The following is a 57,319-nucleotide window of genomic DNA, read 5'->3' as shown; positions in this document are numbered from 1 at the left end:
AAATGTTCGTCGAAATAGGCATCACCGAAAACTTGCCCAAAAGCCTTGAGGTAATTTCGAGAAAACTGGGGAAAAAGTTTGACCCGACCAAGCTTGAAACGGTGAATGCAACAAAGCGGGATCAACCGCTGCCCGAAGATTATCGCGACCAATTCTGCGAGCAGCATCCTCTGGAACGTGCTGTGTACGAGTTTGCGAAGTCGCGGATCGCTGCCATGTGACTCGCTGCGGATGCCTAAAGATTGGTAACCCTGCTGGCTCGGAAAGAGCTGCGTCAAAGCTCGTGAAGCCACAATCATCCAGCCTGTATTTGCAAGCGCTTCCGTTTTAGTCTGGGGTTTCAAAAAGACTGCGGACGGCCCAACCACAGGATCGTGGGTCTGAATTGGGCTGTCGACGGAATGTCGTGCCAAACCGCGACGTTTAAGTCACGTCAGACCACTGCTTTCAAAAATTAATCTACGATTTACTTTTTTGCTGCTCAAAAAATGATCTGAATCAAAACTTGCTGCAATTTTAGGCTATAAGCGGAATACTGGAAGAAGGGAATCGTCTCTAACCGGGTCAAACAGAATGAACCGAGTGACCAGCCGACGTGGGTTTCTGAGCGCCAAAATTCTCAGGGAGGACGACATCTTCGTCCGGCCTCCGGGTTCGCCTGTGCATGGTTTTTCTGACGCTTGCACCAAATGTGGCGAATGCGTCGAAGCCTGCCCAGAGAACGTGATCACCTTTGACCCTGCCGGGTTTCCAGTTTTCAATCCCAGCGACAACCCATGTACTTTCTGCGGCAACTGCGCCCGTGCCTGTCCAACTTCGGCGCTGGACGTCGAGCGTCTGTCCGAATGGCCTTGGCGCGCGACATTCCATTCGGCAAGCTGCCTGTCCATGAATGGCGTGAGCTGTCGTATCTGTCAGGATAACTGCGAACAAAATGCGATCCGTTTCACCCTTCAAACAGGCGGACGCGCTGCACCTTCGCTGGACGACACAGCATGCAACGGCTGCGGTGCCTGCCAAGCCCTCTGCCCCGCTGACGCAATCAACCTTGAAGACCTGACTTCACCTCAGATGGAAGCGCGCCAATGAATATTTGTGGTTGTCTTGCCCATATCGCACCTGATCATGTCAGCACTGCTGCGCAAGCAATGGAGCAGACGCCGGGCGTCGAAATCCACGCCCAATCGGACGATGGCCGCTTTGTTGTCGTAGTCGAAGACACACCTGCGCGCCTTGCATCTGAAATCATAATGGATCTTCACCAAATTCCCGGTGTGATCTCACTTACCCTTACTTATCACCATTTCGAGGATCTTGCGGAAACCTCCGCGCGTCCCGATGCCCACAGCCAAACCACCAGCCGGAGGTCAACGCTATGACTATCTCAGAATCTCGCCGGACATTCCTCAAGACAACAGCGGCCGCTGCAACCGCCTCTGCCGCTGGCATTCCAATGGCGACCGGTCAAGCCAATGCTCAGATCGGAACGCCGGACATCCGTTGGGACAAGGCAGCCTGCCGGTTCTGCGGGACAGGGTGTTCAGTTCTGGTCGGCACCAAAGAGGGTCGCGTGGTGGCGACACAAGGTGATCCCGACGCATCGGTCAATCGTGGCCTGAACTGCATCAAGGGTTATTTCCTGTCCAAAATTATGTATGGCAAGGATCGCCTGACCACGCCTCTCTTGCGCAAGACGAATGGCGAATATGACAAGAACGGCGAGTTTGAACCGGTCTCTTGGGACGAAGCCTTTGATGTCATGGCGGCCAAGTGGAAGGAAGCTCTGGCCAAGAAGGGTCCGACAAGCGTTGGTATGTTTGGTTCCGGACAGTGGACTGTCTGGGAAGGCTATGCAGCATCAAAGCTGATGAAGGCCGGATTCCGGTCAAACAATATCGACCCGAACGCACGGCACTGCATGGCCTCGGCGGTTGTGGGCTTTATGCGCACTTTCGGCATTGACGAACCGATGGGGTGTTATGACGACCTCGAAGCCGCAGACACGTTTGTTCTGTGGGGATCAAACATGGCCGAAATGCACCCGATCTTGTGGTCTAGGCTGACCGATACGCGCCTGACCAAACCGGACTGCGAGGTTCATGTTCTTTCTACTTTTGAACACCGTTCCTTCGAGCTGGCGGACAATGGCATAATCTTCAATCCGCAAACCGACCTGGCGATCCTGAATTATATCGCAAACTATATCATTCAGAATGGCGCGGTGAACGAAAACTTCGTCAAGAACCACGTCAACATCACCAAGACAGCCACCGATATCGGCTATGGCCTGCGCGAAGAAAACCCGCTGCAGCAAGGAGCGGCCAACCCGGACTCGGGCAAGCTGGAGACCATCAGCTTCGAGGAATACGCCGAATCCGTCGCGCCCTATACCTTGGAATATACGGCCGAACTGTCAGGTGTGCCTGCTGACAAACTTGAGAAGCTCGCTCAGCAATACGCCGACCCGAACCGCAAGGTCATGAGCTTGTGGACGATGGGCTTCAACCAGCACACCCGTGGGTCTTGGGTCAATTCACTCATGTATAACGTGCACTTGCTGGTCGGAAAGATTTCCGAGCCCGGAAACTCGCCGTTTTCACTGACTGGCCAACCGTCGGCCTGCGGCACAGCCCGCGAGGTTGGCACCTTTGCCCACCGTTTGCCTGCCGACATGGTTGTCGCCAACGACGAGCACCGCCAGATCTGCGAAACCGCGTGGAACGTCCCCGAAGGCACTATCCCGCCCAAGCCCGGATTCCATGCCGTTTTGCAGCACCGCAAGCTGAAGGACGGAGAGCTGAACGCCTATTGGGTGCAATGCAACAACAACATGCAGGCGGCCCCGAATATCAACGAGGAAGGGTATCCCGGTTATCGCAACCCGGAAAACTTCATCACGGTTTCCGATCCGTATCCTACCGTGACGGCGGTGTCCGCCGACTTGATCCTGCCAACGGCGATGTGGGTTGAAAAGGAAGGGGCCTATGGCAACGCGGAACGCCGCACACAGTTCTGGCACCAGCAGGTCAAGGCGCCGGGCGAGGCGAAATCGGATTTGTGGCAACTGATGGAGTTCTCAAAACGCTTTACCCTCGAAGAAGTCTGGGGCGAAGAACTACTGGCCAAAATGCCCGAACACCGCGGCAAGACCATGTTCGACGTGCTTTACAAAAACGGCAGCGTAGACAAGTTCCCGTTGTCTGAAACCGCCGAAGGGTTCGACAATGACGAATCCGAACATTTCGGTTTCTACGTGCAAAAGGGCTTGTTTGAAGAATATGCCGAATTCGGGCGTGGGCACGCACACGACCTTGCTCCGTTCGAGATGTATCATCAGGCGCGCGGAATGCGCTGGCCGGTCGTGGACGGCAAAGAAACGCTTTATCGTTTCCGCGAGGGTTATGACCCGTATGTGCCGGAAGGCGCAGAGGTCAAATTCTATGGCCATAAGGACGGCAAGGCGAAAATCATTTTCGCGCCGTATGAACCAGCGCCGGAGGAACCTGACGCGGAATACGATCTGTGGCTATGCACAGGTCGCGTGCTAGAGCACTGGCATTCGGGCTCGATGACCCGACGCGTCCCTGAACTCCACCGTGCTTTCCCGGCCGCAGTTGTTTACATGCACCCTGACGACGCCAGTGACAGGGGGCTGCGCCGAGGTCAGGAAATCGTGCTATCCACGCGGCGCGGAGAGGTGACCAGCCGGGTCGAGACTCGGGGTAGAAACAAGGTGCCACGCGGTTTGGTCTTTATGCCTTGGTTCGACGAAGGACAATTGACCAACAAGCTGACACTGGACGCGACCTGCCCGCTTTCTAAGGAAACGGACTACAAGAAATGCGCCTGTAAAGTCGAGCGCGCGTAGCCGGCAAGGATCGCAAAGGTATTGCACATGGCCCTTGCCCAGAAACCCCTTTCGCCGCAGCGCCGCCGGTTCCTTCAGGACTCGGCGCGCGCAGCAGGCGGCTGCGTGGCGGCAGGGTCTCTCTTGGCATGGCTTGCGCGTGACGCCCGGGCGCTTCCGGCCGAAGCTCTGCGTCCGCCCGGCGCATTACCGGAAAGCGCGTTTCTTTCCGCCTGTATCCGCTGTGGCCTGTGCGTGCGGGATTGTCCTTACGACACGCTAAAGCTGGCGGAACTCGGTGCAGACGCCGTGGCCACAGGTACACCGTATTTTACCGCGCGGGATATTCCCTGTGAAATGTGCGACGATATTCCTTGTGTTGCCGCCTGCCCTACTGGCGCACTTGACCCAGGTCTTAACAACATCGACGACGCCAAAATGGGAGTCGCCGTTCTGGTCGATCAGGAAAACTGTCTGAATTTCCTCGGGCTGCGTTGCGATGTCTGTTACCGCGTCTGCCCGGTCATCGACGAAGCTATCACACTGGAAACACGGCACGATGAACGCTCGGGTCATCACGCCCAATTCATACCAACGGTCCATGCAGACCACTGCACGGGCTGCGGCGTATGCGAGAAAAGCTGTGTTCTACCCGAGGCCGCCATCAAGGTGCTTCCTGCACGTCTAGCGCGGGGCAGCAGTGCTGATCACTATCGCAAAGGCTGGGAAGAAAAAGAGGCCAATGGTGGACCGGTTGTCGAGGGAATCATAGACCTGCCCGACCGACTTCCCGGCCCGGGTACGGACAATCTAGCAACACCCGGCGGTTTCGCACCGGCCTACAACCTGCCGGAGGCCGGGCAATGAGCGCGCAACCCCATTTGCCCGCGGGTCATGAGGCCGTGCTGGTCAAAGGATGGCTGGCGGCGCACAAGTACCTGCTTTTGCGGCGCACGAGCCAGTTGGTTTTTCTGGCAGTGTTTCTACTTGGGCCGTGGTTCGGCATCTGGATTGTGCAGGGCACGCTTTCGGGGTCATTGACCTTTGGGGTGTTGCCGCTGACGGATCCATTCATTCTGCTACAGAGTATTGTCGCGGGGCACTGGCCCGAACTGACCGCGCTGATAGGTGGGCTGATTGTTCTGGCGGTATATGCTCTGATCGGGGGGCGGACCTACTGTTCCTGGGTTTGCCCCATCAACCCGGTCACGGATGCTGCGCATTGGGTTCACCGAAGGCTTGACCTGCCAAAAGGCTGGCAACCCAAACGCGGCGCCCGGATTTGGATATTGGCCACGGCGCTGATCGTATCGGGCCTTACTGGTGTCATCGCCTGGGAATTGATTAACCCGATCACCATGCTGCACCGAGGTCTGATCTTCGGCATGGGCTTCGTCTGGGCCATGATCATAGCCATCTTTTTCTTTGATGTGTTCGTGTCCCGCCGCGGCTGGTGCGGACGCGTCTGCCCTGTAGGAGCTTTCTACGGCCTGATCGGAACCCGAAGCTTGCTGCGCGTCAGCGCCAGCAACCGCGCCGCCTGCAATGACTGCATGGATTGCTATGAGGTCTGCCCTGAAAACCATGTCATTTCGCCAGCACTTAAAGGCAATCCGGGAACGTCGCCACTGATCCTCTCACCCGATTGCTCGAACTGCGGCCGCTGTATTGATGTATGCGCAGTCGACGTCTTCAAGTTTACCCACCGGTACGACGACCACGTCGCCGCACCGTCCGAACCAGTTTCGGCGCCTGATCCGCGCCCAGCCAGAACAATTTAAGGGAGTGCCAAGATGAACAAGCCAATCCTGACCGGCGTCGCCGCCCTGATCCCAGTCATACTCCTAAGCGGTTTCGCTTTTGCGCAGTCAACACAGGTACAACCCCTGCGTGGAGCCGAGGTTGACGAACCCGCTGCGCTGGATCAGGTCCACAAAACTGTTGAAGGCCGAATGCAGCGCAATTACCGACAGCAACCGCCGCTGATCCCTCATTCGATCGAGCAATACCAGATCGACCTGCGCACCAACCAATGCCTGTCCTGCCACGACTGGACCAAGGCCGGAGAGCGCAACGCGCCGACGCTGTCAATGACGCACTATCTGGACCGCGAAGGCCGCGAATTGGATCACATCGCTGGCACGCGGTACTTCTGTAACCAGTGCCATGTCCCGCAAGCCGACGCCCCAGCACTGGTCGACAACGTGTTTCAACCCTCCTCCGGCAACTAATCCAACGCTTGTGTGAAAGGAGCACCGATATGGCAGACTCCCCTGAAAACCGCGGTTGGATAGGCCGCATCTGGAATGCAATCTGGACCCCGGCCGTTGCCTTCAGTTCTGGCTTTTTGTTGCTGGCCGGGTTTCTGGCCGGCATCCTGTTCTGGGGCGGTTTCCACTGGACATTGGAACTGACCAACACCGAGGAATTCTGCACCTCGTGCCACTCGATGGAAACCAATTTGGGTGAATATCGGGAAACGATACATTACAACAACCACTCAGGTGTTCGCGCGATCTGTTCCGACTGCCACGTTCCGCACGAGTGGAACCACAAGATCAAAGCTAAGATCATGGCGGTCAAGGACGTGTATCATGAACTGGCGGGCACCATCAGCACGTCTGAAAAATATGAGGATCACCGCCTGAGCATGGCATCCGCCGTCTGGAAAAAGATGAAGGCGTCGGACAGTCGCGAGTGCCGCAACTGCCACAACTTTGAATACATGGACTTTACGATTCAAGAGACACGGGCAGCGTCCGAGCACCAGCGCGCAATCGACGAGAATATGACCTGTATCGACTGTCACCAGGGTATCGCCCACAGCCTTCCGCCCGGATACCTCGAGCGTTACCAGGAAGTTACGGAAACCTTGGCTGGAAAGCCTTCCAGCTCTTTGCAGCAGCAGGTCGCTGATGGGAGCGACGAGATCCGGTCATTCCTGACCACAAGGGCAGACTGAAAAGGGGCACGATATGCTGGAACTACTGGGAACGATCGGGGCCAACATCATCAGTTTGCCGGGAATACTTGGGCTAGCTTTGGGTATGATGACCCGGAACCTGTGGATTGGCGCTGCAATGGGCGGGGTCGTGGGTGTGATTGAAACCCTGATTTTTGCGCATTGGTCCTTTGGCAATATAGAGACGATCGAATTGCTGATCGCCGTGGTCGTTGGAATATGCGCTGGAACCATAGGGTCGGCCATCCGTATCAAGGGCGCGACTGTCTGATCTCGTTGGCCCGCGTATGACGCGAAATTAAAACCGCAGAAGACCCCCGTTTTGAGGGTCTTCCGCGCTATTTCCGCTTCTTTTTCTTGTTCATCCAGAAAGGCGGCACATCGCCTGCCATGATACAGCCGTAAGGGTCGATATAGTCTTCTATCTCGGCCAGCCCGTAAGACTTGATCTGAGCAACAACGCTATCTACGCTCTTGTAGCTGGACGGAAGCTCGGACACATCTACGCCGCCGGCATGGAACCGAATATCCAGCCCTTCCGTCTCGGTCTTTAGCTTTTGTTCGGGCGTCACGTTCCCCATCCGGCGTTTTTGTTCCGAACGTGAAAAGTTTCGGCCCGCCCCATGCGGGCTAAACCCAAGTCCATGCGCTGCATCCTGTCCCCGAACGATGCGGATCGCCTGCGGAAATACCTGCAAAAGTTCGATCTGGACTGGGCAATGGTGTCTGACCGAACTTCGCGATAGCCCCATCACCTCCAAAGGCCACGAGCACTGTGACCGACCCGACAGAACCACTTTTCGGATGTTTAAACGTTATTCCAAGCCACCAATGATTGTTTGTAGCTCATTGGCCAGGTTGGCACCGGGGCACAAGGTGCTGGCATAAGATTTGTGATGGCCCACGTGTGACTTAGGAATGTCGTACTTTTGGGACAAATCCAGCACCAAGTCAGTCAGCGCCGTTCTTTGCCCCTCGTTCAGGGTTTCCACCTCAAAGTTGCCTTCAACAACGATTGCTATGTGCCCCGTTGGATCGTAGTTGGTGTTTGTATCGCCCACAAACTTGATTTCGCGCCCTTCCGCAACGCGCCCGGTCGCATCTATGTAATAGTGGTAGGGCACATCTGCCCAGGCTTTCTTGGTGCGCCCGTCCGCGAGTTTACCCGTCGACTGAGAAAACGCCTGAAGTGACCTGAGTTTTTGTTCAATGGATCGGGATGGTTTCTGTCTGGTCGCGGTGTGATGAATGGTAATTCTGACCGGAGAATGTGTGGCCACTTCAAACAGTGGTTGCTTTGCACCCCACTCACTGCGCGGAACGATATCCAGCGCCAAGACAGGGGACGCGGGCCACAAAAGCAAGCCCACCAGAACTGCCTTCATGTTAGTTGCCCTTTTTCACGTAGGCGTCAGGAACATGCCGCTTAACTTGCTCTAGCTGTTCAAAAGCGGAACTTCGGCTATTCGACGCAACAACGACGGAATACAGTCCATCCCTGAGTTTGGAAAAGTCATCCGTGTTGACCATACGTGCGTTCACCCCACCACTTTGCAGGTCCATCATGAGGTCGTTGGCCTGGTCGATCGCTGCGTGCGGGAAAGAACCGGCGATGACAAACCAGTCGCCGGCAACACTATTTCTGGCCGGTTCGGATTTCGTCGAAACACGAGCGTCCACTGTCTGTCCGCCGGTCGCCTCGCGCCACCCAACGGCAACCGCTTCCAACCGGGCGCTTCGGGGGGGATGCGTATCGCTTCCGGCTGCCGGAAGCTGTCGAAATAGCCACTGCGCCTCTTGCAGGTCACCGCCGAGTTTCCCGACAACGAAGCCCGCGAATTTATCCGCTTCGAGTTCGGTCGGAGGACGGCTTCCGCCTGCCTCCAGTGTATGCCCATTCAGGTGGTGTGCGATTTCGTGACCCAGCAACGCAACGGCAGCCCAGCGATTGTTTGAGATGCTGTTCTGTATCCAGTCCTCGCTGTAGACGATCAACCGTTCCTCGCCGTCAATAACTGCGGCCGCGTTGGGCACATTCGCCGCAAAGACCTTAAACCTTGGAACCAGCCCGACGGTTGACAGAATTTGAGCGACCATGTCCTTGGCTTGCTGGCTGGACGAAAACGAATAGATTTCATCGTCAAACACCTCGTCCGGAGCAAACGAACACAAATGGTCGTGCCCATCCAGCTTGAGCAATGATTGCGCACTTGCATGAGACGTCAGGAGGCTCAGAAAAATAACTGAGAGCAGGTGCATACGGCGCATTGGCATAGGTTCTCCTAAATTCGGCATCTCATCAACACCGGTACAATCGACGCTTAACCTTCTGTCTACAAGGCATTTACTTGAAAATACGTGAACAAGTTTTGACGCGGGGCCATTTCGCATCATCGCCTCTGGGCGATCGGGGCAGCCACGCGAAGCCGTTTGGCCCGGAACCGCGTAGACGGAACCGGGCGTTTGGCGCATCTCAGGTGACATCCTTGCCGATAGCCACCATTGGGCAAGTTCAAGCCGCCCATTCCGACGGCCCTGAGACCAACCCTAGATCTTTGAAAAATCGGGTTCGCGCTTTTGCATGAAAGCTGCGACCGCCTCGGCAAATTCCGGTCCTTGCAACCCTTCATAGAACTGGCGGAACTCTTCGTTCACACGTTCATCCAGAGCGTCCCCGGACACGTTGCGCAGCAAAGCGCGGGACTTCATCATCGCCCGCAAGGGCTGTTTGCTCAGGGCAACGGCTGCCTGCTCTGCGGCGGCTTCGACCTCGGCCTGAGGCAGGACGCGGCTGATCAGGCCCAGCTCGTGCGCTTCGGCGGCGCCAAACAAACGGCCCAGAAGGATCAGCTCTGCCGCGCGCGGTGCCCCCATCAGGCGCGGCAGCAGATATGACGAGCCTGCCTCGGGAACAACACCCAAATTGACGAAGGGCATCCGGAATTTGGTGTCATCTGCGGCGTAGATAATGTCGCAATGCAGTAGCATGGTCACACCAATACCCACGGCAAGCCCTTCGACCTGCGCCACGATCGGTTTTGGGAAACGGATCAAGGCACGGACAAACTGTGCGGGTGCAGGTTCTTCCCCTTTGGGCGCGTTGAAACCGTTGACATCGTTGCCGCTTGAGAAAACGCCCCCGGTGCCGCGCAGCCAAACGGCGCGCACACTGTTGTCCTGCGCAGTCTCGTTCAAAACCTCGACCATCTTCAGGTACATCTCGCGCGTGATCGCGTTCTTCTTTCCGGGATTGTCCATCGTCAGGCGCAGAACCGCCCCCAAGCGCTCGACGATGATCTGACCGTTTTTGGCCGCGTCCTGTGTCATTCTTGTTTTCCTCCATTGGGGAAGAAGCCAGACAGCTTGTAGGCTGGCCTGCTTCGTCGTCAGGTAATGAAAGTTGTATAGAGACAAGCTGCCCGGATTTCTTGTCATTCGTAACGTCAACAATTCCGGTCTTTGAGCCAGCCCCGATCCCTAGCTGCCAAAGCCTGCGTGGCACGTTGCAGCCATTGCTTGCTAACGTTGTCCTGCCGGGGCTCCAGACCAATCAGTCCGGAACCCCGAGGATCTTCAAGCGGCGAAGCGGCCGTAGAAGCTGTCGTCTGCGTCCGCGATGTCGCGCAACAGTTTGGGCGCCATAAAGCGCGGGCCATGCTTGGCTTCAAGCTGGTCGCAAATCTCAACCGCGCGTTTGCCGCCGATGACGTCCAGCCAGCCGAACGGTCCACCTGACCAAGGCGCAAAGCCCCAGCCCAGCACAGCGCCAACGTCGCCCTCGCGGATATCCATCAGCACGTCTTCCTCAAGCGCACGAACGGCTTCCAGAACCTGCGCCATCATCAGGCGGTTCTGCACATAATCCAGTTCAGGCTGTTCTTCGGCCAGCGGATATTTCTGGTTCAGACCTTTCCAGTAGCCCAAACGCTTACCCTTCTCGTCATAGTCCGAGAAGCCCGCCTTGGACTTGCGGCCCAGCCGCCCCTGTTCCTCCATCCAAAGTATGAGGTTGTCCGCCTCGGACGCATCATAGGCATCACCCATCGCGGCCTTCGTCGCCTTCATGATGCGCACAGCCAGATCGATCGAGGTCTCATCCCCCAACTGCACAGGCCCGACCGGAAAACCCAGTTGCTGCGCCGCATTGTCAATCAATACCGGAGAAATACCTTCGGTCAGCATCCGCGTTGCTTCACCGACATACGGCAAGATGCAGCGGTTGGCATAGAAGAACCGCTCATCGTTGACCACGATCGGCGTCTTGCGGATCTGGCGTACAAAATCCAGAGCCTTGGCGACTGCGCGATCTCCGGTTTGGTTGCCCTTGATGATCTCGACCAGCATCATCTTGTCCACGGGGCTGAAGAAGTGGATGCCGATAAACTGGTCCGCCCGCACGCTGGCCTTGGCCAGATCGGTGATCGGCAGAGTCGAGGTATTCGAGGCAAAAATACAGTCTTCGGGGATGATCGCCTCGACCTTCTTGGTCATCTCGGCCTTGACGGTCATATCCTCGAACACCGCTTCGACGATCAGATTCACATCCTTGAGCGCCTCCAGATCAGTGGTGGCAGTGATCTGCGACAACAGCGCTTCTTTCTTCTCGGGGGTGGATTTCCTGCGCGAGATCGCCTTGTCCAGAAGACCTTCTGAATAGGCTTTGCCCTTGTCAGCAGCCTCCTGCGTCTGGTCGATCAGCACAACCTCAATCCCGGCCTTGGCCGAGACAAAGGCGATACCGGCACCCATCATGCCCGCGCCAAGGACGCCAACCTTCTTCACGGTCTGGTCCGGGGCTTCGGGCCGGTTCGCGCCTTTTTCAAGCGCGCCTTTGCTCAGGAACAGGGTGCGGATCATCGCGGCGGTCGATGGTTTCATCAACAGGTTGTTGAACCAACGCGCCTCGACCTTGAGCGCGGTGTCAAAGGGCACCTGAGCGCCGTTATACGCCGCGTTCAGCAGCGCCTCGACAGCCGGGAACGCGCCCTTGGATTCACCGACTCCCATCACCACAGCGCCAGCGAAGGTCATGAAACCCTGCGGGTGATACGGTGTTCCGCCCGGCATCTTATAGCCCTTAGCATCCCAAGGCTTCAGCAGGTCCGCGTCGGTCGCGCGCAGAACCCATTCTCGCGCAGCGGCGACCGGGTCATCTGCGATCTCGTCGATCAGACCAGCTTTTTGCGCCGCTTCGGGCGACAAAGTCTTGCCTTGCAGCAAGAAGGGCGCGGCGGCCATCAGGCCAAATTTGCGTATCAAGCGCGTGGTTCCGCCGCCACCGGGGAACACACCAACCAGAATCTCGGGCAGGCCAATCTTGGCCTTGGGATTGGGCGCGCAGAAAATGCGATGAGTGGCCAGCGCCACCTCGTAGCCGCCGCCAAGCGCAGTGCCCGGCAGCGCAGCCGCGTATGGCTTGCCGCCCTTGTGCGTCTTGGGGTCCATGTTGTTGCGTTCCATTGCACGCAAGATGCGATGGGTCGCCATCGTGTTTTCCAACATCTCGTCTGGCTTGTCGGCCCACGTGTCGGAAATGCCCGCCAGCATGTTCAGATCAGCTCCGGCCGCAAAGCTGCCGGGCTTGGCCGAAGTCACAACAACGCCCTTGATCTCATCGTCTGCGTTGGCTGCATCAACCACTGCCTTGAGATCGGCTATGCCCTGTTCGGTCAGGACGTTCATGGATTTCCCGGGCACGTCCCAAGTAATGATGGCCACGCCATCGTCGTGTTTTGTCAGCGTAAATTCAGTCATTGCTTTGTCTCCTGCCCCGTATCACACACGCTCGATGATGGTGGCCGAGCCCATGCCCGCACCAATGCACAAGGTCGCCAGACCCGTTTCCTTGTCGGTACGCTCCATCTCGTCCAGCAAGGTGCCCAGGATCATCGCGCCGGTTGCACCCATCGGGTGGCCCATCGCAATGGCACCGCCATTGACGTTCAGCTTGTCCATATCGATGTCGAAATACCGCTGCCAACGCAAAACAACCGAAGCAAACGCCTCGTTCAGCTCATACAAGTCGATGTCATTGGCGGTCATACCCGCGCGTTTGAGTATTTTTTCCGTCACCGGAACCGGGCCGGTCAGCATGATGGTCGGGTCAGAACCGATCTTGGCCGTCGCGACGAACCGCGCGCGAGGCTTCAAACCGTATTTCTCGCCAAACTCCTTGTTGCCGATCAGAACGCCCGCAGCACCATCAACAATGCCCGAACTATTGCCCGCATGGTGGATATGGTCGATCTTTTCCAGATGCGGGTATTTTAGCATCGCGATCTTGTCAAAGCCGGGCATCACCTCGCCCTGTTCCTTGAACGACGGTTTCAGAGCGGCCAGAGTCTCGATCGTCGTGCCCGGACGCATGTATTCGTCATGATCCAGAATCGTAGCCCCGTTTATGTCTTTTACCGGGACGATCGAGCCATCGAACCGACGCGCCTGCCACGCTGCCGCTGCCCGGTTCTGGCTTTCCACACTATAGGCATCGGCATCTTCGCGGCTGATACCGTATTCGGTGGCGATAATATCCGCCGAAATCCCCTGCGGCACCACATAGGCCGGGATCGCAATCGCCGGGTCCACGGCCAGAGCGCCACCGTCAGACCCCATTGGAACGCGGCTCATGCTTTCGACGCCACCGGCGATATAGCCGTCGCCGTCACCGCCTCGAACCTGGTTGGCCGCCATGTTTACAGTCTCGAGCGCCGAGGCGCAGAACCGGTTCACCGAGACACCCGGAAGTTCGTCGCCAAACTGTGATTGCAGCACAGCCGAACGCGCCAGGCATGCGCCCTGTTCGCCCACTTGGAACACATTGCCCCAGATCACGTCCTCGACACCTTCGGCATCCAGATTGTTGCGCTGTTTCAACTCGTCCAGAATGATCGAGGACAAGCGTACCGCGGGTACCTCGTGCAGGCTGCCATCCTTACGGCCTTTGCCGCGCGGTGTCCGTACCGCGTCATAGATATAGGCTTCGGTCATGGGTTCTCCCTTCGGGGTCACGCCCCGGTTTTGCAATTTATCAGAATGCTGTGACAGTGAGGTCGATCATCGCCCCAACACCGCGCGGGTTACCGGCCCGTTTGGGCCCGATAAGCGGAGTTTGCGGCCCTACGGCCGCAAACTGATCTTCAGGCGCGGTTAAACATAGCCAGACGGTCGGAGATGATCTGATCCGCCTCTGCCATGATACCGTCAATCAGTTCCTGACACGTCGGGATGTCGTTGATGAGACCCGCAACCATTCCGCAAGACCACGCACCCGCATCCATTTCACCGTCCTGCATGACGCGCGGATAAATTCCGGCAACCTCGTCAATGATATCGTCGAAAGCGATCTTGTCGCCCAACGCGCGCTCTTTCTCCAGAACGCGTTCAACTGCGGTATTGGTCAGGACCCTCTCGGTGTTGCGAAGGGGGCGCATGACCAGACGCGTGTCCAACTCGGTCGCGGCAACGATAGCGTCCTTGACGTTCTGGTGGACCGGAGCCTCTTTCGTCGCGATGAACCGCGTTCCCAGATTGATACCGTCTGCCCCCATCGCGAGAGACGCCACAAGACTGCGCCCGTCAGCCTGACCGCCAGAAGCCACAAAGGGGATTTCCAGTTCATCCGCCGCGCGCGGCAGCAGGATCATGTTCGGCACGTCATCCTCACCCGGATGGCCGCCACATTCAAACCCGTCGACCGACACCGCATCGCAACCAATGTCCTGCGCCTTCAGCGAGTGACGGACCGAAGTGCATTTGTGGATCACCTTGATCCCGGCGTCCTTGAGATAGGGCATGACCTGAACCGGGTTCCGTCCGGCTGTTTCCACGATTTTCACACCGCCATCAATGATGGCCTTGATGATCGCAGGATAGTCAGGCGCGTTCACGGTAGGCAGGAACGTGACATTCACCGCAATAGGTTTGTCCGTCATATCCTTGCAGCGCGCGATTTCATTCGCCAGATCCTCGGGTGTTTTCTGGGTCAGCGCAGTAATCGTGCCCAACCCTCCGGCATTTGAAACCGCGGCGGCCATTTCCGCGAACCCAACGTAGTGCATCCCACCCTGAATGATCGGATGTTGGATGCCCAGCAACTCGGTGATTTTGGTTTTCATTGTCGTCTTCCTTTTCCCCAAGGCCTCGCCAAGGTCAGTCTGTTTCTTTCTGATTGAGGATTTCTTCTTCAACCTGCCCAAGGCGTTCCTTGCCAAAGAACATCTCGGTGCCAACGAAGATCGTCGGGATGCCAAACACATTGCGATCCACAGCGGTAGCCGTGTTTGCCATCAGCCCCTCCTTGACATCAGAGTCCTGAGTTCTGCTCGCAAGGCGCGCACCATCAAGTCCGGCATCGTTCATCGCCTGCACAAATACCTCTGGATCATCCATCTTGAGGTTCTTTTCCCACATGGCCCGCATGCCAGCTTCGACATAGGCATCATGAACCCCATCCAATTGGGCTGCGATAGCGCCCCGCATCAAGAGCAAGGTGTTGACGGGGAAATTCCGATTGAACGTATAGTCCGTGAGGTTGTGCTTTTCGACGAACCGAGTGATCTCGATCCGTTCATAATCCAGTTTGCCTTTGACTTTGGAAAAGGCAAAAGCCGGAGCCATGTTGCCAGTTGCTTTGAAAATGCCGCCCAAAAGACAGGGGACATAGTTGAACCGGACACCCGTGCGCTGCTCTATCCCGGGAATAACCTTGTGACAGAAATATGCGTTTGGGCTGCCAAAATCATAGACGAAGTCTACGGTCACCGTCATTGCCTGGCCCTCACCACTTTTCCGTCCAAGGGCGGAGATCAAGCTCATGAGTCCACGCGGTACGGGGCTGATGGTGCAGCATCACGTAATTCTGAGCGATGTGGTCTGGGTTCAGGATACCGTCTTTTTCGCGCAGATCGTCAACGTGGGGGACATTTTCGCGGATAAAGCTGCTGTCGATGGCCCCATCAATTATTGTGTGGGCAACGTGAATGTTCTTTGGGCCAAGCTCACGAGCCATGGATTGCGCCAGCGCACGCAAGGCGTGTTTGGCACCCGAAAAGGCGGAAAAACCCACGCCGCCGCGCATGCTGGCAGTTGCGCCGGTGAAGATGATCGTTCCGCGACCGCGCTCCAACATCCGGCTGGCGGCTTCGCGTCCGGTCAGGAAACCGGCAAAACACGCCATTTCCCATACTTTTCGGTATACACGTGCGGTCGTGTCCGTGATGTTGAACCGGACATTCGCACCAATGTTGAAAACGACCACTTCGATTGGGCCAATATCGGACTCGATCTTGTTGAAGAGACCTACCATTGCGTCTTCATCCCGCGCGTCCGCCGGACAAGCCACGGCTTGATATCCTTCGTCCCGGATGGTTTGCGCCAACGCCTCCAACGCATCTGCATGCCGTTCACGACGCACGAGGCAAACAGTCAAACCATCGCGGGCAAAAGCTCTTGCGATGGCTGCCCCCGTGTCGTCACCTGCGCCAACGACCAAACATACGCCTTTTTTCTCAACCATCGAGGTATCTCCGTCTGATCCGGGGATTGCGCCACCTGTTGCGCCGACACGCTGAGAAACTCTGGTTGTGCAAAAATGCGGCACAAAACCTGACCTCCCCGTAGACCGACACCAACTGACTTGGCAAATCCCTCCTTTGGTCCTATTTTTAAACCGTATGATTTTTTTGGTTTACAATATCAACCAAAATGCTTCGAGTAGCTCGATTACGTTGGGGAAAATGGCCGGAAAACACAAACAGACGTGCTCGATCGCAGGCTTTCTCAATTTATTTGGGGACGCCTGGACGCTGCTGATTGTCAGAGAGGCGTTGTACGGCACGACACGGTTCTCAGATTTCCAGCGCAACACCGGAGCAGCCAAAAACCTGCTGTCCGAACGGCTCTCTACTCTGGTCGAGCATGGGGTTTTGGAGAAAGTGAATATCAGCGCTGTTGGGTCGCGTTACGAATATCGGATAACCGACAAAGGCAAGAGTCTGAACTCGCTGCTGGCATCCATTATCCTGTGGAGCAACGAACATTTGTACGAAAATGGGGAAGAACCCAACCTGGTTCTGAACCGACATTCGGGTACGCCTGTTCGCGGTTTCCAGCCCTGTTTCAAGGTTGGCGCCGAGCTGGAAATCGATGACCTTGTGGTGACTGCCGGACCCGGAGCGAATGACGCCGCCCGGAAACGCCTTGCCTGCCTGTCCAAAAAGCAAGACTAAGGCTGACCAAAGCCAACGCCTTTCACATTTCGCACGTCACGACTGGGGCAGCTTTGGCCAAACTGCTTTAGACAAAAGGGGATTGGCGGCGTACCCCGATGGTTTGAGAAAATGCGCCGCCTTCAATTTCAATCGCGGGGACGCTTTAGCTTTCAAACTTGTATGCACGACAAAAGTCGGCACCCAACTTTAGCTCTGCGTTGCCCTCATCCGTCATATCTGGAAACGACGTCCAAGGGCGCGCGCACCTATCCGACAATGCGTTCAGCGCATCCAATGCGTCCTGCGCGTATCCGGAAACATCCGCGCGCATTTTTTCCCAGTTCGGGAATTCGGACAAGGTATTCAGCCAGTAGGCGCGACCAGCCAGATAGCCCGAGGATCCTGCTTCGTATGCCAGCTCCATGATGGTGTGGAACTGATCCATACCGCCGCTGCGCCACCGTCCATCCAATCAAAGATGCTGCATGTCACGACATGCTCAACGCAAGGTGTATTGACCAAAGCGGCCACAGACTTGTGCCACAGATCAGTTTTGGGCGTTTTTTCAAGGGTCACCAACACTTTGGCGTTGGCCGCGCGCAGCAGATCACCGATCTGGTCAGCCTCGAGCAATGGGTTGATGGCCAGAACCTGCCCGGCCGCACTGCCGCCCCAAATGGTGAAATGTGTCTCTGGTAGATTGGGCAGAACATATGCGACCACATCATCGCGACCAATCCCAAGCTGGCGCAAGGCGTTGGCTGTTTGGGTCACCTTCCCCAGAAACTCTTTGTGGCTGAGCGTCTTGGGGGTATCGAACGTCTTGGCCGAAACGAAAAAGCTAAGTGCCGGAGAAGACGGGTTGATTGCCGCCCCCTGCTTCAGAGCGTCATAGGTCGTCTCCGGCAGCGCGCGATCGGAAAAAGGTGTCTTTTCAAACACCTCGATATCGGCATAGCTGGCAAATCCGGTATCCGCGCTGGTCATCATGTTCATTTCGGTTCCCTTATTGTGCAAAACGCAGCCATCACGCGGCTGCGCGAATGATGTCGGACGCCTTTTCAGCGATCGCCATCGTCGGTGCATTTGTATTTCCAGAAATCAGGTTCGGCATGATCGAAGCATCTACGACACGCAGCCCTTCGATCCCTCGAACGCGCAGCTCAGGGTCAACGACGGACATCTCGTCCACGCCCATTTTGCAGGAACCTACAGGGTGATAGATCGTGTCTGCGCGATCCCGGATATGCCATTCCCAATCCGCGTCAGTCTTTGCGGTGTCGGTGCCGTGCATCTCTGACAATTCAAAGTCTGCAAGTGGCGCCGCCTTCATGATCTCGCGCGTCATCCTTACACCCTTGATCATTGTTTCAAGGTCGCGCGGATCGCTCAGGAACGCCGGGTCGATCCCCGGCATCGCAAACGGATCTGCGCTTTGAAGGAAGACACTGCCCCGACTATCCGGGCGCAGTTTACAGATGTGGCAGCTATAGCCGTGACCCAGATACAGCTTGCGGACATGGTCATCCACGATGGTCATCATGAAATGCAACTGGATGTCCGGGCGATCCAAGTCAGGTGTCGTCTTCAGGAATGCACCGCCTTCTGCGACAGGCGAGGCCGCCATTGACTTACCATCTTTCTTCCAGCGCCAAAGATGGTGCATCAGGTTAAGCCCACCCCATGCACTGATGCCGAGGTTTTCCTTGTATGTGCCGCGGAAAGACAATGAAAAGTCCAGGTGATCTTGCAGGTTTTGACCAACGGCCGGCAGGTCATGAACAACGTCGATTCCCAGACGGGACAGATCCTCGCCATTCCCGATACCCGAAAGTTGCAGAATCTGAGGTGACTTCAGCGCCCCGGCGCACAACAGGACCTCGCGCTTGGCCTTGACCTCAACGTCTTTGCCCTTGTGCTGATACAACACGCCGGTTGCGCGCTTGCCTTCCAACAGCAGGCGCTTGACCGCGGCCCGCGTGACCACCGTCAAATTCGGGCGGTCCATCACAGGGAACAGATAACCCGCAGCGGCCGAGCAACGCTCGCCGTTTTTGTCCTTGTCGTGGAAATGCGTAACCTGATAGAGGCCCACGCCTTCCTGATCCCCGCGATTGAAATCGTCGGTCCGGCGATGTTGCAGGCGGGTCGCGGACTCAACAAATGCATGAGAGATTTCGCGTGGCACTTGTTGGTTCGACACCTGCAACGGGCCGTCCGCTCCATGCTCGGCATCGCCGCCGCGCTGGTTGTTCTCGGACCTCTTGAAATAGGGCAGCATGCTGTCCCAATCCCAGCCTTCATTGCCCAGATTGGCCCATTCGTCGTAGTCCTGTTTCTGGCCGCGAATATAGAGCGCCGCATTGATCGCACTGGATCCCCCCAGCGCCTTTCCGCGCGGCTGATAACCCTTGCGCCCGTTCAGACCCGGCTGCGGCACCGTCTCCATGCACCAGTTGTTAATCTGAACCGGTTTGTTCTGAATCATGAAAAACCCGCCCAGCATCATCCGGATAAACAGGTCCTTGCCGCCGCCGCCTGCCTCAAGCAGACAGACACTAATCTTGGGATCTTCCGTGAGACGGCGCGCCAACACACAACCGGCCGAGCCGCCGCCGACGATCACATAGTCGTAAGTCATTTATTCGTCTCCCAACGGCCAGTCCCCTCCGGCCATCTCCGTCATTTGATCAGGTGCGCAGCCCTGTTTTTGGGGCTGCGCCTGCTCTTGTTGCCTGTATTTCAGTTGATCTTGCGCTTGCGGAAGCGGAGCTTCTGCATAAGCATGAGCTGTTTGTACATGAAGTTGCCCCAGGGCGGTGCGACCATCGCCGTGGCGTTGAACTTGCCCTTGCGCACGATGCCCTTGGCCTTCGAGAAGGTGCGGAACCCTTCCTCGCCGTGATAGTGCCCCATGCCCGACGGACCGATGCCGCCGAACGGGATGTCGTCGACACCCACATGCGAAACCGTGTCGTTCACGCAGGCACCGCCAGAGTGGGTCCGCGCCAGAATGTCATCCGCACGGCGCTTGTCCCAGTCAAAGTAGTACAGCGCCAGCGGGCGCGGACGCGCATGCACATAGGCGATTGCATCTTCCAGCGTGTCGTAGGCAATCACCGGCAGGATCGGGCCAAAAATCTCTTCCTGCATCACCAGCATGCTATCATCCGCGCCCAGAACCAGGGTCAGAGGCATCTTGCGCGTGCCCCCAAAGGTTTCGCCCTTGGGGTTGATCTGGATGATCTCGGCACCTTTTTCCTCGGCATCCGTCAGATAACCCTCAAGCCGGGCCTTCTGCCGTTCGGTGATGATCGCGGTGTAGTCGGCGTTCTCGCGCAGGCTCGGATACGCCTTCGTCATCGCATCCGAGAACGCGGACGCAAAGGCGTTGACCTTGTCGCGCGGGCACAGGACATAGTCAGGCGAGACACAGATCTGACCGGCATTGAAGCCCTTGCCGAAACCGATCCGGCTGGCCGCCTCGTCCAGCGGAAAGTCGTCGTGGATGATCGCCGGAGACTTGCCGCCCAGCTCAAGGGTCACGGGCGTCAGATTGTCCGAAGCCGCCTTCATCACGATCTTGCCCACCTGGGTCGAACCGGTGAAGACCAGATGGTCAAACGGCAGCTTGGTGAACTCGGTCGCAACCTCGACACCGCCTGTCACCACGGTGACTTCGTCCTCTGCATAAATATCCGCGAGGATCTCCTTCATGAGCTCACCCGACGCCGGCGCAAATTCCGAGGTCTTGATCATCGCCCGGTTGCCCGCGGCCAAGGCACCGATCAGCGGCGAAAGCCCCAGAAAGAACGGGAAATTCCACGGCACCACGATGCCCACAACCCCAACAGGCTGATAGCGCACTTCGACCTTCGCCGGCATCACCGTCATCGGCGCGTGGCGGCGCTGGGGCTTCATCAGCTTGCGCAAGCGCTTGCGATAATAGGCAATTCCGTCCAGCAGAGGCATGAGCTCGGCCAGCTCGGTCTCGGCCGCCGCTCGGTTCGAGAAGTCCTTGTTGCAAGCCGCAATAATCCGAGCCCGATTGTCCAAAAGCGCATTGTGCAACTTGTCCAGACGCCGCACACGCGTCGCACGATCCGGCAGCGGATCTCCAAGACACGCCTTCTTCTGCGCCAGAAGAAGACCCTCAAGGTCAGGAAGTTCCGATTGGACAGGTGTCAGATGAGGGGCAGACATGTTCGTCTCCAATGATTGAACCAAGGGGAAAGGTCAGGCAGCCGAAGAAATGCCCATTTCCGCATGAAAGGCGTTCTTACGCTCTAGCCAGTCACCTTCTTCTCCGGGTGCCGGCATCGTCATCGCGCCTTCGACGACCCACCGATAGTCAATTCCAATCAGTTTCACGAACACTTTAGAAGCCTTCAGATTGGCAGTCTTGGCCACCTCTTCATGAATCGTCTTATTGATACATTCGAAAATTTCCTGGCCCCGGTTTCCACCGGTGCGGACATTGCCATTCACACCGATTTTCGATCCACGGCGCAGACGGTATCCAGTCATGAAGATCACGTTCACGAACTCGGGCGGCGCGCCAGTGATCCCGCAATGCACATCCGTGATTGTCTGCGCAATGTCAAAACGCATCTGTTCCGGCAACGGCTTACGCGTAGCGATTGTATAAAGTGGCATGTTGTCCTCCCCGAATTACTGATTGAAATGCGATATCAAGACGCCGTTGCGCCGTTTGGATCGCAGCGCCCGAAATGCAGTCTTGGCCAGGAACGATACACGGCCCAGCAGCGAGAACCGCGCCAGATTTCCCTTGAGAACTTCTTTGTAGCTTTCCTCGTCAAACGCAGAAAACGATGTCTGGTCGGGGTGTTGCCCGGTGATCTCACGCCACTGACGATCGAGCTCAAGCAAAAAGCCCTGACGCTTGTCCAATGGGAACCCGTCGGGAACCGAAATCGAACAGGCCGAAGACCGTGACCATTGCAGGTCTGTAACCGTGTGCTTGGCCGCCGCAACATTCCAGATGACCGTCAGCTTATGCGGGCCAACAAGTTCAGCGTAAACCTTGCGCAAAGCAGCTTCGAGCTGCTTGATCTGGTCCAGAGTGATCTGGCCCTCTTGAATAGCTATGATAGATCGCATGCTTTTCCTCCTTTTCTAATAATTAGGAAATGGGTAAGAAAAGCCGATGTCAGAAATGGCCAGTGTTTTGACATATTCGGCCAAATACTATAAAAATCTCGTCGATGAAGAACGCCACTCAGACCCGACTTCCGGGAAGCATACGAATCTTGTGTGAAGCCGCTCCGGAGTACGGAGTCAGCCCGGACCAGTGTCTGGAAGGCACAGGTCTGATGCCATTTGACCTGTATAATAACGACACTCAGGTATCGATATCCCAGGAACTGGCCACGATATCGAATTTTCTGAGCCACACGTCGTATCGTCCCGGAATGGGCATTGATATTGGACGCCGGTATCGGCCAGAAATTTTCGGCGTCTGGGGGTATGCGATCCTCAGCAGCAAAACACTGCGTGGCTGCCTTCAAATCGCGACAGATTTTGCCAATCTTTCGTTTGTGATCGCAGCTTTGGGCCTTGATGAAACGCGCGAACACCCAATGTTGACCTTTGATACAACCGGTTTGGCGACGCACGTCAAAAGCTTTGTGCTGGAACGGCACCTTACGGTTCTGGACAACTTCGCCCAGATGCTGTTGCCCGAATGGTCAATTCAGGAAAAACCGTTCAAAACGACTCTGACTGACGTTGAATTCGCAAATGTCGTGCACGAAAAGCTGGGCTATCAAGTCCAGTTGGGCGAAACAGTGGACGCCGTTGTTCTGTCCTCTCAGCTCTTGGATCTTCCGCTTCCCAAGTATGACCCAAAAATACTGGCCGAATGTGTACAGCATTGCCTGGAGCAGTGCGGGAACCTTTTGAACAGCCATCAAACAGAATCTTTAAGTTGGACCACCCGCGTCCGAGATGCCGCGATGCCTGAAATTTATGAAAACCCGCATATCCAGGCCGTAGCAGCCCAATTGGGCGTCAGCGAACGCACCTTGCGGCGAAGGTTGTCCGAAGAAGGCACAAGTTTCCGCCAAATCCTCGTGGATGCACGATTAGCGGTCGCCCATGAGCTTCTGAAAACGACAAATTTGAATGTCTCTGCCGTGGCATGGCGATCTGGTTACGCCGAGCCGTCCAGTTTTGTCCGGGCCTTTTCAAGGAGCTTCGGTTATCCCCCCGGCGCGTTGACTGCGCAGCGTTCGTGAACCTGCGCAGCCTGTCTCAAATCCAGAGCCAGTGGTCAGTTTAACACTTTCCTCGCCTCGGCCAGTTCACTTTCGAGTTCAGCCACAATCTCGGCAAGCGGCTGAATACGCTCAATAAATCCAAGGCTCTGGCCCGCTGACAGGATACCCTGACGCACGTCGCCGGTCTCATAAGCCTTATACCCGATCTTGCCCGAAACCAGATGCATAATGTCCTGAATCGACATGTCCGGGTTCTCACGCTCAAGGTCTTGAAGGACCGATGTCGTTTCGTTCTGCAGCGACCGGACTGTGTTGCGCACCGAGTACATGGACAGCGCAGTGTCCCGCTCTGTCGCTTTGATCAGCGCCTGTTTGTATTCCGGGTCTGCCCAGATTTCTTCGGCCACCAAAAAGCGGGTGCCAATCACCACGCCCGAAGCACCCATTACGCGCGCCGCCAGAATTTGTTCACCGCCTCCAACTCCGCCGCCCAACAGCCAGGGAATGTGAATACGGCGCTTGGCCAACCCCGCGTTCACAAAACTGCCAACCATGTCGAGGCCGGGATGCCCACCGCATTCCGCGCCAACAATGGCCACCGCATCAACCCCCAGTTTCTGCGCGCTTTCTGCATGGCGCAGGCTTGGAACCTTATGCAAAACCCGTACTCCGGCCTGCTTCAGCATCGGCAAGAACGGCTCGGGACTGCGACCAGAAGTCTCTACAATATCAATGCCTTCGTCGATGATGATGCCGAAAACCTCTTCAGTCCTGTCCCCCGGCACCAACTTGGGCAGCATCGATACATTGACCCCAAAAGGATTGCCATCTGACAGATCGCGGCATTTTCTGATTTCAGCGCGCAGTTGCTCGGGCTCGGGGAAACTGGCCGCGGTTATGAAACCCAAGATACCTGCCCGCGCAGCGGCGGATACATAATCGGCATTTGCCAGCCACATCAGGCCACCTGCCACAATGGGGAGGCGGATACCAAACGCTCGTGTCAATTCGGTTTCCAACGGGCTGTCTATGACAGAGGATGACGCAGCCGCCACCGGGACCGATGCAAAATCCGGCCTGCGCTTTTCCTCGAATGCACGGATACCTTCCAACGCTTCATCGCCGCCCAAGGCAATAGACATCTGTCGGCGTTCGCGCAAAAGATGCGCGTCAAAAGCGTCCGTATCCGGAGCGGCAATCAAAGCCTTGATCGACTCCTGCGCCTGACGCGGACCTTTGGCAAACCTTTCGGCAAGTTCCAATGCCGCGTCCAGCGACGAGCCTGGCTCGACTACCTTATTGACCACGCCCAAGTCATGCAGACGCTCGCTCGGCACCGGTTGGCCGGTCAGACACATCTCGGTCGCCAACTGTCTTGGCAAGTTCATTGCCAGAAAGCCTGAGCCGCCGCCATCGGGAACCAGACCGGCATTTACATAGGCCAGCGTGAATTTAGCACCCGTTGCAGCGACGATCATATCACACGCAAAGGCCAACGAAGCACCGGCCCCTGCAGCGCCCCCCTCGACCGCAGCGATCACAGGCAACGGGCACGCGCGAACGGTGCGGATCATGCTGTGCAAATATTCGATCTGCGCTTCACGCTCGGGCAAAGTAAGCTCACGGCGGGTTTTGAGCATCCGAAGATCGCCACCGGCTGAGAAAAACTGCCCTGCTCCGGTGACCACCACGGCGCGCACGTCAGAGTTTGGCGCCGTCGCATTGCGCAGTGCCTCCTCTACCGGTTCGTAGACCGCCCGCGACAACACATTGCGGCGCGCGGGTTCATTGATGGTGACGATCAGTGTGTGACCACTGGTTTGGAACAGGACAGCATCGCTCATGGCTCAGGCCGCCATCACGCGTTGCAATTGCGCATAACGGTCACCCAACTGGTGGTCGATCATGGCCAGCCGCTTGGCATAGTGGGAACCCGGATATTCCCAGGTCATACCGATGCCCCCGTGGAGCTGGATGCTTTCCTCTGAAATCAGCGCACCGGTGCGACCGATCAGGTTCTTGGCCATCGCGATATATTTCCCGGCCTCGTCGCTTCCCAGCTTGCTCGCTGCCAGAATGGTAATCGATCGACATTGTTCGATCTCAATCGCCATATCCACCGCGCGATGCTGAAGGGCTTGGAAACTGGCAATGGGACGGCCGAACTGCTTACGCTGTTTCAGATAGTCCACCGTCAGGTCGACCAACACCTCCATCACACCAACCGCTTCGGCACACAGCGCCAAACGGCCTGCGTTCAGGGCGTCTTCGATGATGCCTGCTGCATTCTCACTCAGGCATTTGGCCGATGCACTATCAAGGATCAGTTCACCCGCGCCACCGCCGTCGATCATGGCGTAATCGATGGTTTCCGGCGCTTCGACCAGAAACAGGCCAATCCCTGCATCGGTACGCGCCGCAACCAAGGCGCCATCCGCACCGGGCAACCCGTACACAACAGATTTGCGGCCGTTCAGAACCCAGCCGCCGTCTGATTGGTCCGCGCTGGTACGGATCAGCGAAAGGCTATCCGCGTCAGGTTCAAAGACGGCCAACGACAGGCGCTTGGTGCCCGTGATGATTTGTTCGACCAGTTCCTCAGCCTCGCAATCGGCCGCAGCCCTGGCGCACATCAAAGCAGCCAGCATAGGTTCGGGGCAAAGACCCCGGCCCAACTCCTCGAACACGGTGGTGATGTCAAAACCCGCGCCGCCAAAACCGCCCTGCTCTTCCGAAACGAAAGCACCGATCAGGCCGAGTTCCGACAGTTCAGCCCATTTGTCCGGTGAATGAAACGGAGTCGCGTCTATCACACCGTTACGGGTGTCAAAGTCATAATGATCTGCCAGATAACGCCGCACGGTATCCGCCAGCATCTGACGGTCTTCTGTCAAATTGAAATCCATGGGTCAGCCTCCAAACAGGTCTTTGGCGATGATGTTGCGCTGAATCTCGTTCGATCCGCCAAAGATCGAAAGCTTGCGATGGTTGAAATAGTAGGCCGCAGCCCCTGCCGCGTCTTCCGGGACCGAAAGCGCATTCTCAGGCAAATCGCGCGCGGGGAAGGGCGCGGCAGACGCCCCAAGGGCCGACTTGATCAGGCTCTGAATTCGCTGGCGGATAACCGTGCCCTTGATCTTCAGCATCGAGCTTTGCATCCCCGGTGCAGCCCCTTCCTTGGCGGCCGACAGCATCCGCAGGTTCAGAACGCGCATGGCCTCAAGGTCGATCTCAACCTCGGCCATTTCGGCCGCAAACAACGGATCCTGTGTAAGCGGCTTTCCGCCCCGAACCAGTTTCTGAGACAGCATCTTGAGCTTTTCGAGATCCTTGCCCGACATTCCCACACCAGCGATGTTCGTCCGTTCATGGGTCAGAAGGTACTTGGCGATCGTCCAGCCTTTGTTCTCCTCTCCGACCAAGTTGGCCACCGGTACGCGCACATCGGTAAAGAACACCTCGTTCACCTCGTGGCCGCCATCCAGCAGTTTGATCGGACGCAGTTCGACGCCGGGCGTGTCCATGTCAACAAGGACAAAGCTAATGCCTTCCTGTGGCTTGCCCTCGGTCGAGGTGCGCACCAGACAGAAAATCTTGTTGGCGTGCTGGCCCAATGTGGTCCACGTTTTCTGACCGTTGATCACATACTCGTCGCCTTCCCGCACGGCACGGGTTTTCAGGCTGGCAAGGTCGGAACCCGCACCGGGCTCGGAATATCCCTGACACCACCAATCCGAGCCGTCGAGAATGCGCGGCAGAATCTCGGCCTTTTGCTCGTCAGAGCCGAACTTGATCAGGACCGGGCCCAACATGTTCAAGCCAAAGGGTACGATGCGCGGGGCATTCGCACGTGCACATTCTTCCTCGAAGATATGCCGCTCGACAGCGCCCCAACCGGGGCCGCCATATTCGGTCGGCCAGGTCACGGCCAACCAGCCACGCGCGTTCAGCCGCGCGTGCCAGTCTTCCATGTCTTCCTTGGTCAGGCCGTCTCCTTTGCGGCCCTTTTGCACGAGGTCTTCCGACAGGTTTTCGTCCAGAAAAGCACGGACTTCGGCGCGGAACGCCTCTGCCTCAGGAGTAAAACTCAGGTCCATTTTCAGGCTACCTTATTCAGATCGTTGAAAGTTTTTCCGGTATCGGCCAGTTCACGCAGCAGCGTTGGCACTTTCCAGTAGTAGGGATCTTCCTTGGCGTATTGCTCAATGCGTGAGACCAGAACGTCCAATCCGGTGATATCAGCATATTGCAACGGACCACCCCATTGGCGCGGGAAGCCATAGCCGAACAGGAACACCGCATCCACGTCGATTGGGCGCAGGGCGATTTTGTCCTCGACCACGCGCGCGGCCTCGGTCACCATTGCCGCCATGTAGCGATCCACGATTTCCTTATCGGTGAAGTCTTGGGCCGTGATACTCTTGGCGTCGCGTTCTGCCTGCGCGTACTCGGCCACAGCAGGGTTCACACTGCGGTCTTTACCGTCATAGACATAAAATCCCTTCCCGGACTTTCTGCCAAACCAGCCTTGTTCGCAAATCCGGTCAGCAATCTCGACATAGCGTTCCTCGGACGGACGGAATTCGGCCTGACGCTTGCGCGTCGCCCAGCCGATATCCTGTCCTGCCAGATCGGACACCGCAAACGGCCCCATGGCGAACCCGAAATCCTCAAGGGCCGCGTCGATTTGTTCAAACGGAGCACCGTCGAGCTGCATATAGGCCGAAGACTTGCGGTAATGGGCGAGTATCCGATTGCCTATGAAGCCGTCGCAAACGCCGGACCGCACGGCAATCTTGCGCAGTTTCTTGGCCAGCTTGAAACAGGTGGCGACGATCTCGGGCGCGGTATCCTTGCCCACAACCACTTCAAGCAGCCGCATGACATGGGCGGGCGAAAAGAAATGCAGGCCAATCACGTCCTGAGGGCGACTGGTGCTGGCTGCAATTTCGTTCACATCCAGATAAGAGGTGTTGGAGGCCAGAATTGCACCCGGTTTACAAATCTGATCCAGCTTGCCGAACACCTCGCGCTTGACATCCAAGGACTCGAACACGGCTTCGATCACCACATCGGCACCCGCCAGCGCCGCCATATCGGTGGTGCAGGTCAGCGCCTCAAGTGCAGCGTCGCGTTTTGCGTCAGACAGCTTGCCGCGCTTGACCGCACCGTCGAGGTTTTTGGCGATCGTGTCGCGGGCAAAAGCCACGCGCTCTTCTTCCATTTCGATCAGAGTGACGGGCATACCAGCCAACAGCATCGCCGTCGCGATCCCCGATCCCATCGTGCCACCACCGATCACACCGCCGGTTTCCAAATCGCGTGCCTCTGCCTGGGCTTCGGGTATATGAGCCACCGCACGTTCCGCAAAGAAGGCGTGTTTCAGACCCTTGTGCGCATCACTTTTCATGGCCTCCATGAACAAGTTGCGTTCCGCCTGCAGTCCCTCGGCCAACGGCAAGTCGCACGCCTCGGCCGCTTTTAGTGCGCGTTTGGCAACCTCACCCTTGGCTTTTGCGCGGAATACTTCCAGATCCTCGGCCGTAATCCGATTGTTCAAATCTGCGGTCACGCGCGTTTGCAGCGTCCCATCAAGTACACTTTGCCCAGCAGCCAAAGCTACGGCTTCGGGGACACCATCCTGAAGATCATCTAGAAGACCGGCCTCCAGAGCGGCCTCGGCCGAGATCGGCTTGCCCGAAGTGATCATCGTCAGTGCGGTCTTGCCATCAACAAGACGTGGCAGGCGCTGCGTGCCACCAGCGCCGGGCAGAAGGCCCAGGTTGACCTCTGGCAAGCCCAGTTTCAAACCCTTGATCCCAACCCGCGCCTGGCAGCTTAGTGCGATCTCAAGACCACCGCCCAATGTCGAGCCGTGCAAAACGCAGACGATAGGCTTGGCGCTGGCTTCAAGAATTTCGCACACTTCAGGCAGAACCGGTTGTTTGGGAGGTTTTCCAAACTCGCGAATATCGGCCCCGGCCACAAATGTCCGGCCCGCCGCATACAGCGCGATGACCTTTACCGAGTCGTCCCCGGCAAGTTCCTGCACCGCATTTGCCAGCCCGATGCGTACATCATACCCCGCGGCATTGACCGGCGAGTTGTCGATTTTGACAAGGGCAACCTCGCCCTCCTTGCGAATTTCGACCGCAGCCATGAAAGTCTCCTGTCTCTTGATTACATATGCCCAAGGCTGAGCCTGAGCGTCTGCACTGTGTCGCGCAGCCTTGGCGCAACGGTTGTTTCCAATTTTTCGGCGTCCAGATTGGATTCATTTGCACCGCACAAAAACGCAAAAGGTTGTGCCCCCGGACCAGTTTGGAAGGGCACGGCGCACGCATTGACGCCACTGTTCCAGCCACCGAACGAAGTCACGTAACCCATCGTTTCCAGTTGATCGCGATCTGCGCGGGCCTGATCTGTCTTGGTGCTCTGGGCCGGGTCCGCAGCTAGGATCGCCCGGCCCGCCGCACTTTGCTCCATCGGGATACGGTGCCCCTCGCTCAGCCAAAGCGAGGAAGCGTTTCGGGGTCGCCAGCAGCGTGTAAGCATCACCGCATCGTCATTGCGCATGGTCAGTGCAACCAACACACCGGTTTCGTCAGCCAATTGCTGCATAACGTTCTCGGCCATCGGCAAGAAGGACAGAGCAGCACGCGCCGTATACCCCAACGCCATGACCGAGGGGCCAAGGCGGTAAGTCTCTGACGGGTGCAACTGCTCAAGGAATCCCAGCGAAGCCAACGTAAAAGTCATCCGGGCCACAGTAGACGGAGGCATATCCGTGCGCCGCGCCAGTTCGCGGTTTCCCAACGACTGATCGTCAGGCTTGAACGCCTGCATAATGCGCAAACCCTTGGCAAGGGTTGAAGCAAACCGGCGATCACGTTCAGCGTCTGACATTCGGCAACCCTTCCAGTGACTTAAGCCACACGCTCCAGAATCAGCGCGATCCCCTGCCCGACACCGATGCACATGGACAAACACGCGTAGCGCCCGCCAGTTTCCTCAAGATGACGCATAGCGGTCAGAACGATCCGCGCACCCGACGCACCCAAAGGATGGCCAACTGCAATCGCGCCCCCATTGGGGTTGAGGCGGCTGTCGGACGGGTCAAGCTGCAGATGCTGACAGCAGGCCAGAACCTGCGCGGCAAATGCCTCATTGATCTCGATCAGGTCCATGTCTTCCATGGTCAGGCCCGCTCGCTCGAGCGCCTTGGGTACCGCAAAGGCCGGACCAATCCCCATGACCCGTGGCGGCACACCAGCAACGGCCCCTGCCACGATCCGCGCCCGAGGCGCAGCCCGGTCTGTCTTGGCGCCGATCATCAGCATCGCAGCGCCGTCGTTAACCCCCGAAGCGTTGGCCGCAGTGGTCACGCCGCCCGGAAACACGGTCCGCAAGGCGGCCATCTTGTCCAATTTCACATCCGGGCGCGGATGCTCGTCCTGCGTCACCTCATGGGTCGCACCCTTGCGCCCCTTGATCGTGATCGGAGTAATCTCTGCGTCAAAGAAACCGCGGTCACGGGCCGCTTCAAACCGAACCTGCGAGTCATAGCCGAACTGATCCGACGCCTCGCGGGTGATCTGATACTCTTCGGCGAGATTGTCGGCGGTCTGCGGCATGGGGTATTCGCCATGCATCTCAGCAATGCGCGGGTTGGGAAAGCGGGCTCCAATCGCGCTGTCGAATATCTGCGCCTGCCGAGCATAGGCGGTTTCCGATTTGGCAATGGTAAAGGGTGCGCGGGTCATGCTTTCGACGCCACCAGCCACAAAAAGCGGAGCCTCACCCACGGTCACGGCACGCGCAGCATCTAAAGCCGCCGACATCCCGGACCCGCACAAGCGGTTGACCGTCAGCCCACCGACTTCGACAGGCAATCCGGCCAGCAGAGCAGCGTACCGGGCAACGTTGCGGCTGTCTTCCCCGGATTGGCAGACATTGCCCAGAATGACATCTTCGATCTCGGATGCGTCAAACTCACTGCGTTCGACCAATGCCTCAAGAACCTGCGCGGCCAGATCATCGGGACGCACCGAAGCCAACGTCCCGCCATGGCGACCAAATGGGCTTCTCACCCCGTCATAAATATACGCGTCAAGCATCCTCACCCTCATTGTCCAGTTGTGCCAGCTCGTCGGCAAAGGTCTCGACGAGTTTGTGTTTAAGAATTTTACCCGTCGCTGCGTGTGGCAGCGCGTCGACGATTACGATGTGACGCGGTATCTTGTACCGAACGAGCGCTTTGCCCAGAAACGCCCTCAACTCGTCAGCCGAAGCAGGTGCCCGCAGCGAAACAAAGGCCAGAACGTCTTCGTTTCCGTCTCGCGCGCGCCCAACTACGGCGGCCTGCGTAACTGAGGGATGAGCATTAAGAGCGGCTTCAATCTCGGGCGGATAAACGTTGAAGCCCGAGTGAATGATCAGCTCCTTGCAACGTCCAACGATATATATCGACCCGTCAGGGGCAATACGCGCAAGATCGCCTGTGCGAAAAAAACCATCATCCGTAAACGCTGCCGCAGTAGCTTCGGGGTTGCGGTAGTAGCCCTTTGTGATGTTCTTTCCGCGCAGCAACATCTCGCCCACGCCATCAGGCTCGACGTTGTCCAGCTTGGCCTCAACCCCCGGCAAGGCAGGCCCAACCGTATCATCCTCAGGCGGGTTTTCGATCAGGGTGGTTGCAACACCGGGGGACGCTTCGGTCAAACCATAGCCGTTATGGATCGGTTGCCCGAATATCCGCTCGACCCGTCGCTTCCAGCTCAGGTCCAGGGGCGAGCCACCGGAAGACATGTATCGCAACGAAGTCTCAAGTGAATCGATGTTGTTGTCCTTGCAATACTTCAGGATCAACGCAAACATCTGCGGCACACCCGAGAACATCGTCGCCCCGTCCTGTATGCCCTCGATCACACGAGCGGGATCAAATCTGGACTGAAACCGCAAGCTGCCGCCAGCCAGAAACGTGGTCAGAATGATCGAGCAAAAGCCGAAAATATGCGTGCCGGGCAATACGGCAAGCGCCTGATCCGCCGACGTCGCGTGCCGCCGCTGCATCGAGGCGTTGGCGGCGAAAATCAAGTTCTCTTGAGACAGCATTACGCCCTTTGGCGCTCCGCTGGTTCCAGATGTATAGAGAACGGCGGCGACCTGCCCAGCGTCGCTATGTGTGGGCTCTACACCTGTGTCCCGCAGTGGCGAGACAACCAGCCTGCCGCACAACAGCCGCCCCAGCGATCCAGCCCCCAGTCTGTCCGCATGGGCCTTTGCCGCGCCCGAAACATCTGATGTGCAAACCACACAGCGCGCACCGGAATGTTCGACGACAGCGTCAACTTCCTGCTCTGTCGCGCGTGCGTTGAGGGGCACAATCCAGGCATCAAGCGAACTGAGCGCCAGAAGAACCGAAGCGTAAGTTGCGCAGTTCTCGGCCAACACCACAACCCGGTCACCTGGGCGCACACCGTAAGATCGCAGCATCCCGGACGCAGTCCGAACAGCGCCAACCAGATCACCATAGCTGATCCGCGCGCCATCATGATCAATGACGGCCAAGGTCGACGGGTCCTTGTCTTCGATAAGTTGGTGGATTCGGCGCAATGCATTCTCCTCAGATGCTGCGCAGCCGTTCTACCGTTCGCGCTAGTGTAAGTCAACATGCGGATAAGTGTTCCGCTATGCGGAACGATATACACCGGCAACTTCCGCCGCCGGTGCGTTTTCCAGGCAGAGTTTCTGATCAGAAGATTTCAAACAAACCCGCTGCGCCCATGCCCCCACCGATGCACATTGTGGCGACGGCATATTTGGCATTCCGGCGTTTACCCTCGATCAGCAGGTGGCCGGCCATTCGCGCTCCGGTCATGCCAAACGGGTGACCAATCGAGATCGAACCGCCGTTGACGTTGCAGATCTCTGGATCAATTCCCAACGTCTCTCGGCAATACAGCGCTTGCGAGGCGAATGCCTCATTCAGCTCCCAAAGATCGACATCCTCGACCTTGAGGCCGTGGCGTTTTAGCAGGCGTGGCACGGCAAAGACCGGACCGATACCCATTTCATCAGGCTCGCACCCTGCAATGGCAAACCCTTTGAACGCGCCCAGAGGCTCCAGTCCTTCCCGCTCGGCAACCTCCGAGTCGACGACCACACAGGCCGACGACCCATCAGAAAGCTGCGAAGCGTTGCCGGCGGTTACGAACTGATCCGCGCCACGGACCGGTTCCAGTCCCGCCAGACCTTCGAGCGTGGTATTCGGTCGGTTGCAGTCATCGCGGGAAATGGTGACGGCCATTTCAGAGATTTCACCGGACTCCTTGTCCTTTACCAACTGCACAGTGTCCATTGGCACAATCTCGTCGTCGAACTTGCCAGCAACCTGCGCGGCGGCGGTACGTTTCTGGCTTTCCAATGCCAGTTTGTCTTGCGCCTCGCGAGTGACACCATAGCGGGCCGCTACAATATCGGCAGTTTCGATCATGGTCAGATAGACGTCGGGCTTATGTTCCAGCAACCACGGATCGCGGTCGTGCGACCCTGGCTTCTGATTGCGGAGCGAAATCGACTCGACCCCGCCCGCAATCGCCGCTGGCACGCCATCCTGAACAACGGCATGAGACGCCATCGCGATCGCCTGCAGCCCGGACGAGCAGAACCTGTTGATGGTCGCGGCCCCGACCGTCACCGGCAGGCCAGCCCGCAACACCGATTGCCGAGCGATATTGCCACCCGTCGCCCCTTCGGGGAACCCGCAGCCGATAAAGGAATCCTCGATCAGCGCAGGGTCCACTTTGGACCGCTCAACCGCATGCTTCACCGAATGACCCATCAGGGTGGCGCCATGGGTGTTGTTGAATCCACCGCGAAACGATTTGGCCAGCCCGGTTCGAGCTGTTGAAACGAGAACGGCTTGTTTCATGAAGGTCACTCCCTTGTCTGTGACGGTCTATTTGAACACAGGTTTGCGCTTTTCTTTCATCGCCGTAATTGCCTCGGCGAACTCGTCGCCGGTGAAACGGGTTTGAAAATCGCTCATTTCTTCGGCCATGCGGTCCGCAACAGTGCCGTGTAGCGGCCTACGCAAAAAAGCCTTGGTCTGAGCCAATGCCTGCGGAGCCTGACGCGCCAAGGCGGCAACAACCTTCTCCACTGTCGGCTCTAGCTCATCCGCATCTAGGACCAGATTGACCAGCCCCACGGACAAAGCGTCATCCGCGCCGAACATGCCGCCCAGATACAACAGTTCCGCGGCCTTGGCGTGACCCATCAAACGAGGCAGCAAATAGGTCGATCCAGCCTCGGGGATCAGGCCCAGGCTGACAAAAGGCAACATGAACTTGGCGTCCTTGGATGCATAAACCAAATCACAGTGCAGCAGAACAGTCGTGCCAATGGCAATCGCCGGGCCTTCGACCTGCGCGACAATGGGCTTTGGAAATGCCTCTAGCTTGCTCAGGAAATGAGTGCCGACAGGGTTTTCACCGGCAACTGTTTCTCCGAACTCGGCCATGACATTGCCAGAGGTGAACGCACCTTCGGCCCCGCGCAGCCAAACGACCCGTATTTCAGGGTCAGCCGCAGCAGCGTCCATGGCGTCATTCAGCGCCTCGAACATGCCCTTGGTAATGGCGTTTTTCGTGCGCGGCGAACTCAGCGTCAGCCGCAGCACAGCGCCCATCTGTTCCGAAATTATCTGGGGGGTGTCTGAGGTACTCATGTCTTACTTTCCATTATGGGTGACGGTGCCAGAGTGTCGACCTGCCTTGGGACCAAGCGCGACACATCGGGAACCTTGAAAACGCCAACCTGTTGACGCCTTGGGGGGTCGCATTACCGGGCTGACCCGCGATCATAAGGCGCGTGCAGAGCGGCCTGAACATCCAACAGATGTCCGCGTGACAGCGACCTTCACCGCATTGAACCCTTGCCGCAAAGACGTCGCCCAAGCATTCAGCCTGCTGTAGTCTGGCTGAGGATCGCTTCTTCTACCTGACCCAAGCGTTCCTTTCCAAAAAACAACTCGTCTCCAACAAAAAACGAAGGGATGCCGAACACGCCCCGCTCTACCGCAGCCGAAGTGTTGTCGATCAGTCGCTTCTTGGCGTCAGGCTCACCTGCGCGCGCAAGCCATCGCGCTCCATCCAGACCGGCCGCGTTCATCGCTTCTACGAACACGTCCGGGTCATCCATCTTTAGACCCTGCTCCCACATCGCCTTCATACCGGCCCTGATGTATTCTTCATGCGCTCCGTCAATCTCGGCCGCCGCTGCGCCACGCATCAACAAAAGCGAGTTTACGGGGAAATGCGGGTTCATCTTGAAACGGGTCAGGTCGTGTTTTCGTATGAACCGTTCATTCTCAAGCTGATCATACTGCATCTTGCCTTTGACATTGGCAAAAGCCATAAATGGCGGCTGGTTGCCGGTGGCCTTGAAAATGCCGCCCAGCAAGCACGGGATGTAATTGAACTTCGCGCCGGTGCGCGCTTCGATCCAGCTGATGGCCTGATCAACCAGATAGGCATTGGGGCTGGCCAGATCATAAATGAAATCAACCTTTGGCGACATGAATGGCTCCTCTCACCATTTTTCTTTCCAGGGACGCATATCCAGTTCATGCGTCCACGCGGTGCGGGGTTGCTTGTGCAACATCACATAGTTCTGAGCGATGTGCTCAGGGTTCAAAATCTGATCGCTGTCTCGCAGCTGATCGACATTGGGCATCACCGCACGGACGAATTCACTGTCGATCATCCCATCGATGATCGCGTGGGCAACATGAATGTTCTTCGGCCCCAGCTCGCGCGCCATGGATTGCGCCATCGCCCGCAAACCATGCTTGGCCGCGGAAAACGCCGAGAACCCGGCACCGCCGCGCATGCTGGCTGTTGCCCCGGTGAAAATGATGGTGCCGCGCTCTCGCTGCTGCATTCTGGCGGCGACCTCATGACCCATCAGGAAACCGGCGTAGCAATTAGTAGCCCAAACATCGCGAAAAAGCTGCGGAGAGGTTTTGGTGATGCCAGAGTTCACGTTTGCCCCAACATTGAAGACCGCCACTTCAATCGGGCCTACTTCAGTTTCGACGCGCTCGATCAGCTCTTTCATTTCAGTCTCGTCCCGCGCATTCGCGGGAAAGGCCACTGCCTTGTGGCCCTCGCTGCGGATCGAAGATGCCAACTCCTCCAACGCGTCGGCGTGGTTCTGGCGCCGGACCACACAAGCGGTCAGCCCTTCGCGCGCAAAGGCACGCGCAACGGCCGCTCCTGTGACCACACCAGCCCCAATCACAAGACAGGCTCCGTTGGAGTTATTCATCGGCATTCTCTTTTTATAAAACCTGAGGCGGAAACAGTCAGGCGACCTTAGTGATGCGGCAAGGCAAGCCCCGGAAATGCGGGATGCCCTGTTCACGGTCCAGAAACTCTGGCTCGTCCGAGCAGAGCTGCGCGTCGGCCAAGGTCCAGGCGCTGTTCAGGCCGCCGGATTTGCCGACCTCTTCAGGCAGCCACCAACCATGGGGGACACGCACCAGACCCTGCGGAACCTTCTGCTTCAGCGTTACTTTCATTGTAACCGAGCCATGGGTCGTCGCAGCCTCGACCATGTCACCCTCGTCCACACCATGTTCGGCCGCATCTTTCGGATGCATGAAAATCAGCGGCTCGGGCGAGAACTTGCGCAGACCTTCGATATGGCGCTGGCCAGTCTGGAAGAACGGGCTTTCGCGAACACCGGTGAACAGGCGCAGAGGATAGTCTTTTCCTTCTTCCGGTTCTTCGCGCCAGTAGGGTAGCGGATCGAACCCGAAATCCCTGAGCGTCTCCGAATAAAGTTCAACCTTGCCCGAGGGGGTGGCAAAGCCGGTTTGTTCGTATTTGCGGAATTGCAGTTTCTCCAAATGCACGGGGTTGGACTCGGACATCTCGTCAAAGCTCATGCCCATGGGGGCCACGCGGTAGTCCAACAGGTCTTTCAGCGTCTCCCACGGGAAATGTTCACCCAGATCGAAACGGATCGCCAGATCGCGCCAGAACTCGTAGACATTGCGCGCCTCGCCGCGCGGTTCGACCGCCTTTTGCGACGTGCGGAAGATGCTGCTCCAGCCCAGGCCATCAGACAACGCTTCGCGCTCGGTCCAGGCATCGCCGGGCAGGATGTAATCGGCCAGCTCTGCCGAGGGGGTCATCACGTGCTCCATTGAGACGATCAGATCCTGATTCATCATCGCCTTATGGATCATCTGCATGTTGGCGTAGGACAGCAGCGGATTGTTCCCCAGAACAAAGAACGCCTTGACCGGGTACGGGTCACCATGCGCCATCGCCCGGAACAGGGCCGAGGGGTTGGCCATGTAGCACCCCGTAAGCTGGTTGGCGTATTCATACCCCCAGACTTTTTCCGCCGGGGCGTTATAGGGGGCCATGCCGCGATAGGTGAAAACCGGGTGTTGATCCGCGCCAAGCTGCTTGTCCTTCTGCGCCTGCGGCAGCGCCTCGTGCATTTCCAGAACCGAGTCGTGGATGATCTTGGGGTGGAACCCGTGCAGCACATCGCCGCCCGGCACGTCCAGATGTCCGCACAACGCCCGCAGCATCCCCTGCAGACGAATGGCCGAGGTCGAGTTGCGCTGCTGATCCGTAATGGGCGACCACGGAATGACCGAGGGTCCATTGGTTGCGTACACCCGCGCGGCCTTGGCGATCAGCTCACGGTCGACGCCGGTGATCTGCTCAACCCGTTCCAGCGGGAATTCATCGACCCGTTCGCGCAGCTCGTCAAAACCAATGGTCCAGTTTTCCACGAACTCCTTGTCGTACAGTCCTTCGTCCAGAATGACCTTGAGCCAGCCGAACATCATCGCCGCATCGGTGCCTGCCTTCAACGGCAGCCAGATATCGGCCATGTCGGTATTGGGAGTCTGTCGCGGATCGCAAACGATCAGCTTGGCCCCACGTTCACGAGCGCGCATGATCTGGTTGTAGATCGGCGTCCAGGAATGCGGGCCGGGGCTGTGGCAGAACAGCACGATACATTCGGTCTTGGTCAGATCGGCATAAGGATACCAGCCATAAACCATACGGTTCACCGCCGCCGTATTGCCTGCGCACAGCGCCACGCCTGAAATCCAGTTGGGCGAGCCCACAAGGTTCATGAACCGCCGAGACATACCATTGTCGGACTGCGTGTTCCAACTGCTGGTGGACACAGCAAATGATTCGGGGCCGTGGGTGTCGATAACGGTTTTCAGACGGCTGGCGATATCTGCCATGGCGTCTTCCCACGACACCTGCTCCCACTGGCCGGAACCCCGCTCGCCCACTCGTTTCAGAGGGTGCAGAATACGGCTGGAATGCGCAAAACCTTCAGGTGCATGCACACCCTTCATGCAGATATTGCCCCGCCATTTGCGGTTGTCCAGCGCTTTGACCCGCTTGACCTGCTGGTCTTCGACCTCGACGTCAACGTGGCAGTAAATGTCACATGACGCACATAGAACGCGCTTGCCCTGCATGGGGATTCCTCCGGCTAATTACTATAATTTTTATAGGGCCCGAGATTGGAAACTGTCAACGCGTATGCGGCCGCCAGATCGTTACGTCACACCAGCACAATCCCGCTCAGACTGAAACCGCTCGGACAATATCGACTTGGTCGTATGAGTCGAAACCGGTTCACCACACGTTTCGCAAACCAGCTTTGCTTTCATTTCGTGGCCCTTGCCCCTGTGAATGTTCATCAGCGGCAAATCTTCATCGGGTGCCGTGTTGCACCAGTCATCGCCCCACTGCTTCAACATGATAAGCGCAGGCCACAACGCCTGACCTTTCTCGGTAAGAGAATAGTCTTTGACCCCGTCGGACCCGGGGTGAGAAATGATTCCTTCTTCCTCAAGCTTGCGCAATCGAAGGGTCAACGACCGGGGCGACATGCCTGTCTGCTTTTGCAAGCTGGTAAAACGCCGGTTGCCCAGAAACAGTTCACGCAGGATGATGAAAGTCCAACTGTCGACAATCTGCGCGCTGGCTCGCGCAATGGAACAATGTTTTCCAGCTAGGTCACTGCGTTTCATACTGGGCCTGTTGATTTTGATTACACATCTGCTCGGCGGATCGGAGCTATTTTCACACCCAGAGGTTAACTTTGCGCGGCCTTTGCCGCAACCGGTCGGCAATTCGCAACAGGGGCTGACACCCCATGTCACCTGCAAAACGGGCAGCCATAATTGCGAGCAAGCAATCCGATTGCCTTCTCTGACGCTCTGTGTCTAGATTTTGCGCATCAATTCCGAACACAACTCGGCGTCACCTTTTTCAAGGGCTTTGAAAATCTTTTTGTGGGCGGCGTGCGATGTCTTTGAACGCTCCGCATCCGAGAAATAGAGCAGGCGCTTTTCCCGCGTGAATTCGTAAAACCAGTTCACCACGCGCAGCAACAGCGAATTCCGACTGCACGCGACGATCGCTTTGTGAAAATCTTCGTCTTCAAAATTGATCGGCTTGCCTTCCGCAATGCGCGTCTCAGTATCGGCCAGGATTTTTCGGATCACGTCCAAGTCTTCTTCCGTGCGCCGCTCTGCCGCTATTTGCGCCGCCTTCACTTCCAGAATACTACGAACTTCGCCCGCTTCTTCGGCTTGTTTCAGGTTGAGCCCAAGACCGGCATTTACCTCGATCACCAAAGTATCAATGCTGCTGTCGGCACCAAGATCCCTAAGGAAAATCCCGGCCTGCGGACGCCTTTCAACCACCCTCAGCGCTTCCAGCGCTGTGAAGGCTTCGCGCACGGCAGAGCGGGTCGTCCCGAATTTTTCAGCAAATTCACGTTCCGAAAAAAGACGCTCGCCGCTTTCAAAATGACGCTCGCGAATGAATTTCAGAATCTCGCCCTGAAGAAGCGTTGAAGAAGATGCCATTTCATACCTCGATCTACCTAACTCGTTTGGCAGCCATGTGTTTTCTTGTCCATCAAATTGGCACTACCACAATACGTAGGCGCGACCGAACACATTGCACGGTGGAATCCCAAAAAGTTCGCCCCCTCAATCAAGTGCACAGATCGGGCGACAAGCGAACACGCGTATCAACAACTTTCCACCCAAGGGGTTCCCGCATGGCGTTCCATACGGCAAGCTGGGAACTAGGGTTGATCTGGACAACAGCACACAGGGGCATCAATGCGGCTGATTAGGATCTGTTTAGGTGCAGCGGCGATGATTTTTGTCGTCGTTTTCGCGTTGAAGCTGGCCTTCCCTTTGCCAGATTCAAACTTCTCTGCAGCGACGCAAAAACAGGATCCGGACTGGACCGGACCTTTGGGCGCCACGATACAGAATGCCCTGAATCGCAACCCCGGGCTGGATGGCGTTCGCCCTCTGGGGAATGGCCGGGCAGCTTTCGCGGCTCGGGCGATCCTGGCTCGTGAAGCCGTGTCGTCGATCGACGCACAGTATTACATCTGGCAGGATGATGTCACCGGGTTGATGCTTCTTGACGAGCTCATGTCAGCAGCCGAACGCGGTGTGCGCGTCAGGTTGCTGGTCGACGACAACGGTATCTCCGGGCTTGATGGCTTACTGGCGGAACTGGATGCGATGCCCACGGCAAGCGTTCGGATTTTCAATCCTTTCACTCTCAGAAAACCCAAGCTGCTGTCCTACGCCTTTGATTTTTCGCGCTTGAACCGGCGTATGCACAACAAGTCCATGACCGTAGACGGCGTCGTCACGATCATCGGTGGCCGCAACATCGGGGACATCTACTTCGACTACGGGGCTGGCACTCATTATTTGGATGTAGACGCGATAGCCATCGGACCAATTGTCGAGGAGGTTTCCAGATCCTTCGACGATTATTGGAACAGTGACTCATCCTATGATGCGCAACTTTTTCTACCTTACTCGGATGAAAAACAACTTCGATCCCTCGCCGAAGCTGCCCGCCAATCGGCGCTTGGCGCAGGCTATCAAAAAGCGATCAGAGACAATGAGCTTGCCGATCAGATAGCCGCGCGCAATCTGAAATTCGAGTGGAGCGAAGTCACCCTGTTCGTTGACGATCCCGCCAAAGGTCTGGGCAACGTCAAAGCCGAAGACCTGATCGTCGAGCAACTGATTGGGTTCGCAAACGAGTCCCGTCAATCATTGGACCTTGTTTCAGCGTATTTCATTCCCGGCGAAAGGGGTGCCGACGTTCTGGAAGGGCTGGCCCGATCCGGAGTGCAGGTCCGGGTTTTGACCAACTCGTTGGACGCGACCGATGTGATGCCGGTTCATGCAGCCTATATGGGGTACAGGGACTCACTGCTGGCAAGCGGTGTCGAACTGTTCGAGCTGCGTGCGCTGCGCAGGGAACAGCGTGACAGGACTCTGCCCGAGATACTTGCGGGGTCCGCATCGGGATTGCATGCAAAAGTATTTGGGTCCGACGGCGAACGTATTTTCATCGGGTCCTACAACCTGGATCCCAGATCAGCACGCCTGAATACGGAAATGGGCCTGATGATCGAAAGCCCTGCAATCGCGGCATCTCTGGCTTCGCAGATGGACAGGCCGGACATTTCATACCGCGTTGAACTCAACGGCGACGGCAAGATGATCTGGGTTCAAGAAGAGAATGACGGGTCGAAAGTCATTCACGAAACAGACCCGGAAACAAGCAGATTTCAACGCGCTCTGGCGGCAGTCGTCAGGTGGCTGCCCGTCGAGTGGATGCTCTGAGCGGATAGACGCACAGGTCAGAAGCCGTGCAAGAGGGTTTCCAACCTCTTCTTCAACCCGAACGCACTAAGGGCAAAGCGCGGAGGCACCGGCGGCCGCGCCTGACCTGATCAAATGTCCAGAGTGTTCTCTTTTTCCCACCGACTAAAGTGGCTGACGAACGAATTCCATTCCTGATGCTTCATCTTGAGAAACGCGGTCGAGAACTCCTCGCCCATCATCGTTTTCAACTCGGAATCCTTGTCATAGGCGCGCAGGCCGTCCAGCATATTGAGCGGCAGCTTCGGAGCATCCGTAACCGTGTGCCCTTCGGCATACATATCGATATCGTATCGCTGGCCCGGATCGGCCTTGGTTCGTATTCCGGACAGACCAGCCGCGATAATCACCGCCTGTAGCAAATAGGGGTTTGCAGCCCCGTCCGCCAAGCGCAGCTCGAACCGGCCGGGGCCCGGTACGCGAACCATGTGGGTCCGGTTATTGCCGGTCCACGTCACGGTATTGGGAGCCCACGTTGCTCCGGACATGGTGCGCGGAGCGTTGATCCGTTTGTAGCTGTTGACGGTCGGGTTGGTGATCGCGGCAAGCGCGCTGGCGTGTTTCATGATCCCGCCAAGGAAATGCTTGCCCTTTTCACCAAGCCCGACTTCTCCGGTCGGGCCGTCCCCTGCGCCCGCAAAGACGTTGGTCTTCGCCTCCGCGCCCGGTGCATCCCAGACCGAGATATGGGCATGGCAGCCATTCCCTGTCAGCCCCTCGATCGGCTTTGGCATGAAGGTTGCGCGAAAGCCGTGTTTTTCCGCGACTGATTTGGTCATGAACTTGAAAAAGGAATGTTTGTCAGCCGTTCTCAGGACATCATCAAATTCCCAGTTCATTTCAAACTGGCCGTTGGCATCCTCGTGATCGTTCTGATACGGCCCCCAGCCAAGTTCCAGCATGTAATCACAAATCTCACGAACCACGTCATAGCGGCGCATCACCGCCTGCTGGTCGTAACAGGGCTTTTCAGCCGTGTCGTATGGGTCGCTGATCTGGTCGCCGTCCGGTGTCAGCAGAAAGAACTCGGCCTCGATCCCGGTTTTCACATGCAAACCTTCGGCAGCAGCTTCGTCGATCAGGCGGCGCAGCACGTTGCGGGGGGCTTGCGCCACATCGTCGCCCTCCATCACGCAGTTCGCGGCAACCCAGGCGACCTCGGGCTTCCACGGCAACTGAATAACCGAAGACGGATCGGGCACCGCCAGCATGTCAGGATGCGCAGGGGTCATATCCAGCCAAGTGGCAAACCCGGCAAACCCTGCGCCTTCTTCCTGCATCTCGGCGATCGCCTGCGCCGGCACCAGTTTCGCGCGTTGTCCACCGAACAGGTCAGTGAACGAAATCATGAAGTACTTTATGCCTTTTTCCTTGGCGAAAGCAGCCAGATCAGTCGTCATGCTCAGCTTTCCTTTCCCTGTTGCTTGAGTACAAAAAGCGCAGCCCCCATAGGGACCGCGCGTCTAGTGTTCAGAACCCTGCTTTGCCCGGATACCAGTCCGTTCCCGCAAGAGGCACCTTGGCCATCGCCGCAGCCTCCATAGTCAGGGCGCACAAATCCTCGGGCTCGAGATTGTGCAGGTGATTGTGACCGCAGGCGCGGGCAATGGTCTGCGCCTCAAGCGTCATCACCTTGAGGTAATTGCGCAACCGCCGACCGGCATCGACCGGATCAAGACGCGCGGCAAGTTCTGGGTCTTGCGTGGTGATGCCGGCGGGATCCTGCCCTTCGTGCCAGTCGTCATAAGCTCCGGTAGTGGTCCCCAGTTTCTGATATTCGGATTCCCATTTCGGGTCGTTGTCTCCGATCGCAATCAGCGCGGCGGTGCCAATGGCAACCGCATCCGCCCCCAACGCCATCGCCTTGGCCACATCAGCGCCGGTACGGATTCCCCCCGAGATCACCAGTTGCACCTCACGATGAACCCCTAAATCCTGCAACGCTTGGACTGCGGGCCGGATACAGGCCAATGTCGGAATTCCTACATGTTCGATAAACACGTCCTGCGTTGCTGCGGTGCCGCCTTGCATACCGTCCATGACGACAACATCGGCACCGGCTTTCACCGCGAGTGCAGTGTCATAATACGGGCGTGTCGCTCCGACTTTGACATAGATCGGCACTTGCCAGCCCGTGATTTCACGCAGTTCGAGGATTTTGATCTCCAGATCGTCCGGACCGGTCCAATCCGGGTGACGACAGGCCGAGCGTTGATCGATGCCCTTGGGCAAAGTGCGCATTTCAGCCACGCGGTCACTGATCTTTTGGCCCAGCAGCATCCCTCCTCCGCCGGGTTTCGCGCCCTGCCCCACAACGATCTCGATCGCGTCTGCTTTGCGCAAGTCGTCCGGGTTCATGCCATACCGCGAGGGTAAATATTGATACACCAGCTTGGTAGAATGGCCTCTTTCTTCGGGCGTCATTCCGCCGTCGCCAGTGGTTGTGGATGTTCCCGCCATCGACGCGCCCCGCCCCAGTGCCTCTTTTGCCGGACCAGACAGCGCACCAAAGCTCATACCGGCAATTGTGATCGGAATATCAAGCTCGATGGGGGACTTGGCATATCGAGTGCCGAGTGTGACCGACGTATCGCAACGCTCGCGGTAACCTTCCAGCGGATACCGGCTAACGCTTGCTCCTAGAAACAACAGGTCGTCAAAATGCGGAACCTTGCGTTTCGCGCCACCCCCTCGAATGTCGTAGATACCGGTGGCAGCCGCGCGCCGGATCTCGGCGTTGATCGGGTTGGAAAACGTCGCTGATTGAATCGGGGCCGTGCGGGGGATGCCATTATTGTCCATGTCCTTCATATCCCTCAATAATCCTGCGCGTTATCAACGTCGAAATTATACAGCTTGCGGGCTGAACCATAGCGCCTGAACTCCTCTGGTTTTGCGTCGCTTTCTGCGCGCTTCAGCAGGTCAGCCAGAATGTCCAGATGCTCGGGGCGCATCTCTTTTTCGATGCAGTCCGCGCCCAGACTTTTGACCGAACCGCGCACAAATAGCCGCGCCTCATAGAGGGAATCTCCCAACGCGTCGCCTGCATCGCCGCAGACCACCAGATTGCCCGCCTGTGCCATGAATGCCGACATGTGGCCGATATTGCCATGCACCACGATGTCTATCCCCTTCATCGAGATTCCGCAGCGCGAGCTGGCATTACCCTTGACCACCAGCAAGCCGCCATGCCCGGTCGCGCCAGCGTATTGGCTGGCGTCACCCTCGACCACAACGGTGCCGGACATCATGTTCTCGGCCACGCCCGGACCAACGGAACCTTCGACCCTGATCGTGGCCTGTTTGTTCATGCCCGCGCAGTAGTATCCTGTCGAACCCTTGACCGTGACTTCAATCGGCGCGTCCAGACCGACGGCTATGGCGTGGCTACCCTTCGGGTTTACCACCTGCCAGAAAGACTGGTTGGTAACCTGGTTTTGGGCCTGCAAAGCAGAGTTGAGACCACGCAGGCCGTTCACAGAAACATCGTATGTCTGCATATCAGTGGCTCCAGAAATAGACGGTGGCGGGTTCGGGTTCCCAGACTTTCGCGCCTTCGATTCCCGGCAGGTTGACCAACGCACGATACTCGCTGCCAAAGGCCACATATTGATCGGTTTCGGCCATCACCGCAGGCTTGCATGCAATCGGATCACGGACCACGCCAAACCCGTCTTTTGTGCCGACGACAAAGGTGAAGAACCCGTCCAGATCCTCCAGGCTGCTCTCTAGCGCCTCACCCAAAGAGGCACCGTTCTGCATCTTCCACGTCAGATAGGCCGCCCCAACCTCGGTATCGTTCATCGACTCGATCCGAACACCCTCGCGGCGCAACTTGCGACGCAATGAGTTGTGGTTCGACAAGGAGCCATTGTGCACCAGACACTGGTCGCCACCCGTCGAAAACGGATGAGCGCCTTCGGTTGTCACAGCGGATTCAGTCGCCATGCGCGTATGGCCAATGCCATGAGAACCGCGCATCGAAGAGACCGTGAACCGACTGGCGACGTCTTTCGGCAGGCCGACCTCTTTATAGATTTCGATCACATCGCCGCCGGACATGATACGCAAGCCCGGACGCAGTTCGCGCAGCGCTTGGCGTGCCCGATCTATCTGCTGACTGTCCATTGAAAGAACGGCGTGGGTGTCATTTGCCGCCAAGGAAACCTCGGCCTCAATGGCGCTACCCAGTTCATGTGCAAGCGTTGCAAAGTCAACATCGGGCGTGTCCGACTGAATGGTCAGCTTGCCTTTTCCTTCCGTTTCCCGACCATAGATCGCAATGCCTGCGCTGTCCGGTCCGCGATCCGTCATGGTGATCAGCATATCCGTAAGCAGCTCGCCCAATCTGGGTTCGAGGGTCTTGTCTTTCAAAAAGATGCCGACAATCCCGCACATCTGATGAATCTCCTGTAGTGAACTTGCAGGAGAGATATCACTGTCAGGAATGTTATTCAACTGATAAGAAACTATCTCGGAAGGTAAATCCTCCGATCCGCCGCGCCTTACCGAATTTTTAACCAGCGGTATTCGGGTAGGAAATGACGGACAGGAACCTGATCGGCAACTCGATCAACTCCTCCGGGCCGTGTGGGGCATCGGCGTCAAAGAAAAGCGTGTCCCCCGGTCTAAGATGATACATTTGCGACCCGTGACGATACAGAACCTGACCTTCAAGAACATATAAGAACTCCAACCCATCGTGCTGGAATGTCGGGAAGGTGTCCGACTCTTCACTGAGGGTGATCAAATAGGGCTCGGTGACGATGCCGCTTGAGTTCGATCCCAGATGCCCCAGCAGATTATACTGATGACCCGCCCTTGTCCCGGCACGCTCGATCTCAAGCCCGGTACCGGCGCGCGTGTGGATAGCCTCGCGCTTTTCCTCAAATCCACGAAAAAAAGTCGTCAAAGGGACTCCCAGCCCGTGCGCCAGAAGTTGAAGCGTCGTCAATGACGGCGAAGTCATTCCGTTCTCGATCTTGGACAACATCCCGATGGACAGGCCGGTCTGCTCGGCCAATTCCTTGACCGTTATTCCACGGTTTTGCCTAAGCGCCTTGACTTCTTTGCCAATCGCAACTTCCAGGTTGCGCTCTTTCTCGACGCGAACCCGATGCGGATCCTGCGCCAAAGGCATAGAACTGCCTACCCCTTGATTTGCGCCCTGCCCCATGATCCCAATCCTGATTTGCCTCACCGCGTCATATCCGACGAAGCTACCAAATTGAATCTATAGGTGCAGAAAATTCACGTCACTGAAAAAGACCGGCCAACCTCGGCAAAGTCAGTAACGTCAAGCGGGGCGATCTCGATCCGGGTTTCCGAAAGTCGCGTCTGGATATCGGCACGCAACGCCTTCATGGGTTCCATCCGGCGGGCACAGAGGACAAGATCGTAGATTAGCGCCCTCTGCGAAAGGTTCTGGGCCGATCAAAACGCATCGCAACCATATTCAAATTATCCGGGACGCGCCTGTGATTTCTACAGGCGCGCGCCCTCGCAGTTTACTCAGCCGGTGAGGTTGCGGTGACCCATTCCCGGTCTGGCGCACGGTCGTCACCCGACGAGAAACGGAGAGTGCCCATCAACCAATCGGTCAGAGGAAAAGTAACGTTGAAGTTGGCATCATGCATCATATCGCGATTATGGTGCACAGTGTGGAACAGGCGCAGATATTTCCAACCGGGAAGGAGACTGAAAACGCGCTCGGTTCTTGTGCTTCGAGGCACATGGAAACTGAAGTGCAGAATCTCGTACATCAGATATTGCGAAATCACGACTGTGCCAAATAGCAGACCCACATTCATATTGAACAGCCATGTCAAAAGCAGACCGCCGGGAACGGCAATCAGGACTGTGAACAACATGATCAGATAGATTGGAAAGATCACCACGCGCCAATCCAAAACCATCTGATAACCCATATCGTGTTCTTCAAAAAAGGTATGATGATCACCGGTATGACGCTGATAAAACAGCTTCATGATCTTGGTCTTGCGATGACCGAACCACCTGTGCGCAGAATAATCCGCGATGTTGCTTCCGATGATCGCTATCGGGACAATCCACAAGTCCACCCATTCAAAACCATTCAGGTTGGAAAGAGCAAACCACATCAGCCCACCGGCAACGGTACACAAGGTCATCAAGTGAATCCCGCCGCTGTAATAGGGGCTTATTTTCGCCCGGTATTTTGCCCGAAACCTTTCACGCGACTCGTCACTCATCTCCAAATCCTCCTCAAAACTTTGTTAATGGCCAGATGTGATATTCAGGCAGACGACTCCGCCAGAGAAACGGGCCGAGGTGCCTCGACCGGTGTCAGTTGGTAGTCTTTCAGCCGAACTTTCCGCGTCTGCAGGCGGTATTCCCACGAAAAGCCAGGCCAAAGCGCGGTGTTTTTCCCCGAGCTTGTCAGGTACCAGCTGTTGCAACCGGACATCCAAGTGGTCTTTTTCATGCGGTTTTGCAGCCAGGTATTGAACTTGTCCTGCACGTGTTTGTGCACATCAAATGATGCAACCCCGGCCGCATCCATCTGCCGAACCATGTCCATGATGTAGTTAAACTGCGACTCAAAATAGAAAATCATCGAAGTATGCCGGACACGGTATTCGGCCCCATAAGCAACATCAGGTTCGGGAACCCTGAAACAGTTACGCCCTTATAGGCTTCTGCACCGTCCGCCCAGGCGTCATTAATGCTCAGCCCGTTCGCGCCTGTAATTGGATAGGGCGCGGCCTCGGTGGGAACCTTGAAACCTGTCGCGCAGACGATTGCATCGACCTCTACCGCGCGCCCTGTTCCGTCGATTATCGTGTTGCCCCGAATTCCCCCCACGCCGTCCGTGATCAGATCGACATTCCGCTTTACAAGCGCCGGGTACCATTCGTTGGACAGCAGAGTTCTCTTGCATCCCACCTTATAGTCAGGAGTCACCTTGCGACGCATTTCCGGGTCTTTGATGACGCTGTTGATGTGTTTTTCACCCATTCGCTGAGCGATCGGCGTAAGCGGCGTGTCATAAACGATGACCGGCGATTTTGCCTCGGCGCTCCAATAGATCAGTTGCCGTCTAAGGTATTGCAACAGAGGGAACCGGCGGAAGCGGTTTTTGCTGACTGCATCAAAAGTCCGCTCCGGTTTGGGTAGAACCCAGGATGGCGTCCGCTGAAACACACTTAGCTTCGAGACCTGATCCGCAATGGCAGGCACAACTTGAATAGCACTGGCACCGCTGCCGATCACCGCCACTCGTTTGCCGGTCAGATCATAGTCGTGGTCCCAGACCGCCGTGTGCAGCACCTTGCCGTCGAAGGACTCAAAACCTTCTATCTGCGGATAAGCGGGATCGCTGAGAGAACCGTGGCCTGCTATCAGAAGATTGGCTTCGATGGTTTTGCCTTCTTCGGTCGTGGCTTTCCAGACATTGCGTTGATCGTCGAACGTGGCACTGTTGATTGTCGTGTTGAACTCGATGAACTGATGCAGGTCGTATTTGTCAACGCAATGACGGATGTAGTCCAGAATCTCACCCTGTTCGCCAAAGGCACGGGACCATTCGGCGTAGGGCTCAAATGAATAGGAATACAGGTGGGACTGCACATCGCAGGCCGCACCAGGATAGGTGTTGTCCCGCCAGGTTCCACCATCCTCGGACCCACGCTCGTAAATCCGAAAGTTGGTGTAGCCCGCCTCTTTGAGCTTGATCGCAATTCCCAACCCCGAAAATCCGGTGCCGATGATTGCGATATTGAATTGGCCTGATCGGAAACTCATTTCTTCCCTCTCGACGTTCGACTGCACACCGCGTTCAAAGCGGGGTGCGAGACATAATCTGTTCGATTTCCGGCTCAACCTGCACGCCGACGCTGTTGAGAATGCTGGCAAGTCCGGTATAGGTGGCGATCAGGAACAAGAGCTCGATCAAGAGCTTCTGATCCAGATGGTCTGTCAGCGACTTCCATGTCTCTGGCGAGACCGCGTGCGCGTCGATCATCTCGTCGACGGCCGTCAGGATGGCGCGTTCATCCGCAGACCAACCTTCGGCTTCTGGTCCCTGCGGGATGCGGCGTATGTCGGCCACGGTCAAGCCAGCACGCATTCCGATATCGCAATGATGGCTCCATTCATAAAACGAGCGGGTCTTCCACCCTACGCGCAACAGCGCCAATTCGGTTTGTCGCCGGGTCAGTTCACCTTTGGGCATGATCTTCGCGTTGAATTTCGCAAAGGAGAAATAGACGCGGAAATTTCGGAAAAAGGTCTGAAACAGGTTCGTTGATTTTGCACCGCCAATCTTGACTATCATGTGCAGGACGAACCGTTTGTAAGGACCAAGTTCTGACTTACTCAAAGGGGTCAGCCGAGCAGAGTCCAGTTTCTTCCATCCGCCCTCTGGCTCAAGGTCTAGCAACGAGTCTTTCGTCACGTCTATCTCCGTCATTTGATCAGGTGCGCAGCCCTGTTTTTGAGGCTGCGCCTGCTCTTGTTGCCTGTATTTCAGTTGATCTTGCGCTTGCGGAAGCGGAGCTTCTGCATAAGCATGAGCTGTTTGTACATGAAGTTGCCCCAGGGCGGTGCGACCATCGCCGTGGCGTTGAACTTGCCCTTGCGCACGATGCCCTTGGCCTTCGAGAAGGTGCGGAACCCTTCCTCGCCTTGATAATGCCCCATGCCCGACGGACCGATGCCGCCGAACGGGATGTCGTCGACACCCACATGCGAAACCGTGTCGTTCACGCAGGCACCGCCAGAGTGGGTCCGCGCCAGAATGTCATCGGCACGGCGCTTGTCCCAGTCAAAGTAGTACAGCGCCAGCGGGCGCGGACGCGCATGCACATAGGCGATTGCATCTTCCAGCGTGTCGTAGGCAATCACCGGCAGGATCGGGCCAAAAATCTCTTCCTGCATCACCAGCATGCTATCATCCGCGCCCAGAACCAGGGTCAGAGGCATCTTGCGCGTGCCCCCAAAGGTTTCGCCCTTGGGGTTGATCTGGATGATCTCGGCACCTTTTTCCTCGGCATCCGTCAGATAACCCTCAAGCCGGGCCTTCTGCCGTTCGGTGATGATCGCGGTGTAGTCGGCGTTCTCGCGCAGGCTCGGATACGCCTTCGTCATCGCATCCGAGAACGCGGACGCAAAGGCGTTGACCTTGTCGCGCGGGCACAGGACATAGTCAGGCGAGACACAGATCTGACCGGCATTGAAGCCCTTGCCGAAACCGATCCGGCTGGCCGCCTCGTCCAGCGGAAAGTCGTCGTGGATGATCGCCGGAGACTTGCCGCCCAGCTCAAGGGTCACGGGCGTCAGATTGTCCGAAGCCGCCTTCATCACGATCTTGCCCACCTGGGTCGAACCGGTGAAGACCAGATGGTCAAACGGCAGCTTGGTGAACTCGGTCGCAACCTCGACACCGCCTGTCACCACGGTGACTTCGTCCTCTGCATAAATATCCGCGAGGATCTCCTTCATGAGCTCACCCGACGCCGGCGCAAATTCCGAGGTCTTGATCATCGCCCGGTTGCCCGCGGCCAAGGCACCGATCAGCGGCGAAAGCCCCAGAAAGAACGGGAAATTCCACGGCACCACGATGCCCACAACCCCAACAGGCTGATAGCGCACTTCGACCTTCGCCGGCATCACCGTCATCGGCGCGTGGCGGCGCTGGGGCTTCATCAGCTTGCGCAAGCGCTTGCGATAATAGGCAATTCCGTCCAGCAGAGGCATGAGCTCGGCCAGCTCGGTCTCGGCCGCCGCTCGGTTCGAGAAGTCCTTGTTGCAAGCCGCAATAATCCGAGCCCGATTGTCCAAAAGCGCATTGTGCAACTTGTCCAGACGCCGCACACGCGTCGCACGATCCGGCAGCGGATCTCCAAGACACGCCTTCTTCTGCGCCAGAAGAAGACCCTCAAGGTCAGGAAGTTCCGATTGGACAGGTGTCAGATGAGGGGCAGACATGTTCGTCTCCAATGATTGAACCAAGGGGAAAGGTCAGGCAGCCGAAGAAATGCCCAAAGGGCTTAGGGACACCACGACTGTTGACGATGAACGCATTTTTCTCCTCCTCACCTAAAGATTGGGGCAGGTCGCCAAAAAGCCGATACCCGTTCCGGCCAATTTTTTGACATTTTACGCCATCAAGAATATCTGTTCCAAATGACTCAAACCCCTCAGACACGCGGGCCCGAAAGCCTCAGAATATTGTGCGAAGCTGCGCCTGAGTTCGGCGTAACGGTTGAACAATGCCTTGAAAGAACGGAATTAAATCCGTTCTCTTTGTATGACTCCGACACCCTGATCAAGAGGGACCAGGAACTGACCGTGATCTCAAACTTCCTGCGCCATGCGCCCCGCCGCGTGGGTTTGGGTATTGAAATTGGCCGAAGGTATCGCCTCGAGATGTTTGGTATCTGGGGGTATGCTGTCCTGAGCAGCCCAACTCTGGGATCGGGGCTGGAGACCGCCGTAAAGTTTGCCAATCTTTCCTTTCTGATCGCACATCTGGAGCTGATTCAAGACCGGGACAGCATCTTGCTGAACTATGACACCACCGGCCTGCCCAAGGAGGTAAAGACCTTTGTTCTTGAACGGCATCTGGCGGTACTTCAGACATTCAGCCATGCGCTTTTGGTGGACCCCTCACTGTATCAACCCGTGTTCAGAACGACCGAGCGCGACCCGCAGGTCTTGGAAACGCTTCAAAGAGAACTTGGCCTGATCGTACAGAAAGACGACAAGCTGGACGCCGTCGTGTTGCCGAGGGCACTTTTGGATCTTGCCCTTCCACATCACGACCCGAAGGCTTTGGCCATCTGCCTTGAGCAATGCCGCGACCTGTTGAATCGCACTGCTGAGGCCCAGAACGTCTGGACAAGTCGAGTGCGGGATGCCGTTCTATCCGAAGTCAAACCTACGCTTAAAATCGAAGACATCGCAGCTCTGCTAGGTGTCAGCCCCAGAACCCTCAACCGGCGGCTCCGCGACGAGGGCACGACCTTTCGCAAGACACTTGTAAAAACACGCCTCGCTATCGCGCATGAGTTTCTGACGACAACGGGGCTGAGCGTCTCCGCAGCCGCCTGGCGCGTCGGATATTCAGAGCCGTCCAGTTTCGTGCGCGCGTATTCCCGCGAATATGGCGGACCACCGCGAAGGGTCACGCGCGGGAGCCCCCGTGAATAATTGGGCGCTGGCAGCGACCCCGGTTGCGATATGTCAATGAAACGAGGCGGGCCAGAACATGCCGCACCCGTCGCGCAAACGCAGCTCTCTTACGCCCACAGACCGAACAAACGTCAGCTTTGCTGCTTAATCGCACCAATAACGACGTCCAAAGCCTTGTCCAGATCCTCCCGCGAAATCGTTAGAGGCGGAGATAGGGTCAGAACACAGCCCTGGCTGATCTTGAAACTCACGCCTCCATTAAGGCAGGCATAGTAGATACGTTCGGCGCAGGCATTGTCGGCCTCACGAGTGCTGCGGCTTTTGACGATTTCAACACCGAACATCAAACCCCGCCCTCGAATGTCCCCTACTATTTCGACCTCGCTCAACTCGGTCTGCAAACGAGCCATGGCGTGCCTTCCCAAGTCGGCGGAACGCTCGACCAGCCCCTCGTCTTCGATGATCTCGATCGTAGTCAATGCAGCCCGGGCCGTAACCGGGTTCTTTTCATGTGTGTAGTGCCCGATCGCAAAATCACCGCAGACGTCCAAGTCTTGACGGGTGACACACGCGGCGATGGGCAGGATGCCGCCACCCAGCGACTTGCCCAACGTTACAATGTCGGGAATTATCTCGTCATGCTCGAAGGCGAACATCTTTCCGGTCTTGCCCAAGCCCGTCGGTATCTCGTCCATGATCAGCAGGGCGCCGTGTTTATTGCATGCCTCGCGCACGGACTTCCAAAACCCGGCCGGCGGCACATAGGGAACGGCACGCATCGGTTCAGCGATTACGGCGGCCACGTCGCCTTCTCGTTCCAATGCAAACTCGACCATTTTTGCGCAGGCCAGCCCACAGGTTTCCGGGCCGGGATGATTGTATGGACAGCGATAACAGGCAAACGGTGCCACATGTTCCGCGCCCGGCAGCAACGGGCCTGCAATATGACTGCGGAATGTCGCCTCGCCGCCGACCGAGGATGCGCCGAAACCCGCCCCGTGGAAGGCATCCCAGAAGCTAACGGTTTTGAAACGACCCGTTGAGGCACGCGCGATTTTCAATGCGACCTCATTGGCGTCGGACCCACCGGTTGTGAACAGAGATTTGTTCAAGTCTCCCGGAGCGATCTCGGCCAGTTTCTCGGCCAGCTCAACGGCAGGATCATTTGTAAACCGACGCGGAGCAAAGGGCAGATCATCAAGCTGTTTTTTGATCGCAGCCACCAGCCGAGGGTGGCCGTACCCAATATGGTGCACGGAATTTCCGTGAAAATCCATATACCTGCGCCCATCCATATCCTCGATCCAAATGCCTTCGGCCTTGGCAATGGTACTCACACAGGGGCTGGACAAACTCTGATGAAGAAACGCGTTCGAGTCGCGCTTTAACAGTGGTTCAGATCGAGGTCCAATCGAAGACTTCAACCAGTTTCGGCGGGCTTCAGACGTATTCGACTCGCCTTCGGTATGGGTGATTTTAACGTCCATCAGTTTCTCGATTTTGGCTGGCTGTTTGCTGAAATCAAACGACGAGGCACCGTTACCGGAGCCTCGCCGCATTACCGTTCCATTGTTGACTGGCGACGGCTCAATTTGGCCACGGCAACGAGTAGGTCTTTACGTTGGTGAAGAACTTCATCGCTTCGATCACGCCTTCCTTCACGCCATTCCCGCTGTCCTTGATCCCGCCAAACGGTGACATCTCGATCCTGTATCCGGGCTGTTCCCAGATATTACAGGTTCCGACGTTCAGCCCGTTGATATAAGCAATCGCGCGGTTCAGATCGTTGGTGCAGACCCCAGATGACAATCCGAACTCGGTTGAGTTTGAAATCGCCATAACATCATCGTCATTGTCGGGCACGCGGACGATGGGGACGATGGGACCAAAGGTTTCCTCCATCACCAGCTCGCTGTCATGGGGCACCTTATCAACCACAATCGGAGGCAGCAAAGCCCCCTGTCGGCCGGGGTGATACAGGATTTCGGCCCCTTCCTTTTCGGCCATGAAGACGCGGTTCTCGAAGACTTCCGCTGCCTTGTCGTGGATCACACACCCAAGCTCTGTCTCTGGGTCCTGCGGATCGCCGAACTTGATCTTTTTAGCCTTTTCCAGAACCAGCGGCACAAATTTGTCTGCGACACTTTCCTGAACCAGAATGCGCTTGATCGCGGTGCACCGCTGACCCGAGTTACCCGTAGCGCCCGCAACGGCAATGGTGGCGGCTTTGTCCAAATCCGCATCCGACAGATCGTTCAAAACGATCAGGGGATCGTTTCCGCCCAATTCCAGAGCCTGACGTTTGTAGACACCTTTGGCCGCGATCATCTTCCCGACCGGAACCCCGCCGGTAAAAGTGATGATGTCGATATTTTCATTGGTGACCATTTCGTCACCGATGTCCTGCGGCCAGCCAGTGACAACCTGGAACATTTCAGGCGGCAGACCGGCCTCGTACAGAATGTCAGCCAACGTCAGGCAGGTCATCGGCGTCAATTCCGTCGGTTTGCAGACCATGCAGTTGTTGGTGGCGATCGACGGCGCGATCTTGTGACTGACCATGTTGAGCGGGTGATTGAACGGCGTGATCGCACTGATCGCGGTCACCGGCTCTCGCGTTGTGAAGATTTTACGCGCCTTGCCGTTATGGGTCAGATCGCACGAGAATATCTCACCATCGTCCTTCAGCGCTTCGGCCGCGGCGAACTGATAGACATCCTGCGCGCGTTTCGTTTCGTAAATCGCGTGCTGGTGGCAGATGCCCAATTCCAGCACCAACCACTTCGCCAGATATTCCCGACGCTCGCCAATCAGTTCTCCGGCGCGTTGCAGAATTTGGCTGCGCTCATAGCGGGTCAGCTTGGGCTTGTAGTTCGCTGCGATCTCGAACGCCTTGCGCGCATGTTCGGCGTTACCCGCAGGAACATATCCAACCACTTCGTTCGTGTAGGGATAGAGAACTGGAACCTTGTCATCGGTAAAGACAACCTCTCCGCCGATCCGCATGCCTTCGTTTCTGATTTCGGCTTCACTCATGACTTGATCTTTCATGGTTACTGCGCCGCCGCTGTTGTGGCGTAGAAGAACGCATCAAAGTTTCGCAGATCGGGCGCGTTGCCCAGATCAATCACGCGGTTCACGATAAAGGGCACTTCCTGCTCTGTCAGCCCGCCATGACTGCGCAGGGGCTCCTTGAGCGCGGCCAGATCATGGCGGTCCGCCGAGGTTCCGATGGTCATGTTCTCGCCCGAGATCATCACGATATCGCCGATACGATCCGCAGGAAGTTCAAAGCGTCGGATCGCTTCGTCTTTATCGACCACAAGGATCAATTCTTCCCGAGCGTCCAGTTTGGCCATGATGTCCGCAACATCCGCGCCCTCGGGCAAATAGGCGGTGGCAAATGCACCAAGCGCACCGTGGTGCACCACGTAGGGATCGGTGATCGGAAGGATCACGCGCGCCTGACCTTCACCCAGCCATTCATCCATAAGGTCCTGCGCATAAATGACATTTGGTTCGCCATCGGCGTTGTGCTTGGGCTTCATCCCGTGATCGGCGGTGACAACGATGGCCGCTCCCATCTCGTCCAACTGTGCGAGGTACCTGTCAAACATTGCATAGAAATCCAGAGCGCCCTGTTGGTCCGGCGCAAACTTGTGCTGGATATAATCCGTCGTCGACAGGTACATGATATCGGGCTTGAACTCTTTCAGCAGCTTGACGCCAGCCGCAAAGACGAACTCGGACAGCTCGGCCGAATAAACCTCGGGCACGGGCATGCCCAACCACGCGCTGGCATTGTCGATGCCATGTTCTGCCTTGGTGGTTTCCCCTGCGCGCTCAGACGAAAACGCGACGGCGCGGTCTTCGTCGAACTTCAGGCCAGCCCCCAGCAATGCGCGCAGCTTGTCCTTGGCGGTTACCATCGCGACGCGATACCCGGCCTCGTAAAACTGCGAGAAGATAGTCGGCGCGCGCAGGAACCGCACATCGTTCATCATCACTTCTTCACCGCTGTCCGGATCAATCAGGTAGTTACCGCAAATCCCATGCACGATCGGAGGGCGACCCGTCGCAATCGACAGGTTATTCGGGTTGGTGAAGGACGGAATAACG

55 protein-coding genes (2 of these 55 only partly in view) are annotated in these 57,319 nt (G+C 57.0%); 14 read left to right on the top strand and 41 right to left on the bottom strand.

Translation table 11 applies throughout. The features are described 5' to 3' along the window. The 9 genes from ACR0B7_RS12305 to ACR0B7_RS12265 all read left to right on the top strand — a co-directional run. Positions 1-221 carry the final stretch of a hypothetical protein gene (locus ACR0B7_RS12305; RefSeq protein ID WP_170577003.1) on the top strand. Its footprint begins 457 nt before the window's first position, so only the last 221 of its 678 coding nucleotides appear in the window; the start codon falls outside the window, past its left edge; it ends in the stop codon at positions 219-221. Positions 222-573: 352 nt separating this feature from the next. Next, a complete protein-coding gene (gene napF, locus ACR0B7_RS12300; RefSeq protein WP_170417175.1) occupies positions 574-1,089 on the top strand; it encodes a ferredoxin-type protein NapF in 516 nt (171 codons plus the stop codon). Next, positions 1,086-1,379 (top strand): chaperone NapD, encoded by a 294-nt coding sequence (locus ACR0B7_RS12295; protein WP_170417178.1) that lies wholly within the window; start codon positions 1,086-1,088, stop codon positions 1,377-1,379. Before napF ends, ACR0B7_RS12295 begins: the two co-directional genes overlap by 4 nt. Continuing rightward, a complete protein-coding gene (gene napA, locus ACR0B7_RS12290) occupies positions 1,376-3,868 on the top strand; it encodes a nitrate reductase catalytic subunit NapA (RefSeq protein ID WP_480681571.1) in 2,493 nt (830 codons plus the stop codon). Before ACR0B7_RS12295 ends, napA begins: the two co-directional genes overlap by 4 nt. Positions 3,869-3,895: 27 nt before the next feature. Then, positions 3,896-4,714, top strand: coding sequence for a ferredoxin-type protein NapG (gene napG, locus ACR0B7_RS12285; RefSeq protein ID WP_170417180.1), 819 nt, complete (start codon positions 3,896-3,898; stop codon positions 4,712-4,714). Next, on the top strand, positions 4,711-5,628 hold the full coding sequence (gene napH / locus ACR0B7_RS12280; protein ID WP_170417182.1) for a quinol dehydrogenase ferredoxin subunit NapH: 918 nt from the start codon (positions 4,711-4,713) through the stop codon (positions 5,626-5,628). Before napG ends, napH begins: the two co-directional genes overlap by 4 nt. 12 nt (positions 5,629-5,640) lie before the next feature. Next, positions 5,641-6,078 carry a nitrate reductase cytochrome c-type subunit gene (locus tag ACR0B7_RS12275; protein WP_170389332.1) on the top strand — a complete coding sequence of 146 codons (438 nt, stop codon included), beginning with the start codon at positions 5,641-5,643 and terminating at the stop codon, positions 6,076-6,078. 29 nt (positions 6,079-6,107) lie between these two features. Next, positions 6,108-6,809: a NapC/NirT family cytochrome c gene (locus ACR0B7_RS12270; protein ID WP_170417184.1), complete on the top strand. Its 702-nt coding sequence runs from the start codon at positions 6,108-6,110 to the stop codon at positions 6,807-6,809. 13 nt (positions 6,810-6,822) lie between these two features. Then, positions 6,823-7,080 (top strand): hypothetical protein, encoded by a 258-nt coding sequence (locus ACR0B7_RS12265; protein ID WP_170417186.1) that lies wholly within the window; start codon positions 6,823-6,825, stop codon positions 7,078-7,080. A gap of 67 nt (positions 7,081-7,147) precedes the next feature. Here ACR0B7_RS12265 and ACR0B7_RS12260 read toward each other — a convergent pair whose 3' ends face one another. Continuing rightward, complete coding sequence (locus ACR0B7_RS12260; RefSeq protein WP_480681617.1) at positions 7,148-7,480, bottom strand: RtcB family protein; 333 nt, start codon at positions 7,478-7,480, stop codon at positions 7,148-7,150. Here ACR0B7_RS12260 and ACR0B7_RS12255 point away from each other — a divergent pair. Further along, positions 7,433-7,555, top strand: a complete 123-nt coding sequence (locus ACR0B7_RS12255) for a hypothetical protein (RefSeq protein ID WP_480681622.1) — start codon at positions 7,433-7,435, stop codon at positions 7,553-7,555. The two genes, ACR0B7_RS12260 and ACR0B7_RS12255, sit on opposite strands and share 48 nt — an antisense overlap. Before the next feature lie 69 nt (positions 7,556-7,624). On the opposite strand, the gene ACR0B7_RS12250 is transcribed toward ACR0B7_RS12255, so the two are convergent. The 8 genes from ACR0B7_RS12250 to ACR0B7_RS12215 form a co-directional block, all read right to left on the bottom strand. Then, positions 7,625-8,194: a peptidoglycan recognition protein family protein gene (locus tag ACR0B7_RS12250; RefSeq protein WP_170417192.1), complete on the bottom strand. Its 570-nt coding sequence runs from the start codon at positions 8,192-8,194 to the stop codon at positions 7,625-7,627. 1 nt (position 8,195) lies between these two features. Beyond that, positions 8,196-9,077: a M48 family metalloprotease gene (locus ACR0B7_RS12245; RefSeq protein WP_170624458.1), complete on the bottom strand. Its 882-nt coding sequence runs from the start codon at positions 9,075-9,077 to the stop codon at positions 8,196-8,198. A gap of 279 nt (positions 9,078-9,356) precedes the next feature. Further along, a complete protein-coding gene (locus ACR0B7_RS12240) occupies positions 9,357-10,136 on the bottom strand; it encodes an enoyl-CoA hydratase (RefSeq protein WP_170417196.1) in 780 nt (259 codons plus the stop codon). Between the two features lie 246 nt (positions 10,137-10,382). Next, the gene (locus ACR0B7_RS12235) at positions 10,383-12,563 is read right to left on the bottom strand and encodes a 3-hydroxyacyl-CoA dehydrogenase NAD-binding domain-containing protein (RefSeq protein ID WP_170577004.1); all 2,181 of its coding nucleotides are present in this window, start codon (positions 12,561-12,563) and stop codon (positions 10,383-10,385) included. Between the two features lie 21 nt (positions 12,564-12,584). Further along, positions 12,585-13,796, bottom strand: coding sequence for an acetyl-CoA C-acetyltransferase (locus ACR0B7_RS12230; RefSeq protein ID WP_170552649.1), 1,212 nt, complete (start codon positions 13,794-13,796; stop codon positions 12,585-12,587). Positions 13,797-13,945: 149 nt separating this feature from the next. Beyond that, complete coding sequence (locus ACR0B7_RS12225) at positions 13,946-14,923, bottom strand: NAD(P)H-dependent flavin oxidoreductase (protein WP_170417202.1); 978 nt, start codon at positions 14,921-14,923, stop codon at positions 13,946-13,948. A 34-nt stretch (positions 14,924-14,957) separates the two neighbouring features. Beyond that, positions 14,958-15,575, bottom strand: a complete 618-nt coding sequence (locus ACR0B7_RS12220; RefSeq protein WP_170417204.1) for a 2-hydroxychromene-2-carboxylate isomerase — start codon at positions 15,573-15,575, stop codon at positions 14,958-14,960. A 10-nt stretch (positions 15,576-15,585) separates the two neighbouring features. Then, complete coding sequence (locus ACR0B7_RS12215; RefSeq protein WP_170417206.1) at positions 15,586-16,323, bottom strand: SDR family oxidoreductase; 738 nt, start codon at positions 16,321-16,323, stop codon at positions 15,586-15,588. Positions 16,324-16,543: 220 nt separating this feature from the next. Here ACR0B7_RS12215 and ACR0B7_RS12210 point away from each other — a divergent pair, with 220 nt between their 5' ends. Further along, positions 16,544-17,035 (top strand): winged helix-turn-helix transcriptional regulator, encoded by a 492-nt coding sequence (locus tag ACR0B7_RS12210; RefSeq protein WP_170417208.1) that lies wholly within the window; start codon positions 16,544-16,546, stop codon positions 17,033-17,035. Positions 17,036-17,380: 345 nt separating this feature from the next. Here ACR0B7_RS12210 and ACR0B7_RS12205 read toward each other — a convergent pair whose 3' ends face one another. The 5 genes from ACR0B7_RS12205 to ACR0B7_RS12185 all read right to left on the bottom strand — a co-directional run bounded on the left by ACR0B7_RS12205 (position 17,381) and on the right by ACR0B7_RS12185 (position 22,138). Further along, positions 17,381-18,013 (bottom strand): AMP-binding protein, encoded by a 633-nt coding sequence (locus ACR0B7_RS12205; RefSeq protein ID WP_170417210.1) that lies wholly within the window; start codon positions 18,011-18,013, stop codon positions 17,381-17,383. Between the two features lie 31 nt (positions 18,014-18,044). Further along, positions 18,045-19,658 (bottom strand): GMC family oxidoreductase N-terminal domain-containing protein, encoded by a 1,614-nt coding sequence (locus ACR0B7_RS12200; RefSeq protein ID WP_170486229.1) that lies wholly within the window; start codon positions 19,656-19,658, stop codon positions 18,045-18,047. A 101-nt stretch (positions 19,659-19,759) separates the two neighbouring features. Continuing rightward, positions 19,760-21,220, bottom strand: a complete 1,461-nt coding sequence (locus ACR0B7_RS12195) for a coniferyl aldehyde dehydrogenase (protein ID WP_170486230.1) — start codon at positions 21,218-21,220, stop codon at positions 19,760-19,762. Between the two features lie 33 nt (positions 21,221-21,253). Further along, positions 21,254-21,673: a tautomerase family protein gene (locus tag ACR0B7_RS12190; protein ID WP_170417216.1), complete on the bottom strand. Its 420-nt coding sequence runs from the start codon at positions 21,671-21,673 to the stop codon at positions 21,254-21,256. 15 nt (positions 21,674-21,688) lie between these two features. Continuing rightward, on the bottom strand, positions 21,689-22,138 hold the full coding sequence (locus ACR0B7_RS12185; protein WP_170417217.1) for a hypothetical protein: 450 nt from the start codon (positions 22,136-22,138) through the stop codon (positions 21,689-21,691). Positions 22,139-22,287: 149 nt separating this feature from the next. On the opposite strand from ACR0B7_RS12185, the gene ACR0B7_RS12180 reads away from it, so the two are divergent. Continuing rightward, positions 22,288-23,274 carry an AraC family transcriptional regulator gene (locus ACR0B7_RS12180; RefSeq protein WP_170417220.1) on the top strand — a complete coding sequence of 329 codons (987 nt, stop codon included), beginning with the start codon at positions 22,288-22,290 and terminating at the stop codon, positions 23,272-23,274. Between the two features lie 35 nt (positions 23,275-23,309). On the opposite strand, the gene ACR0B7_RS12175 is transcribed toward ACR0B7_RS12180, so the two are convergent. The 14 genes from ACR0B7_RS12175 to ACR0B7_RS12110 form a co-directional block, all read right to left on the bottom strand. After that, positions 23,310-25,100: an oxepin-CoA hydrolase, alternative type gene (locus tag ACR0B7_RS12175; RefSeq protein WP_480681562.1), complete on the bottom strand. Its 1,791-nt coding sequence runs from the start codon at positions 25,098-25,100 to the stop codon at positions 23,310-23,312. A gap of 3 nt (positions 25,101-25,103) precedes the next feature. Next, positions 25,104-26,162 (bottom strand): acyl-CoA dehydrogenase family protein, encoded by a 1,059-nt coding sequence (locus tag ACR0B7_RS12170; protein WP_170486232.1) that lies wholly within the window; start codon positions 26,160-26,162, stop codon positions 25,104-25,106. A gap of 3 nt (positions 26,163-26,165) precedes the next feature. Then, complete coding sequence (locus tag ACR0B7_RS12165; protein WP_170577052.1) at positions 26,166-27,353, bottom strand: acyl-CoA dehydrogenase family protein; 1,188 nt, start codon at positions 27,351-27,353, stop codon at positions 26,166-26,168. A gap of 2 nt (positions 27,354-27,355) precedes the next feature. Then, positions 27,356-29,416, bottom strand: coding sequence for a 3-hydroxyacyl-CoA dehydrogenase NAD-binding domain-containing protein (locus tag ACR0B7_RS12160; RefSeq protein ID WP_170486233.1), 2,061 nt, complete (start codon positions 29,414-29,416; stop codon positions 27,356-27,358). Positions 29,417-29,436: 20 nt separating this feature from the next. Further along, positions 29,437-30,162: an IclR family transcriptional regulator gene (locus tag ACR0B7_RS12155; protein ID WP_170390037.1), complete on the bottom strand. Its 726-nt coding sequence runs from the start codon at positions 30,160-30,162 to the stop codon at positions 29,437-29,439. A gap of 20 nt (positions 30,163-30,182) precedes the next feature. Then, entirely contained in the window at positions 30,183-31,373 is a 1,191-nt protein-coding gene (locus tag ACR0B7_RS12150) for an acetyl-CoA C-acyltransferase (RefSeq protein ID WP_170486234.1), read from the bottom strand. Further along, a complete protein-coding gene (locus ACR0B7_RS12145; protein ID WP_170417229.1) occupies positions 31,366-32,871 on the bottom strand; it encodes an AMP-binding protein in 1,506 nt (501 codons plus the stop codon). Before ACR0B7_RS12145 ends, ACR0B7_RS12150 begins: the two co-directional genes overlap by 8 nt. 139 nt (positions 32,872-33,010) lie before the next feature. Beyond that, entirely contained in the window at positions 33,011-34,189 is a 1,179-nt protein-coding gene (locus ACR0B7_RS12140) for an acetyl-CoA C-acyltransferase (protein ID WP_170417231.1), read from the bottom strand. 27 nt (positions 34,190-34,216) lie between these two features. After that, positions 34,217-34,987, bottom strand: a complete 771-nt coding sequence (locus ACR0B7_RS12135; protein ID WP_170417234.1) for an enoyl-CoA hydratase-related protein — start codon at positions 34,985-34,987, stop codon at positions 34,217-34,219. Positions 34,988-35,220: 233 nt separating this feature from the next. Continuing rightward, positions 35,221-35,838, bottom strand: a complete 618-nt coding sequence (locus ACR0B7_RS12130) for a 2-hydroxychromene-2-carboxylate isomerase (RefSeq protein WP_170486235.1) — start codon at positions 35,836-35,838, stop codon at positions 35,221-35,223. Between the two features lie 12 nt (positions 35,839-35,850). Continuing rightward, positions 35,851-36,588, bottom strand: a complete 738-nt coding sequence (locus ACR0B7_RS12125; RefSeq protein ID WP_170577053.1) for an SDR family oxidoreductase — start codon at positions 36,586-36,588, stop codon at positions 35,851-35,853. Positions 36,589-36,625: 37 nt separating this feature from the next. Further along, positions 36,626-38,785 (bottom strand): molybdopterin-dependent oxidoreductase, encoded by a 2,160-nt coding sequence (locus tag ACR0B7_RS12120; RefSeq protein ID WP_170577054.1) that lies wholly within the window; start codon positions 38,783-38,785, stop codon positions 36,626-36,628. Positions 38,786-38,866: 81 nt separating this feature from the next. Next, positions 38,867-39,343 carry a winged helix-turn-helix transcriptional regulator gene (locus ACR0B7_RS12115; RefSeq protein WP_170417242.1) on the bottom strand — a complete coding sequence of 159 codons (477 nt, stop codon included), beginning with the start codon at positions 39,341-39,343 and terminating at the stop codon, positions 38,867-38,869. A 195-nt stretch (positions 39,344-39,538) separates the two neighbouring features. Next, positions 39,539-40,186, bottom strand: coding sequence for an FCD domain-containing protein (locus tag ACR0B7_RS12110; protein WP_170486238.1), 648 nt, complete (start codon positions 40,184-40,186; stop codon positions 39,539-39,541). A 261-nt stretch (positions 40,187-40,447) separates the two neighbouring features. Here ACR0B7_RS12110 and ACR0B7_RS12105 point away from each other — a divergent pair, with 261 nt between their 5' ends. Next, positions 40,448-41,989: a phospholipase D family protein gene (locus ACR0B7_RS12105; protein WP_170417247.1), complete on the top strand. Its 1,542-nt coding sequence runs from the start codon at positions 40,448-40,450 to the stop codon at positions 41,987-41,989. A 110-nt stretch (positions 41,990-42,099) separates the two neighbouring features. Here the strand turns inward: ACR0B7_RS12105 and glnT are convergent, their stop codons facing one another. The 10 genes from glnT to ACR0B7_RS12055 form a co-directional block, all read right to left on the bottom strand. After that, positions 42,100-43,428: a type III glutamate--ammonia ligase gene (gene glnT / locus ACR0B7_RS12100; RefSeq protein ID WP_170417250.1), complete on the bottom strand. Its 1,329-nt coding sequence runs from the start codon at positions 43,426-43,428 to the stop codon at positions 42,100-42,102. Positions 43,429-43,498: 70 nt separating this feature from the next. Then, complete coding sequence (locus tag ACR0B7_RS12095) at positions 43,499-44,830, bottom strand: FMN-binding glutamate synthase family protein (protein WP_480681555.1); 1,332 nt, start codon at positions 44,828-44,830, stop codon at positions 43,499-43,501. 14 nt (positions 44,831-44,844) lie between these two features. Then, complete coding sequence (locus ACR0B7_RS12090) at positions 44,845-45,528, bottom strand: GltB/FmdC/FwdC-like GXGXG domain-containing protein (RefSeq protein WP_170417256.1); 684 nt, start codon at positions 45,526-45,528, stop codon at positions 44,845-44,847. A gap of 1 nt (position 45,529) precedes the next feature. After that, positions 45,530-46,426 carry a class II glutamine amidotransferase gene (locus ACR0B7_RS12085; protein ID WP_170417258.1) on the bottom strand — a complete coding sequence of 299 codons (897 nt, stop codon included), beginning with the start codon at positions 46,424-46,426 and terminating at the stop codon, positions 45,530-45,532. Between the two features lie 118 nt (positions 46,427-46,544). Then, positions 46,545-47,204, bottom strand: a complete 660-nt coding sequence (locus ACR0B7_RS12080; RefSeq protein ID WP_480681553.1) for a helix-turn-helix domain-containing protein — start codon at positions 47,202-47,204, stop codon at positions 46,545-46,547. A gap of 331 nt (positions 47,205-47,535) precedes the next feature. Beyond that, positions 47,536-48,258 (bottom strand): sterol desaturase family protein, encoded by a 723-nt coding sequence (locus ACR0B7_RS12075; protein WP_170486239.1) that lies wholly within the window; start codon positions 48,256-48,258, stop codon positions 47,536-47,538. Between the two features lie 44 nt (positions 48,259-48,302). After that, entirely contained in the window at positions 48,303-48,623 is a 321-nt protein-coding gene (locus tag ACR0B7_RS12070; RefSeq protein ID WP_170486240.1) for a hypothetical protein, read from the bottom strand. Continuing rightward, the gene (locus ACR0B7_RS12065; RefSeq protein WP_170486241.1) at positions 48,620-49,810 is read right to left on the bottom strand and encodes a flavin-containing monooxygenase; all 1,191 of its coding nucleotides are present in this window, start codon (positions 49,808-49,810) and stop codon (positions 48,620-48,622) included. Before ACR0B7_RS12065 ends, ACR0B7_RS12070 begins: the two co-directional genes overlap by 4 nt. A gap of 34 nt (positions 49,811-49,844) precedes the next feature. Further along, the gene (locus tag ACR0B7_RS12060) at positions 49,845-50,462 is read right to left on the bottom strand and encodes a carboxymuconolactone decarboxylase family protein (protein ID WP_170486242.1); all 618 of its coding nucleotides are present in this window, start codon (positions 50,460-50,462) and stop codon (positions 49,845-49,847) included. A 71-nt stretch (positions 50,463-50,533) separates the two neighbouring features. Continuing rightward, a complete protein-coding gene (locus ACR0B7_RS12055) occupies positions 50,534-51,994 on the bottom strand; it encodes a coniferyl aldehyde dehydrogenase (protein ID WP_170486243.1) in 1,461 nt (486 codons plus the stop codon). A gap of 198 nt (positions 51,995-52,192) precedes the next feature. Between ACR0B7_RS12055 and ACR0B7_RS12050 the strand changes: the two genes are divergently transcribed. Continuing rightward, complete coding sequence (locus ACR0B7_RS12050) at positions 52,193-53,218, top strand: helix-turn-helix domain-containing protein (RefSeq protein ID WP_480681550.1); 1,026 nt, start codon at positions 52,193-52,195, stop codon at positions 53,216-53,218. A gap of 113 nt (positions 53,219-53,331) precedes the next feature. Here the strand turns inward: ACR0B7_RS12050 and pbfA are convergent, their stop codons facing one another. From pbfA to phnA, 3 genes are all read right to left on the bottom strand, one after another. Continuing rightward, entirely contained in the window at positions 53,332-54,687 is a 1,356-nt protein-coding gene (gene pbfA, locus ACR0B7_RS12045; RefSeq protein ID WP_170418536.1) for a (R)-1-hydroxy-2-aminoethylphosphonate ammonia-lyase, read from the bottom strand. 100 nt (positions 54,688-54,787) lie between these two features. Next, positions 54,788-56,236: a phosphonoacetaldehyde dehydrogenase gene (gene phnY / locus ACR0B7_RS12040; RefSeq protein WP_170418539.1), complete on the bottom strand. Its 1,449-nt coding sequence runs from the start codon at positions 56,234-56,236 to the stop codon at positions 54,788-54,790. Positions 56,237-56,253: 17 nt separating this feature from the next. Next, a protein-coding gene (gene phnA, locus ACR0B7_RS12035) for a phosphonoacetate hydrolase (RefSeq protein WP_170389101.1) crosses the window boundary here: on the bottom strand, positions 56,254-57,319 show its 3' portion. 179 nt of this gene lie beyond the right edge of the window; only the last 1,066 of its 1,245 coding nucleotides appear in the window; its start codon lies beyond the right edge, outside the window; its stop codon occupies positions 56,254-56,256.

The sequence above is a fragment of the Ruegeria sp. BB6 genome, assembly GCF_056539385.1.
The sequence above is the reverse complement of the archived record's forward strand: the minus strand, read 5'-3'. Positions and strand labels throughout refer to the sequence as shown.

Excerpts from the sequence above, each read along its gene's own strand:
- napF (WP_170417175.1), top strand. The coding sequence starts at position 574 with ATGAACCGAGTGACCAGCCGACGTGGGTTTCTGAGCGCCAAAATTCTC.
- ACR0B7_RS12295 (WP_170417178.1), top strand. The coding sequence starts at position 1,086 with ATGAATATTTGTGGTTGTCTTGCCCATATCGCACCTGATCATGTCAGC.
- napA (WP_480681571.1), top strand. The coding sequence starts at position 1,376 with ATGACTATCTCAGAATCTCGCCGGACATTCCTCAAGACAACAGCGGCC.
- napG (WP_170417180.1), top strand. The coding sequence starts at position 3,896 with ATGGCCCTTGCCCAGAAACCCCTTTCGCCGCAGCGCCGCCGGTTCCTT.
- napH (WP_170417182.1), top strand. The coding sequence starts at position 4,711 with ATGAGCGCGCAACCCCATTTGCCCGCGGGTCATGAGGCCGTGCTGGTC.
- ACR0B7_RS12275 (WP_170389332.1), top strand. The coding sequence starts at position 5,641 with ATGAACAAGCCAATCCTGACCGGCGTCGCCGCCCTGATCCCAGTCATA.
- ACR0B7_RS12270 (WP_170417184.1), top strand. The coding sequence starts at position 6,108 with ATGGCAGACTCCCCTGAAAACCGCGGTTGGATAGGCCGCATCTGGAAT.
- ACR0B7_RS12265 (WP_170417186.1), top strand. The coding sequence starts at position 6,823 with ATGCTGGAACTACTGGGAACGATCGGGGCCAACATCATCAGTTTGCCG.
- ACR0B7_RS12255 (WP_480681622.1), top strand. The coding sequence starts at position 7,433 with ATGCGGGCTAAACCCAAGTCCATGCGCTGCATCCTGTCCCCGAACGAT.
- ACR0B7_RS12250 (WP_170417192.1), bottom strand. The coding sequence starts at position 8,194 with ATGAAGGCAGTTCTGGTGGGCTTGCTTTTGTGGCCCGCGTCCCCTGTC.
- ACR0B7_RS12245 (WP_170624458.1), bottom strand. The coding sequence starts at position 9,077 with ATGCGCCGTATGCACCTGCTCTCAGTTATTTTTCTGAGCCTCCTGACG.
- ACR0B7_RS12240 (WP_170417196.1), bottom strand. The coding sequence starts at position 10,136 with ATGACACAGGACGCGGCCAAAAACGGTCAGATCATCGTCGAGCGCTTG.
- ACR0B7_RS12235 (WP_170577004.1), bottom strand. The coding sequence starts at position 12,563 with ATGACTGAATTTACGCTGACAAAACACGACGATGGCGTGGCCATCATT.
- ACR0B7_RS12230 (WP_170552649.1), bottom strand. The coding sequence starts at position 13,796 with ATGACCGAAGCCTATATCTATGACGCGGTACGGACACCGCGCGGCAAA.
- ACR0B7_RS12225 (WP_170417202.1), bottom strand. The coding sequence starts at position 14,923 with ATGAAAACCAAAATCACCGAGTTGCTGGGCATCCAACATCCGATCATT.
- ACR0B7_RS12220 (WP_170417204.1), bottom strand. The coding sequence starts at position 15,575 with ATGACGGTGACCGTAGACTTCGTCTATGATTTTGGCAGCCCAAACGCA.
- ACR0B7_RS12215 (WP_170417206.1), bottom strand. The coding sequence starts at position 16,323 with ATGGTTGAGAAAAAAGGCGTATGTTTGGTCGTTGGCGCAGGTGACGAC.
- ACR0B7_RS12210 (WP_170417208.1), top strand. The coding sequence starts at position 16,544 with ATGGCCGGAAAACACAAACAGACGTGCTCGATCGCAGGCTTTCTCAAT.
- ACR0B7_RS12205 (WP_170417210.1), bottom strand. The coding sequence starts at position 18,013 with ATGAACATGATGACCAGCGCGGATACCGGATTTGCCAGCTATGCCGAT.
- ACR0B7_RS12200 (WP_170486229.1), bottom strand. The coding sequence starts at position 19,658 with ATGACTTACGACTATGTGATCGTCGGCGGCGGCTCGGCCGGTTGTGTG.
- ACR0B7_RS12195 (WP_170486230.1), bottom strand. The coding sequence starts at position 21,220 with ATGTCTGCCCCTCATCTGACACCTGTCCAATCGGAACTTCCTGACCTT.
- ACR0B7_RS12190 (WP_170417216.1), bottom strand. The coding sequence starts at position 21,673 with ATGCCACTTTATACAATCGCTACGCGTAAGCCGTTGCCGGAACAGATG.
- ACR0B7_RS12185 (WP_170417217.1), bottom strand. The coding sequence starts at position 22,138 with ATGCGATCTATCATAGCTATTCAAGAGGGCCAGATCACTCTGGACCAG.
- ACR0B7_RS12175 (WP_480681562.1), bottom strand. The coding sequence starts at position 25,100 with ATGAGCGATGCTGTCCTGTTCCAAACCAGTGGTCACACACTGATCGTC.
- ACR0B7_RS12170 (WP_170486232.1), bottom strand. The coding sequence starts at position 26,162 with ATGGATTTCAATTTGACAGAAGACCGTCAGATGCTGGCGGATACCGTG.
- ACR0B7_RS12165 (WP_170577052.1), bottom strand. The coding sequence starts at position 27,353 with ATGGACCTGAGTTTTACTCCTGAGGCAGAGGCGTTCCGCGCCGAAGTC.
- ACR0B7_RS12160 (WP_170486233.1), bottom strand. The coding sequence starts at position 29,416 with ATGGCTGCGGTCGAAATTCGCAAGGAGGGCGAGGTTGCCCTTGTCAAA.
- ACR0B7_RS12155 (WP_170390037.1), bottom strand. The coding sequence starts at position 30,162 with ATGTCAGACGCTGAACGTGATCGCCGGTTTGCTTCAACCCTTGCCAAG.
- ACR0B7_RS12150 (WP_170486234.1), bottom strand. The coding sequence starts at position 31,373 with ATGCTTGACGCGTATATTTATGACGGGGTGAGAAGCCCATTTGGTCGC.
- ACR0B7_RS12140 (WP_170417231.1), bottom strand. The coding sequence starts at position 34,189 with ATGAAACAAGCCGTTCTCGTTTCAACAGCTCGAACCGGGCTGGCCAAA.
- ACR0B7_RS12135 (WP_170417234.1), bottom strand. The coding sequence starts at position 34,987 with ATGAGTACCTCAGACACCCCCCAGATAATTTCGGAACAGATGGGCGCT.
- ACR0B7_RS12130 (WP_170486235.1), bottom strand. The coding sequence starts at position 35,838 with ATGTCGCCAAAGGTTGATTTCATTTATGATCTGGCCAGCCCCAATGCC.
- ACR0B7_RS12125 (WP_170577053.1), bottom strand. The coding sequence starts at position 36,588 with ATGAATAACTCCAACGGAGCCTGTCTTGTGATTGGGGCTGGTGTGGTC.
- ACR0B7_RS12120 (WP_170577054.1), bottom strand. The coding sequence starts at position 38,785 with ATGCAGGGCAAGCGCGTTCTATGTGCGTCATGTGACATTTACTGCCAC.
- ACR0B7_RS12115 (WP_170417242.1), bottom strand. The coding sequence starts at position 39,343 with ATGAAACGCAGTGACCTAGCTGGAAAACATTGTTCCATTGCGCGAGCC.
- ACR0B7_RS12110 (WP_170486238.1), bottom strand. The coding sequence starts at position 40,186 with ATGGCATCTTCTTCAACGCTTCTTCAGGGCGAGATTCTGAAATTCATT.
- ACR0B7_RS12105 (WP_170417247.1), top strand. The coding sequence starts at position 40,448 with ATGCGGCTGATTAGGATCTGTTTAGGTGCAGCGGCGATGATTTTTGTC.
- glnT (WP_170417250.1), bottom strand. The coding sequence starts at position 43,428 with ATGACGACTGATCTGGCTGCTTTCGCCAAGGAAAAAGGCATAAAGTAC.
- ACR0B7_RS12095 (WP_480681555.1), bottom strand. The coding sequence starts at position 44,830 with ATGGACAATAATGGCATCCCCCGCACGGCCCCGATTCAATCAGCGACG.
- ACR0B7_RS12090 (WP_170417256.1), bottom strand. The coding sequence starts at position 45,528 with ATGCAGACATACGATGTTTCTGTGAACGGCCTGCGTGGTCTCAACTCT.
- ACR0B7_RS12085 (WP_170417258.1), bottom strand. The coding sequence starts at position 46,426 with ATGTGCGGGATTGTCGGCATCTTTTTGAAAGACAAGACCCTCGAACCC.
- ACR0B7_RS12080 (WP_480681553.1), bottom strand. The coding sequence starts at position 47,204 with ATGGGGCAGGGCGCAAATCAAGGGGTAGGCAGTTCTATGCCTTTGGCG.
- ACR0B7_RS12075 (WP_170486239.1), bottom strand. The coding sequence starts at position 48,258 with ATGAGTGACGAGTCGCGTGAAAGGTTTCGGGCAAAATACCGGGCGAAA.
- ACR0B7_RS12070 (WP_170486240.1), bottom strand. The coding sequence starts at position 48,623 with ATGATTTTCTATTTTGAGTCGCAGTTTAACTACATCATGGACATGGTT.
- ACR0B7_RS12065 (WP_170486241.1), bottom strand. The coding sequence starts at position 49,810 with ATGAGTTTCCGATCAGGCCAATTCAATATCGCAATCATCGGCACCGGA.
- ACR0B7_RS12055 (WP_170486243.1), bottom strand. The coding sequence starts at position 51,994 with ATGTCTGCCCCTCATCTGACACCTGTCCAATCGGAACTTCCTGACCTT.
- ACR0B7_RS12050 (WP_480681550.1), top strand. The coding sequence starts at position 52,193 with ATGACTCAAACCCCTCAGACACGCGGGCCCGAAAGCCTCAGAATATTG.
- pbfA (WP_170418536.1), bottom strand. The coding sequence starts at position 54,687 with ATGGACGTTAAAATCACCCATACCGAAGGCGAGTCGAATACGTCTGAA.
- phnY (WP_170418539.1), bottom strand. The coding sequence starts at position 56,236 with ATGAGTGAAGCCGAAATCAGAAACGAAGGCATGCGGATCGGCGGAGAG.